Origin of the sequence: Selenomonas oralis, assembly GCF_051603425.1 — a bacterium.
In the GTDB taxonomy this organism is placed as follows: domain Bacteria; phylum Bacillota; class Negativicutes; order Selenomonadales; family Selenomonadaceae; genus Selenomonas; species Selenomonas sputigena_A.
The window spans coordinates 303,443-360,849 of the sequence record NZ_CP194411.1; the positions used below are offsets into that span (position 1 = coordinate 303,443).

General features: G+C 54.8%; 56 protein-coding genes, 1 tRNA gene and 2 pseudogenes (2 of these 59 running past the window's edge). 6 read left to right on the forward strand and 53 right to left on the reverse strand.

Annotation, left to right across the window (positions count from 1 at the left end; all coding sequences use genetic code 11):
* The 3 genes from nirJ1 to ACRTGH_RS01560 all read right to left on the reverse strand — a co-directional run.
* Positions 1 to 14 carry the start of a putative heme d1 biosynthesis radical SAM protein NirJ1 gene (nirJ1, locus tag ACRTGH_RS01550; RefSeq protein WP_368847222.1) on the reverse strand. It extends 1,186 nt beyond the left edge of the window, so 14 of the gene's 1,200 nt are visible here — the first part of the coding sequence; it begins with the start codon at positions 12 to 14; its stop codon lies off the left edge, out of view.
* Entirely contained in the window at positions 11 to 631 is a 621-nt protein-coding gene (locus ACRTGH_RS01555; protein WP_368847221.1) for a TetR/AcrR family transcriptional regulator, read from the reverse strand. The genes nirJ1 and ACRTGH_RS01555 overlap by 4 nt, the downstream gene beginning before the upstream one ends.
* Before the next feature lie 135 nt (positions 632 to 766).
* Positions 767 to 844: transfer RNA gene (locus tag ACRTGH_RS01560), tRNA-Arg, on the reverse strand.
* 138 nt (positions 845 to 982) lie between these two features.
* Here ACRTGH_RS01560 and ACRTGH_RS01565 point away from each other — a divergent pair.
* On the forward strand, positions 983 to 1,873 hold the full coding sequence (locus ACRTGH_RS01565; RefSeq protein WP_368847220.1) for a polysaccharide deacetylase family protein: 891 nt from the start codon (positions 983 to 985) through the stop codon (positions 1,871 to 1,873).
* A gap of 50 nt (positions 1,874 to 1,923) precedes the next feature.
* Here ACRTGH_RS01565 and ACRTGH_RS01570 read toward each other — a convergent pair whose 3' ends face one another.
* The 32 genes from ACRTGH_RS01570 to metA form a co-directional block, all read right to left on the reverse strand.
* Complete coding sequence (locus tag ACRTGH_RS01570; RefSeq protein WP_368847219.1) at positions 1,924 to 2,790, reverse strand: YbjN domain-containing protein; 867 nt, start codon at positions 2,788 to 2,790, stop codon at positions 1,924 to 1,926.
* Between the two features lie 26 nt (positions 2,791 to 2,816).
* On the reverse strand, positions 2,817 to 3,236 hold the full coding sequence (locus ACRTGH_RS01575; protein ID WP_368847218.1) for a RuvC family protein: 420 nt from the start codon (positions 3,234 to 3,236) through the stop codon (positions 2,817 to 2,819).
* 4 nt (positions 3,237 to 3,240) lie between these two features.
* Complete coding sequence (locus ACRTGH_RS01580) at positions 3,241 to 4,449, reverse strand: DUF3084 domain-containing protein (RefSeq protein ID WP_368847217.1); 1,209 nt, start codon at positions 4,447 to 4,449, stop codon at positions 3,241 to 3,243.
* Between the two features lie 83 nt (positions 4,450 to 4,532).
* Positions 4,533 to 5,672: an LptF/LptG family permease gene (locus ACRTGH_RS01585; protein ID WP_438474521.1), complete on the reverse strand. Its 1,140-nt coding sequence runs from the start codon at positions 5,670 to 5,672 to the stop codon at positions 4,533 to 4,535.
* Between the two features lie 11 nt (positions 5,673 to 5,683).
* The gene (lptB, locus tag ACRTGH_RS01590; protein WP_368847216.1) at positions 5,684 to 6,403 is read right to left on the reverse strand and encodes an LPS export ABC transporter ATP-binding protein; all 720 of its coding nucleotides are present in this window, start codon (positions 6,401 to 6,403) and stop codon (positions 5,684 to 5,686) included.
* Positions 6,404 to 6,459: 56 nt separating this feature from the next.
* Positions 6,460 to 7,236: an LptA/OstA family protein gene (locus ACRTGH_RS01595; RefSeq protein WP_368847215.1), complete on the reverse strand. Its 777-nt coding sequence runs from the start codon at positions 7,234 to 7,236 to the stop codon at positions 6,460 to 6,462.
* Positions 7,233 to 7,796: an LPS export ABC transporter periplasmic protein LptC gene (gene lptC / locus ACRTGH_RS01600; RefSeq protein ID WP_368847214.1), complete on the reverse strand. Its 564-nt coding sequence runs from the start codon at positions 7,794 to 7,796 to the stop codon at positions 7,233 to 7,235. Before lptC ends, ACRTGH_RS01595 begins: the two co-directional genes overlap by 4 nt.
* Positions 7,793 to 8,704, reverse strand: a complete 912-nt coding sequence (locus ACRTGH_RS01605) for a lysophospholipid acyltransferase family protein (RefSeq protein WP_368847213.1) — start codon at positions 8,702 to 8,704, stop codon at positions 7,793 to 7,795. Before ACRTGH_RS01605 ends, lptC begins: the two co-directional genes overlap by 4 nt.
* A 16-nt stretch (positions 8,705 to 8,720) precedes the next feature.
* Positions 8,721 to 9,281, reverse strand: a complete 561-nt coding sequence (locus ACRTGH_RS01610; protein ID WP_368847212.1) for a KdsC family phosphatase — start codon at positions 9,279 to 9,281, stop codon at positions 8,721 to 8,723.
* A gap of 48 nt (positions 9,282 to 9,329) precedes the next feature.
* Positions 9,330 to 10,157: a 3-deoxy-8-phosphooctulonate synthase gene (kdsA, locus tag ACRTGH_RS01615; RefSeq protein WP_368847211.1), complete on the reverse strand. Its 828-nt coding sequence runs from the start codon at positions 10,155 to 10,157 to the stop codon at positions 9,330 to 9,332.
* A gap of 99 nt (positions 10,158 to 10,256) precedes the next feature.
* Positions 10,257 to 10,991: a 3-deoxy-manno-octulosonate cytidylyltransferase gene (kdsB, locus tag ACRTGH_RS01620; protein ID WP_368847324.1), complete on the reverse strand. Its 735-nt coding sequence runs from the start codon at positions 10,989 to 10,991 to the stop codon at positions 10,257 to 10,259.
* Positions 10,992 to 10,996: 5 nt separating this feature from the next.
* Entirely contained in the window at positions 10,997 to 13,492 is a 2,496-nt protein-coding gene (lpxK, locus tag ACRTGH_RS01625) for a tetraacyldisaccharide 4'-kinase (protein WP_368847210.1), read from the reverse strand.
* 11 nt (positions 13,493 to 13,503) lie between these two features.
* On the reverse strand, positions 13,504 to 15,288 hold the full coding sequence (locus ACRTGH_RS01630) for an ABC transporter ATP-binding protein (RefSeq protein WP_368847209.1): 1,785 nt from the start codon (positions 15,286 to 15,288) through the stop codon (positions 13,504 to 13,506).
* A complete protein-coding gene (lpxB, locus tag ACRTGH_RS01635) occupies positions 15,285 to 16,436 on the reverse strand; it encodes a lipid-A-disaccharide synthase (protein ID WP_368847208.1) in 1,152 nt (383 codons plus the stop codon). The genes ACRTGH_RS01630 and lpxB overlap by 4 nt, the downstream gene beginning before the upstream one ends.
* Before the next feature lie 76 nt (positions 16,437 to 16,512).
* Positions 16,513 to 17,319: an LpxI family protein gene (locus ACRTGH_RS01640; RefSeq protein ID WP_368847207.1), complete on the reverse strand. Its 807-nt coding sequence runs from the start codon at positions 17,317 to 17,319 to the stop codon at positions 16,513 to 16,515.
* A gap of 55 nt (positions 17,320 to 17,374) precedes the next feature.
* Complete coding sequence (gene lpxA / locus ACRTGH_RS01645; RefSeq protein WP_368847206.1) at positions 17,375 to 18,244, reverse strand: acyl-ACP--UDP-N-acetylglucosamine O-acyltransferase; 870 nt, start codon at positions 18,242 to 18,244, stop codon at positions 17,375 to 17,377.
* Positions 18,245 to 18,465: 221 nt separating this feature from the next.
* Complete coding sequence (fabZ, locus tag ACRTGH_RS01650) at positions 18,466 to 18,909, reverse strand: 3-hydroxyacyl-ACP dehydratase FabZ (RefSeq protein WP_368847205.1); 444 nt, start codon at positions 18,907 to 18,909, stop codon at positions 18,466 to 18,468.
* Positions 18,910 to 18,972: 63 nt separating this feature from the next.
* Positions 18,973 to 19,800 (reverse strand): UDP-3-O-acyl-N-acetylglucosamine deacetylase, encoded by an 828-nt coding sequence (gene lpxC, locus ACRTGH_RS01655; RefSeq protein WP_368847204.1) that lies wholly within the window; start codon positions 19,798 to 19,800, stop codon positions 18,973 to 18,975.
* Positions 19,801 to 20,012: 212 nt separating this feature from the next.
* On the reverse strand, positions 20,013 to 21,149 hold the full coding sequence (locus ACRTGH_RS01660; protein WP_368847203.1) for an FkbM family methyltransferase: 1,137 nt from the start codon (positions 21,147 to 21,149) through the stop codon (positions 20,013 to 20,015).
* Positions 21,150 to 21,176: 27 nt separating this feature from the next.
* A complete protein-coding gene (locus tag ACRTGH_RS01665; RefSeq protein ID WP_368847202.1) occupies positions 21,177 to 21,656 on the reverse strand; it encodes a deoxycytidylate deaminase in 480 nt (159 codons plus the stop codon).
* Positions 21,653 to 23,338 (reverse strand): methyl-accepting chemotaxis protein, encoded by a 1,686-nt coding sequence (locus ACRTGH_RS01670; RefSeq protein WP_368847201.1) that lies wholly within the window; start codon positions 23,336 to 23,338, stop codon positions 21,653 to 21,655. The genes ACRTGH_RS01665 and ACRTGH_RS01670 overlap by 4 nt, the downstream gene beginning before the upstream one ends.
* Before the next feature lies 1 nt (position 23,339).
* Positions 23,340 to 23,786: a universal stress protein gene (locus tag ACRTGH_RS01675; RefSeq protein WP_368847200.1), complete on the reverse strand. Its 447-nt coding sequence runs from the start codon at positions 23,784 to 23,786 to the stop codon at positions 23,340 to 23,342.
* A gap of 260 nt (positions 23,787 to 24,046) precedes the next feature.
* Complete coding sequence (gene hydG, locus ACRTGH_RS01680; protein WP_368847199.1) at positions 24,047 to 25,471, reverse strand: [FeFe] hydrogenase H-cluster radical SAM maturase HydG; 1,425 nt, start codon at positions 25,469 to 25,471, stop codon at positions 24,047 to 24,049.
* A gap of 69 nt (positions 25,472 to 25,540) precedes the next feature.
* Positions 25,541 to 26,398, reverse strand: a complete 858-nt coding sequence (locus ACRTGH_RS01685; protein ID WP_368847198.1) for a glycosyltransferase family 2 protein — start codon at positions 26,396 to 26,398, stop codon at positions 25,541 to 25,543.
* A gap of 21 nt (positions 26,399 to 26,419) precedes the next feature.
* On the reverse strand, positions 26,420 to 27,592 hold the full coding sequence (locus ACRTGH_RS01690) for a D-alanyl-D-alanine carboxypeptidase family protein (RefSeq protein ID WP_368847197.1): 1,173 nt from the start codon (positions 27,590 to 27,592) through the stop codon (positions 26,420 to 26,422).
* 12 nt (positions 27,593 to 27,604) lie between these two features.
* On the reverse strand, positions 27,605 to 28,105 hold the full coding sequence (ilvN, locus tag ACRTGH_RS01695; protein WP_368847196.1) for an acetolactate synthase small subunit: 501 nt from the start codon (positions 28,103 to 28,105) through the stop codon (positions 27,605 to 27,607).
* A gap of 49 nt (positions 28,106 to 28,154) precedes the next feature.
* Positions 28,155 to 30,293: a sulfatase-like hydrolase/transferase gene (locus tag ACRTGH_RS01700; RefSeq protein ID WP_368847195.1), complete on the reverse strand. Its 2,139-nt coding sequence runs from the start codon at positions 30,291 to 30,293 to the stop codon at positions 28,155 to 28,157.
* Between the two features lie 41 nt (positions 30,294 to 30,334).
* On the reverse strand, positions 30,335 to 32,809 hold the full coding sequence (locus ACRTGH_RS01705) for a sulfatase-like hydrolase/transferase (protein ID WP_368847194.1): 2,475 nt from the start codon (positions 32,807 to 32,809) through the stop codon (positions 30,335 to 30,337).
* Between the two features lie 16 nt (positions 32,810 to 32,825).
* Entirely contained in the window at positions 32,826 to 34,511 is a 1,686-nt protein-coding gene (gene ilvB, locus ACRTGH_RS01710) for a biosynthetic-type acetolactate synthase large subunit (RefSeq protein ID WP_368847323.1), read from the reverse strand.
* 24 nt (positions 34,512 to 34,535) lie between these two features.
* Complete coding sequence (hydE, locus tag ACRTGH_RS01715; protein WP_368847193.1) at positions 34,536 to 35,531, reverse strand: [FeFe] hydrogenase H-cluster radical SAM maturase HydE; 996 nt, start codon at positions 35,529 to 35,531, stop codon at positions 34,536 to 34,538.
* A gap of 31 nt (positions 35,532 to 35,562) precedes the next feature.
* Positions 35,563 to 36,228, reverse strand: a complete 666-nt coding sequence (locus ACRTGH_RS01720; protein WP_368847192.1) for a hypothetical protein — start codon at positions 36,226 to 36,228, stop codon at positions 35,563 to 35,565.
* Between the two features lie 69 nt (positions 36,229 to 36,297).
* Positions 36,298 to 37,233 (reverse strand): homoserine O-acetyltransferase MetA, encoded by a 936-nt coding sequence (gene metA / locus ACRTGH_RS01725; protein WP_368847191.1) that lies wholly within the window; start codon positions 37,231 to 37,233, stop codon positions 36,298 to 36,300.
* A gap of 179 nt (positions 37,234 to 37,412) precedes the next feature.
* Here metA and ACRTGH_RS01730 point away from each other — a divergent pair, with 179 nt between their 5' ends.
* A complete protein-coding gene (locus tag ACRTGH_RS01730; protein WP_368847190.1) occupies positions 37,413 to 37,610 on the forward strand; it encodes a type II toxin-antitoxin system HicA family toxin in 198 nt (65 codons plus the stop codon).
* 29 nt (positions 37,611 to 37,639) lie between these two features.
* Positions 37,640 to 38,068 (forward strand): type II toxin-antitoxin system HicB family antitoxin, encoded by a 429-nt coding sequence (locus tag ACRTGH_RS01735; protein WP_368847189.1) that lies wholly within the window; start codon positions 37,640 to 37,642, stop codon positions 38,066 to 38,068.
* Between the two features lie 56 nt (positions 38,069 to 38,124).
* Here the strand turns inward: ACRTGH_RS01735 and ACRTGH_RS01740 are convergent, their stop codons facing one another.
* The 4 genes from ACRTGH_RS01740 to ACRTGH_RS01755 are packed head-to-tail and all read right to left on the reverse strand — an operon-like array spanning position 38,125 to position 41,600.
* Positions 38,125 to 40,023 carry an O-linked N-acetylglucosamine transferase, SPINDLY family protein gene (locus ACRTGH_RS01740; RefSeq protein ID WP_368847188.1) on the reverse strand — a complete coding sequence of 633 codons (1,899 nt, stop codon included), beginning with the start codon at positions 40,021 to 40,023 and terminating at the stop codon, positions 38,125 to 38,127.
* Entirely contained in the window at positions 39,992 to 41,047 is a 1,056-nt protein-coding gene (locus tag ACRTGH_RS01745) for an alcohol dehydrogenase catalytic domain-containing protein (protein WP_368847187.1), read from the reverse strand. Before ACRTGH_RS01745 ends, ACRTGH_RS01740 begins: the two co-directional genes overlap by 32 nt.
* Positions 41,044 to 41,457, reverse strand: coding sequence for a type II toxin-antitoxin system death-on-curing family toxin (locus ACRTGH_RS01750; protein ID WP_368847186.1), 414 nt, complete (start codon positions 41,455 to 41,457; stop codon positions 41,044 to 41,046). Before ACRTGH_RS01750 ends, ACRTGH_RS01745 begins: the two co-directional genes overlap by 4 nt.
* Positions 41,454 to 41,600: a hypothetical protein gene (locus tag ACRTGH_RS01755; RefSeq protein ID WP_368847185.1), complete on the reverse strand. Its 147-nt coding sequence runs from the start codon at positions 41,598 to 41,600 to the stop codon at positions 41,454 to 41,456. The genes ACRTGH_RS01750 and ACRTGH_RS01755 overlap by 4 nt, the downstream gene beginning before the upstream one ends.
* A 262-nt stretch (positions 41,601 to 41,862) precedes the next feature.
* Between ACRTGH_RS01755 and ACRTGH_RS01760 the strand changes: the two genes are divergently transcribed.
* Positions 41,863 to 42,687 carry a flagellin gene (locus tag ACRTGH_RS01760; protein WP_368847184.1) on the forward strand — a complete coding sequence of 275 codons (825 nt, stop codon included), beginning with the start codon at positions 41,863 to 41,865 and terminating at the stop codon, positions 42,685 to 42,687.
* Between the two features lie 98 nt (positions 42,688 to 42,785).
* Here ACRTGH_RS01760 and ACRTGH_RS01765 read toward each other — a convergent pair whose 3' ends face one another.
* From ACRTGH_RS01765 to ACRTGH_RS01810, 10 genes are all read right to left on the reverse strand, one after another.
* Positions 42,786 to 42,983, reverse strand: a complete 198-nt coding sequence (locus tag ACRTGH_RS01765; RefSeq protein WP_368847183.1) for a hypothetical protein — start codon at positions 42,981 to 42,983, stop codon at positions 42,786 to 42,788.
* Between the two features lie 80 nt (positions 42,984 to 43,063).
* Positions 43,064 to 43,450 carry an RpnC/YadD family protein gene (locus ACRTGH_RS01770; protein WP_368847182.1) on the reverse strand — a complete coding sequence of 129 codons (387 nt, stop codon included), beginning with the start codon at positions 43,448 to 43,450 and terminating at the stop codon, positions 43,064 to 43,066.
* 17 nt (positions 43,451 to 43,467) lie between these two features.
* Positions 43,468 to 44,802, reverse strand: a complete 1,335-nt coding sequence (locus ACRTGH_RS01775; RefSeq protein WP_368847181.1) for a YifB family Mg chelatase-like AAA ATPase — start codon at positions 44,800 to 44,802, stop codon at positions 43,468 to 43,470.
* Positions 44,803 to 44,932: 130 nt separating this feature from the next.
* A complete protein-coding gene (locus ACRTGH_RS01780) occupies positions 44,933 to 45,094 on the reverse strand; it encodes a magnesium chelatase domain-containing protein (protein ID WP_438474535.1) in 162 nt (53 codons plus the stop codon).
* A 281-nt stretch (positions 45,095 to 45,375) separates the two neighbouring features.
* Positions 45,376 to 46,572, reverse strand: a complete 1,197-nt coding sequence (locus ACRTGH_RS01785) for an HNH endonuclease (RefSeq protein ID WP_368847180.1) — start codon at positions 46,570 to 46,572, stop codon at positions 45,376 to 45,378.
* Between the two features lie 101 nt (positions 46,573 to 46,673).
* Complete coding sequence (locus ACRTGH_RS01790; RefSeq protein WP_368847179.1) at positions 46,674 to 48,104, reverse strand: recombinase family protein; 1,431 nt, start codon at positions 48,102 to 48,104, stop codon at positions 46,674 to 46,676.
* Complete coding sequence (locus ACRTGH_RS01795) at positions 48,089 to 49,588, reverse strand: recombinase family protein (RefSeq protein ID WP_368847178.1); 1,500 nt, start codon at positions 49,586 to 49,588, stop codon at positions 48,089 to 48,091. Before ACRTGH_RS01795 ends, ACRTGH_RS01790 begins: the two co-directional genes overlap by 16 nt.
* A 34-nt stretch (positions 49,589 to 49,622) precedes the next feature.
* Entirely contained in the window at positions 49,623 to 49,808 is a 186-nt protein-coding gene (locus ACRTGH_RS01800; RefSeq protein ID WP_438474538.1) for an SHOCT domain-containing protein, read from the reverse strand.
* A gap of 131 nt (positions 49,809 to 49,939) precedes the next feature.
* A complete protein-coding gene (locus ACRTGH_RS01805) occupies positions 49,940 to 50,548 on the reverse strand; it encodes a hypothetical protein (protein ID WP_368847177.1) in 609 nt (202 codons plus the stop codon).
* Positions 50,549 to 50,550: 2 nt separating this feature from the next.
* Complete coding sequence (locus ACRTGH_RS01810) at positions 50,551 to 50,919, reverse strand: hypothetical protein (RefSeq protein ID WP_368847176.1); 369 nt, start codon at positions 50,917 to 50,919, stop codon at positions 50,551 to 50,553.
* Positions 50,920 to 51,240: 321 nt separating this feature from the next.
* Here ACRTGH_RS01810 and ACRTGH_RS01815 point away from each other — a divergent pair, with 321 nt between their 5' ends.
* On the forward strand, positions 51,241 to 52,581 hold the full coding sequence (locus tag ACRTGH_RS01815) for an RNA-binding domain-containing protein (protein ID WP_368847175.1): 1,341 nt from the start codon (positions 51,241 to 51,243) through the stop codon (positions 52,579 to 52,581).
* 68 nt (positions 52,582 to 52,649) lie between these two features.
* Here the strand turns inward: ACRTGH_RS01815 and ACRTGH_RS01820 are convergent, their stop codons facing one another.
* The 3 genes and pseudogenes from ACRTGH_RS01820 to ACRTGH_RS01830 form a co-directional block, all read right to left on the reverse strand.
* Positions 52,650 to 53,744, reverse strand: a complete 1,095-nt coding sequence (locus ACRTGH_RS01820) for an AbiH family protein (RefSeq protein WP_368847174.1) — start codon at positions 53,742 to 53,744, stop codon at positions 52,650 to 52,652.
* Positions 53,745 to 53,800: 56 nt separating this feature from the next.
* On the reverse strand, positions 53,801 to 54,880 hold the full coding sequence (locus tag ACRTGH_RS01825) for a YifB family Mg chelatase-like AAA ATPase (protein WP_368847173.1): 1,080 nt from the start codon (positions 54,878 to 54,880) through the stop codon (positions 53,801 to 53,803).
* A 165-nt stretch (positions 54,881 to 55,045) separates the two neighbouring features.
* Positions 55,046 to 55,189 (reverse strand): annotated as a pseudogene (locus ACRTGH_RS01830) (magnesium chelatase domain-containing protein); the annotation flags it as partial.
* A 456-nt stretch (positions 55,190 to 55,645) separates the two neighbouring features.
* Here ACRTGH_RS01830 and ACRTGH_RS01835 point away from each other — a divergent pair.
* The gene (locus ACRTGH_RS01835) at positions 55,646 to 56,212 is read left to right on the forward strand and encodes an NYN domain-containing protein (RefSeq protein ID WP_368847172.1); all 567 of its coding nucleotides are present in this window, start codon (positions 55,646 to 55,648) and stop codon (positions 56,210 to 56,212) included.
* A 264-nt stretch (positions 56,213 to 56,476) separates the two neighbouring features.
* Here the strand turns inward: ACRTGH_RS01835 and ACRTGH_RS01840 are convergent.
* A pseudogene (locus ACRTGH_RS01840) lies at positions 56,477 to 57,407 on the reverse strand (recombinase family protein); it runs 478 nt beyond the window's last position.

The following is a 57,407-nucleotide window of genomic DNA, read 5'->3' on the forward strand; positions in this document are numbered from 1 at the left end:
GTAACGCTGATCATGGCTGCTTTCCCTTCCTGTCCTTATGGGCTTGCGCCCCATCCAAAATCAAATCCAGCTTCATCCGCACATTTTCCTCGAAGGAAATTCCCAGACGGCTGAATGCCGCCGCCTGGAAAAGCGAATGGAAAAGCTCCGTGATGACGGTTGCAGGGATATCACTGCGAATTTCGCCGCTCTTCTGGCCCGCCTCGACGAGGCGCACAAAAAGCGAGGTAAACGGCGGCGCAGAGCTCTCCGCCTGCACACCCTCAGGCATTGCAGCCTGTTGAGCCGCATGGAGGAAGAGCGGCAGGACGAAGCGGTTCTCTGCGAGAAGCGAAGCTGCCGCGAGGAAAAGCTCACGCAAAACATCGGGCACCGGCCTCTTTCCCGCAGAAAGCGCCCGCGCCTTCTCCGCGATTTCCTGCATGATGCGGCTGAGAAGTTCCATGAGGACATCTTCCTTGGAGCCGAAATAATTATAGAACGTACCGATTCCAAGATTGGCTTCGTTCATGATGTCCGCGATCGAAACATCTTCAAGGCCGCGGCTCTGAAAAAGCCGCGTCGCCGCATCGAGAATAGCCTGGCGCGAATAGAGTTTCTTCTGCTCGCGCCGGCTGAGTTTTTCTCCCATACGAATCCCTCCTGCTGCCCATTCCTGTTCTTTCATTATAACCGAAAGAACGATATTTTAAAAGAATTTATGAAAGCGATTCATCTTTTTTTGCAAAAAGAAAGCGTCGGCCTCTGCCGACGCAAAAACGCAAGATGGTGACCCAGGAGGGACTCGAACCCCCGACCCTTTGATTCGTAGTCAAATACTCTGATCCAACTGAGCTACTGAGTCACAGGCTGACTGCTTTCACAATCAACATTCGTTATTCTAGCATAGGATACGCTGTCTGTCAAATAAAAATTTTACAGCTTCCCCCTCCCGGCGCTGTCTGCTAAAATAAAGAAAACACGAAGAAACGGAGGCCTTTGTATGCACGAATCAAGCAAAACGATTTTCCTGCTGCTTTTCGCGGCGATCATGATCGCCGCCGGCTGCGGCACAGACATACCGAAAACGGAACGTGTTCCGCCTGCACCACAAGAAACAGGCGCTCCTTCCCCGCGCGCCCTCTATGTCCTCGCGGACGCAGGATTTACAAACCTGCAGCTCGAAAATCCGACGCTTCCCGTCTATGACCGGCATACATTGGCCGAGCGGCGCAGCCGGGGACTCACGACAAGCCTGCCGGAAATCCGGCCCTATGCATCGGGGCGCATCGCCTACCTCACATTCGATGACGGCCCCGATGACGTGAACACGCCTGCCATCCTCGATATTCTCAAGGCCGAAGGCGTTCCCGCCACCTTCTATGTCGTCGGAAGGAACGTCGAGGCTCATCCCGATATCCTGAAACGCATCCACGACGAAAACCATGCCATCGGCAACCACAGTTACAGCCATGACAACGCGGCTGTCTACGCATCTCCCGAAGCATTTCTCGCCGAAATGGAGCAGACGGATGAAATCATCTTCCAACAGATCGGCATGAGGCCGCTGATCGTCCGCGCACCGGGCGGCACCGCTTCCGGGCAGTTCACGGATGCCTATTGGGCGCCTCTGGCCGCGTCGGGCTATGCCGAACATGACTGGAACGTCGATCCGGGCGATAGCGCCGGCTCCGCCGTACCGGCCGCCGACCTCGTTGCCAATGCGGCGGGGCAGCTCATGCAGGAACACACACAGCAAACCGCCATCATCCTGCTGCACTGTGCCGCGGGCCATGAGACAACCGTCGAGGCTCTGCCCGAGATCATCCATCTTCTCAAGGAGCAAGGCTTCTCCTTCGGCGTCGTCACCCCCATGACGCCGACGCTGCGCTAAGCGCAAAAACGGCTTCCCCGCATTTGGGAAAGCCGTTTTTATCTGCTGATTCAATCGTAGGCCCAGATTTTTTTCATCGTCTCCGGGAATGTCTCATCGAGATGATGGATGATGACATCGAGGATCACGCGGATGATCTGCGGTTCGAATCCCCTGTCCGAAGAAGGAAGGCCTGCGTCGAGGATGAGGCTGCCGTCTTCCGTCATGTAGTACTTGAAGAGTTTGTAATGACGGTTCAGCTCATTGATATAGGCGGCGAGATCCATCTCGTTCTTGTCGTTGACGACCTGGCTGCCGACGACGACGCGCACTATGCCATAGAGGCTGTCATCGAGAATGACGAAAATCGGCAGAACCTGCCCTTTGGCCTCCACCTTGGACTCGTAGACAACCGTGCCGTACTCATCGCCGATTTCCCGCTTCTCGAAGGCCTGAATGCCGAGTTCCTTGAGCATGGCGTCAAACTGCGCAGCCTTGGTCTCGATCTCCTCCTCCGCCGGGGCAGGCGCAGGTTTTGCAGCTGCCGGTTTCGCCGCTGCGGGCTTGACCGCAGGCTTTGCCGCTGCTGCTGCGGGCTTTGCTGCCGGAGCCGCAGGCTTTGCCGCTGCTGCTACAGGTTTTGCTGCCGGAGCCGCAGGCTTTGCTGCTGTCGCTGCGGGCTTTGCTGCCGCTGCTGCAGGCTTTGCTGCTGTCGCTGCGGGCTTTGCCGTCGGAGCTGCTGCGGGCTTTGCTGCTGTCGCTGCGGGCTTTGCCGCCGGAGCTGCTGCGGGCTTTGCTGCCGCTGCCACAGGCTTTGCTGCCGCTGCCGCCGGAGCCGCAGGCTTTGCTGCCGGAGCAGGCGCTGCTGGTTTTGCTGCCGCTGCTGCAGGCTTTGCCTCTTTGGTTGTCGCTTCCATGTTGTCCGTTTTTTCCGTCATGATCTCTTCCCCTTCATCATGAAATCTTATCTTTTGCCTTCTTCCGCTTCCTTGTCCGTCAAAAAGCGTCGTGCGAGGATGACGGCTACGAAATCGTCCACCGGTTCGGGCGGCACGAGCATCGAGCACGGCAAAAGCCTGCGCCAGCCCTGCGGGGGATGTGCCTGCCAATAGGCTTTCTTTGCCATCTCCGTCGTCCTGTACTCGTCAACGAGCACGACGTCAAGATCCGGCAAAGCCGCCTTGACGCGCGCCATCGCTGCTGCACTCGTCGTTCCGTTGCCGAGTACGAGGAAACGAAAGCCATAACTCGTGTATGTATCGGTAATTTCCTGCTCGAGGTTAAGCGTCTGAATGACTTTTTGCAGGCGCACGCTTCCCGCCGCATCGAGCACGGCAAAACCGCATTTGTCACGCCCCGGGTCGAGGGCGGCTACGCTCCCCATCGAATCAGCGCTCCTGTTCGAGCTTGATGTTGAGACGCAGCGGACCCAAGGCGTCGGTGTTGTCACGCGCATAGGCCGAAAACAGGAAGTTGCCCGTACGCGGCGCGATGGTCTGCACAAGCGCGTAGATTTCCTGTCCCTCAACGGAGCCGACCGTGCCCCGAATCGGATCGGGCAGGATGCCGCGCTCCGTCGCCGCCGCATTCACCCGCTGCAGGAAGTCCCGGATCATCTCCTCGGCGGCCTTTTCTCCTGCGCCTGCGAAGCGATACGGCTGAGCGATGATGAACTCATCCTTTTTGTAGATGATGCTGTTCGGGTGCAGATCGAGTTCCACGCGCACAGGTTCGCCGCGCACGAGATTGCCTGCCGCCATCATGCGCACGACCATATCGCCTTGGCTTGCAGCGATGCGCGTCACCGCCTCATCGACCTCGGGCGCGTAGACCCAGAGCTCACCGTCCGACACATCCTTGCCGAGGCGGCTGGAAACATTGCGGCTTGCAAGCTGAGCCAGCGAATTGATGTCCGCACGCACCTCCCCTTCCGGGCGGCTGCCGCGCACCACGCCTGCTGCGATGACCTCGCCCGCCCGGAAGACGATGTCTCCCTCGCGGATGATCGCAAGACCCTTCTTGAGATCCTTAGTCCGCTGTTCAAGCGTCTTGTTGTCTCCCTTCAGCTGCTCATTGCTTGCCGTAAGGTCGGCATTCACGGCGTCAAGCCCCGCCTTCTCTTCAATCAGAGCCCGGTTCGTCGCATCGAGCGCAGCATTGTCGCGTGCCAGCGCGTCTTTTTGCGCTTCGAGCGCCCGGTTGCCCGCAGAAAGCCTTTCCGCCTCATCCTCAAGCGTCTTGACATTTGCCTTCGCCTCGTCTAAAGCGGCGTCCGTTTTCTGCTGCTCCGCACGCGCTGCTTCAAGCTCGGATGAGGCCAGGACAAGTTTTTCCCGCGTCTCCTGCATGGAGCGGTTGAGCTTTTCCATGCCGAAGAGCGCCGTACGCACGTTTTCCGATGCAGCCGCGAGGATGCCGAAAGTCAGCGTCGTGATGACGATGCCCGTGATGATCGTGACGATGGTCGATGTGTGACGCGGCCGCAGGCCGAAGAGCGAGAGCCTCTTCTTTCCGACCTTCGTTCCCACACGGTCGCCGAGGACAGCGATGACGCCGCCTGTAATAACCAGTACGAGTATCAGCATGATGCCATACATCGCAGCTACTCCTTTCTCCATCCCGGAAAAATTGTGCGCATGGTTCGTAATCTTTCCTCATAGCCTTTGCAGCAGCCTTCCCCTCAGCGCGCAGCCTGCCGCAGGAGGTAAACGCCTACAAGGATGCCGACAACATTCGGTATCCATACGGCATAAGCCGGGTTCAGCGCTCCCGATTGGGCGATTGCTCCGGCCACCGTCATCAGCACATAGTAAATAAAAATGATCACAAGGCTGATGCCGAAGCCCTTCGAGGAGCTGCTGCGGTTCGGCTGCAGGCCAAGAGGCACGCCGATCAGCGCGAATACAAGGCTCGCCATCGGTATGGTGATGCGTTGGTAAAGCTCCGTTTCCAACTTTTTCGTGTCGACGAACTGCCCGTGCATGATCTCGATCTGCTGTCTGAGCTCACGCATTGTCAGCTCCTCCGGCTTTTTCTGCTCGCGCACGATGCGCGCCGGACCGGCATTGATCGGCAGCGTCTGCTTATCAAAGCGCATCGTATGCTCGGACTTGCCGTTCGAGATTTCATAGATGACACCCTGGTACATCGTCCACTGATTGCCTTCCCACTTGGCGTAGGCAGCATTTTCCACATAGCTCGTCTCGCCGTTCTCGAAAGACTGGAGCGTCACGCCCTCCATGATCTGGGAGTCGGCGTCATAACGACGCGCATACATCAGGCGCTGCATCTGCCCGTCCTTGATTTCCTTGATGATGATATGATCCTGCGATCTCGGATTTGTACCGCTTTGGATCTCATAGGCGATGACGTTGCTGTAGGCGCTGTTCGCACGCGGCACGACATGCTCATTGAAGAGTATGGCGACCACGCTGACGAAAAAGCCCAAGGCGATGGCCGGTGCGGCAATGCGCTGGAAGCTCACGCCGCAGGACTTCATGGCCGTGATCTCGCTCGATGCCGAAAGGCGCCCGAAGGTCAGCAGCGCCGCAAGGAGCATGGACATCGGAAAGGTATAGATGATGATGCTCGGCAGGCTGAAGATGAACATCTTGACGACCGCCGAAAAGGAAGCGCCGTATTCCGTGACGTACTGCGCGATGCGGTAAAGCGTGCCCGAACCGATAAAGACGGCGGAAAAAGCGCAGATGCCGAAAAGGAACGTCGTGCAGACTTCACGAAAAATGTATTTGTCCAAAAGCCGTATCTGTATCCGCTGCGGCATGGGGATCCGTATTCGTCGTAATCTTCGTTTTTGCATAAATACGCTCCCTATAGCGTGAAGTTGTCGCCGAGATAGAACTTGCGCGCAAGGTCGCTCGACGCAATGGTCCGGCTGTCCCCCTCGATGAGAATCTTCCCCGCGTTGAGGATATAGGCGCGGTCGACGATATGAAGTGTCTCGCGCACGTTGTGGTCGGTGATGAGTATGCCGATGCCGCGCTGTCTAAGATAGGAGATGATGTCCTGGATATCGGCGACCGCAATGGGATCGACGCCAGCAAACGGCTCGTCGAGCAGGATGAACTGCGGTTCGATGGCCAAACAGCGCGCAATCTCAACGCGGCGCCGCTCGCCGCCCGACAGTTCTGTGCCGAGGCGTTTTTTGACATGGCTCACATGAAACTCTTCCAGGAGCTGTCCTATCTTCATGCGGCATTCGCGCGGCGAAAGCGTCGTCGTCTCAAGAATGGAAAGAAGGTTCTCCTCCACCGTCATCTTGCGGAAGATCGAGGCTTCCTGCGCGAGATAGCTGATGCCGAGGCGCGCGCGCTCATACATCGGCAGGTCGCCGATGCGCACGTCGGAGATGAGCACATCGCCCGCAGTCGGTTGTTCGAGGCCGATGATCATATAGAAGGTCGTCGTCTTTCCCGCGCCGTTCGGGCCCAGAAGGCCAACGATCTCCCCTTTGCCCACGCGCAGGGAAACGTGGTCGACGACATAACGCTGCTTGAACCTCTTGACGAGATTCCTCGCTTCCAAATACAAGCCTCTTCACCCCGCCCCGTTCTCTCTGCGCGTCATCTTCGGCCAATGCTGTCCTATCATTCTACCGCAACGTCCCCCGTATTGGCAAGATAAACCGTCAGATGATTGCTCTTGAGCGCATTATTGCCCTGATAGGCCCAAGCATTGCCGTCAAGGATGCATTTTCCCTTGCCGCTTTCATCCTTCGCAATATAATCGACGACATCGCCGCCTCCCTCAAAGCTCTTCGGAGGGCTCACGATATGCGCGCTGCCCACGCCCTTGTAACGCTCTTCCTTGAGCCAGCCTTCCATATGGTTTGCCGTGAAGGTTCCGTCGGCTGTCGTTATCGTGCCGCCCTGCGGAATCAGCATGTATTCCTGCGCCTGATAGTACTCGGCGCGCGGGCCGGTGAAGGTCTTGTCGCCTTTTTTCCCATGGACATCCCCTTCAGCAATGTACTGATCCTGTCCGATAAGAGAAAGGGACGCCGCCTGGAGCGAAAGGTCTTCCTTCGTCAGGGAAACCCCGCCCAGTGCGCGTATCGAATCGAGTGAGTCGAGCACGATCTTCGCCGCCGTCAGGCGCATCGTATCGCGCACGGCGATGACATTGCCCGTGACCTCGCCCTGCTGCGTCTTCGTGTTGTAGCTGGCCGATTTGCCCGCGACGCTCGTCGAGCCGCGCTTCATCAGGACGTCTCCCTCCGCCGTGATGACGCCCGTCCCCATATCATAGGTGACGGTATCGCCGTCCAGTGAGGAGGCCTCGTCCGCCGCCTGCAAGGTTCCCATGCCCGCTGCAATGCTAAAAGCTGCGGCTGCCAAGGCCAGCTGCCATTTCTTCATTTTCATTTCGCTGCACTCCCTTTCTGGATATGCGCCTTCTTGCCATCCTTCCCCCTGGCCGCAAGCTTCTGGAAACCATCCGAGCTCTCGATGCTCTCGGCCGTCACGAGGACGGCATCGGCCTCCTTCGTCAGCCTCGCATCGCCTATGGCAGTCAGTGTGCTCTTCGCATCCGACCAGGCAAGCTCCCTGCTCGTGAGCTCGATGCCGTCTGTCGTCTGAACCTTGATGCCGCCGTCCATCGACAAGTCCTTCGTATCCATGCGATAAACGGCATGCGGCGCCTTGAGATTGAGTTCACGCCCGTCCGGCTGGTAGAATGTTCCGTCGATATTCGTCGCCTCCGCCGTATTGTTGTCCGCATTCGCCGCCAGCGACTCCGCCGTCATCTTCCAGATGGTGCGTCCATCCTTCTCCACGCTCAGGCTGTTGCCCTCATAACGCATGACATGTACCGGCTCATCGCCTCGGGGCGCCTCAGGCACGCTCAGGATGGCCCAGGCTATGGTGCCGATGACGGCAAGCACGGCGAACGCCGCGAGCAGGATGATTCCCTTCTTTCTCATTTGCTTCCTCCCTGCAAAATAGCGCCGCGATGCTTTTCCTTCCTCATTTCAGGCGGCGTGTTCCAGCGTTTCTGGAACCAGAGCCACTGCGTCGGATTGGCGCGTATGATTTCCTCCATGATCTTTGTCATGCGCACCGTGAAATCGTAAAGATCCTTCTCCACGTCGCCCGTGTCGCGAAGCTCCATCGGCTCGTAAATGACGACTTTGTGGCGGCCGTTCGGCTGGCGCAGGATGAAGGCTGGCACGACAGGCGCATGAAACTTGCGCGAAAAAACAGCCGGTCCCAGCGGCGTCGAGGCCGTGCGTCCGAGAAAGTCCAAGAAGGCGCCGCCCGGTCCGGCGTCCTGGTCGGCCAGGAAGCCGAGAATCTTGCCTTTTTTCAAGGCACGTCCCGCGGCCAAAAGCTCGCTCGTGCCGCGCGAGAAGATCTCGACGCCGATCGTTGCACGCAAGTCGTCGAGCGCGTGCGTGTACTGTTCGTTCGGCTGCGGCTTCGCGATGGCCGTCACGGGCAGCCCCGAAAGCGTGAAAGCGGCCGACAGCCACTCCCATGTGCCGATATGCCCCGTGAGCACGACAACGCCATGGCCTTCGGCAAGCGCTGCCTTCATGTAGTCCATGTGTTCGATCTCGATGTATTCATGCATGTTTTTTTCGTTGAGGTTCGGCATATACAAGATCTCGAGCATATTACGCGCGAGATTCACAAAGGAATCCTTGACGAGCTTCCTGGCTTCCGTCTCTGAAACCCCGAGCCCGGCCATGATCTGGCGCAGCGCGAGATTTCGCTGCTTCTTGATGAGGCAATAGTAAAGGCGTCCCAGAACCCAGCCGAGAAAGAGCAGCGCCCTATGCGGCAGGAAACGAAGCATACGGCTCAGCAGCATCAAAAATTGATAGAGCATGTGTATATCACCCATGTCATTGCGAAATATTTTCCAATCGCTCCGGAGAAAGGAAGCGCGCGACGACATCTTCCCAGCGCCCCTGCGCCTTGAGAAGAAATTCCACCATTTCGCGCACAGCGCCCCTGCCGCCCTCGGCCTCTGTCACAAGAGCCGCATATTGCCGGACCTCGGCCACTGCGTCCGCCGGAGCCGCCGGAAAGCCTGCCTGCGCCATGACGGGAAGATCCACGAGATCGTCGCCGATATAAGCGATTTCCTCATCCGCAAGCCCATGCTTCTCCTTGAGCGCCGCATACGCTGCACGCTTGTCGATATGGCCGAGGAAGACGTCCCGAATCTTCAGCTCCTCCGCGCGAAACGAAACAATAGCGGAATCGCGCCCTGTAATGATGGCTGTGCCGCCGCCCTCGTTCTGCCAGATGCGTATGCCGAGACCGTCGCGCACATGGAAAGGCTTCATGAATTCGCCTTTCTCGCCCGTATAGATGCCGCCATCCGTCAGTACGCCGTCGACATCGAAAATGAGGAAGCGCACGCGCCGTGCGCGTTCCCTTGCATCAGGTGCAAAATACAAGAAAATTCTCCTTCCGCTTTTTTTCGGGGAAAGAAACCGCCGGAAGACTCAGGCCAGCTTCCCTTTCACAACGTCATAAATAGCGAGGACTTCTTTGAGAAGCTCTTCGAGCCTGTCAAGATAAAGGCTGTTCGGACCGTCGCAGAGCGCCTCCTCGGGATTGTCATGCACTTCCATGAAGAGACCGTCGACACCGGCTGCGACAGCGGCACGCGCCAGGTACTCGACGTACTCACGGTTGCCGCCGGAGCTTGTCCCCGCGCCACCCGGCAACTGCACACTGTGCGTCGCATCGAAGATAACGGGCGCGCCGAAGGAGCGCATGATCGGAAAGCTGCGCATGTCGACGACAAGGTTGTTGTAACCGAAGGAGGCGCCGCGTTCCGTCAAAAGGATATCGGAGCAGCCGCCCTCATGCAGCTTGTCGACGACATTGCCCATATCGCGCGGCGCAAGGAACTGCCCCTTCTTCACGTTCACAACGCAGCCGGATTTTGCCGCCGCGTAGAGAAGATCCGTCTGTCGGCAGAGAAAGGCCGGAATCTGCAGCACATCGACGACCTTCGCCGCAGGAGCGATCTGCGATTCCTTGTGCACATCCGTGACGACAGGCACGCCGAGCTCATCCTTGATGGTCTGCAGCATCTCCAACCCCTTCTTGAGCCCCGGCCCGCGGAAACTGTTGAAGGCGGAGCGGTTCGCCTTGTCGAACGAGGCCTTGAAGATGTACGGTATGCCGAGCCGTCCCGTGATTTCCTTGATCGTGCGCCCGATGAGGAGGCAGCGTTCCATCGCCTCGAGGACGCAGGGTCCGGCCATGAGTACGAGCGGGCTGCCTCCGCCAATCGTAAAATCTCCGACTTTTACCTTGTTCATCATCATTGTACCGCCTTTCTCTTAAGATCGCATAATAAAATGCTGTCCGAATTCATCGGGCAGCCGTCCGGCCGTCTTGTACGGTTCTCGTCCACCGCCTCATCGTCCCATCTTGCGATAAAGCTCGTTTACAAGCGCCAGATCTTCCGGCGTATCAACGCCGACAAAGCGGCTCTGCGTCTCCAGAACACGGATCCGGCAGCCGTTTTCGAGCGCCCGCAGCTGCTCCAGAGACTCGGCTTGCTCCAGCGGCGTCGGCGCAAGGCGCGCGTAGGCGAGCAGAAAATCCCTGCGGTAGGCGTAGATGCCGATATGCTTGAACACGGGATTCCCCGTCTTCTTGCGCGGATAGGGCAGAAGCGAGCGCGAAAAGTAAAGCGCATATCCCTGCCGATCCACGACGACCTTCACATTGTTCGGATTCTTTTGTTCCTCCTCCGACTCGATGCGCGTCATGACCGTCGCCATGGGAAGCTCCGGATCTTCCTCGAAGAGCGCCGCCAGATCGTCGATCAGCGACGGCTCGATCAAAGGCTCATCGCCCTGCACATTGACGATCACATCCATCGCAGGGTAAGCCGCCGCAACCTCGGCCAGGCGGTCGGTGCCCGTAGGATGATCGGCGCGCGTCATCATCGCCTCGCCGCCGTCCGCCGTCACCGCTTCATAAATCCGTGCATCATCCGTTGCGACAAGCGTCTTTGCCGGTTTTGCTGCCCGCGAGGCGCGTTCCAGCACACGGCAGATCATCGGCTTGCCGCAGATATCGGCCAGTGGTTTTCCCGGCAGGCGCGTCGACGCATAGCGTGCCGGTATGACGCAAAGCGTTTGCAGGTCCTTCATTCCCTTCCCTTCTTTCCGACTCTTTCCTTCAGGCTCTCATCGAGCATTTTCTCGAACGCCGCAGCACCTTCCCGGAACGTGACCTCGACGCAGATGACAAAGACGGGAATCGGCGCCTTCGATTCGATGATGGTCAACGGAATCTTCACGGCATCCTTCTCCGTGATGACGATGGCTTCCGCCCCGAGATCGACGGCTTGGTCAAAGACGTCCTGCAGCTCCTTCGTCGTATAATCGTGATGGTCCGGGAAGCGCAGGCTCTCGATGATCTTCGCGCCAATATCGGAAAGCGTCTGCTCGAACGACATCGGGTTGCCGATCGCTGAAACGGCCATGACCGATTTATTCTCAAGCATCTTGATGTCGACGCCCTCGCCCGCAATATCGCGGTGCCAATCCTTGAGTTCGACAAAGCGCCGCGGCTGATGGATGCTCTCCATGATCAGCGCCTTTTCGTTGTACTTCCTTATCGTATTCTTGATATGCTCGCGCGACACGCCGACCGCCTGATCCACCTTCGTCAGGAGACAGACGTCTGCACGCTCGATATGCGAAACAGGCTCGCGCAGCGTACCGCGCGGCAGCATATAACCGTTGCCGAAGACATTGACCGCATCGACGAGCAGAATATCCATATCGCGTTCGAGCTGCCAATGCTGGTAGCCGTCATCCAGGATGGCTACCTCCGCGCCAAAGTGGTCGATCGCGTAGCGCCCCGTCAGGGCGCGCTCCGCGCCGATGAGCACGGGCACCTCGGGCAGATGCTTGGCGAGCATGAAAGCCTCGTCCCCCGCCTCCGTGGCATCCATGTAGAGCTTGTTGCCGTCGGAAACAATGCCGACATCGCCGCGCCACTTCGCACGGTAGCCGCGGTTCAAAATAACGACGCGGTAGCCCATATCGCGAATCGCTCCCGCAAGCCTCTGAGCCGTCGGCGTCTTGCCCGTGCCGCCCACCGTGATGTTGCCGAGGCTGATCACATAGCAGCCGAGCCTTTTGTGATGAAAGACGCCGGCCTTGTAGCCCCAAAGCTTCAAGTTCACGAGCTGGCGGTAAATAACAGAGAACGTGTAGAGGATCCCCATGACGACGCGCAGGCAAAAACCATCGGCATGGCGGCGGCGCATGAGGTCGGTGATGTAGGTGCGGAAATTTTCCACACGTTCCGTCGTACGCACCTTGCCCGCACTTTCTCCCTGCTCGAACTCCACGAGAAATTCCCGCAGCATGACGGCGGTTTTCCTGGAAGCGCCCTTGTTTTCACCGACGATGGCCAGCGTCTCGCGCTCCATCCGGCCGCGCTCCTCTCCATCCTCGAAGAGGCGGCATACAGCTGCAGCAAGTTCTCCTTCATCATGCACCGTAAGACAGGCGCTGCGCTTCGTGAAGAGCAGATGCGTATCCTTGAAATTGAACATATTGTGCCCGACAATGATCGCCTTGCCATGCGCCGCCGGCTCAAGGATATTGTGTCCGCCGTGCGGAATCAGGCTGCCTCCTACATAGATGACATCGCCGATGCTGTAGATCTTGCCGAGCTCGCCGATCGTATCGAGCAGCACGACGTCATGTCCCTCTGCCGGCTTCTTCAGAAGTTCCGTGCGGCGTGCCGTACGGAAGCCCCTGCGTGAGCAAAGGGAAGCGACTTCTCCCGTCCGCAAAAGCTCGCGCGGCGCTATGACAAGCCTTGCTCCCGGCATTTTTTCACGCAGGGCGGCAAAGGCCGCGAGCACGGGTTCCTCCTCGCCGCGGTGCGTACTGCCCGCAAGGAAGATGCCTTCGCTCCCGGAAAGCCCCATCTCCTGCAGCAGGCCCTGCTTCTCCTCCGCGCTCACATTCGTATACGTCTGGTCAAACTTCGTATTGCCCGTGACCGTCACGAGCTCGGGCGGCGCCCCCAAACGCATGATGTACTCGGCATCGATCGGCGACTGCATGGCGAACTTCCGCACCGTGCTGATCATGTCATCGAGGACGCTGTGCAGATGTTTGTAGCGCTTCACACTCTTGTCGCTGATGCGCCCGTTCACCATCATGACAGGAATCTTGAGCTTCTTCGCCTTTTTCAGGAAGTTCGGCCAAAGCTCCGTTTCCACCGGCATAAAAACACGCGGATGGATGCGCCGCAGGATGCTGCCGGCGCGCCAGGGCAGATCGAGCGGAAAATAGATGATGCTGTCCGCATCCTTGATGATGCGGTTCGCCATCTCATACCCCGAGGTCGTGACGACAGAAACAAGGATCGGGCTCTTGGGGAATTCCCTGCGGAACTCACGGATCAAAGGGCTCGCGGCGACGATCTCACCGACAGACGCTGCATGAACCCAGATGCAGTTCTTCTTCGCCACCTTGTCCAAAGCATGCTCGGGAAAAAAGCCGAGGCTCTGCCGGATGCGCTCGCCAAAGCCGCGTTCACGAACCGCCCGCACCATGAATACAGGGACGATGAGGACGACGGCCAGAATAACCGCCAGATTATAAAGTAACCGCATATCTTCCCCCTCTAAGCCTCAGCCCCGGCCGCTATGGACGAGGGCGCATGTTCCCTTCCTCTTTCCTTTTCCCCTTCGCCCTTGAACTGGATGTCGTAGAGCGTCTTGTAGAGGCCGCCTGCAGCCAGAAGCTCCTCATGCGTGCCTTCCTGCACGATATGACCGCCGTCGACGACATAGATGCGGTCGGCATCGAGGATCGTCGAAAGGCGGTGCGCAATGGCGAACGAAGTGCGCCCGACCATCAGCTTGTCGAGCGCGGCCTGCACGATTTTCTCACTCTCTGTGTCGAGCGCCGACGTTGCCTCATCGAGGATGAGGACGCGCGGATTTTTCAAGATGGCGCGCGCAATCGAGATGCGCTGGCGCTGCCCGCCCGAAAGATTCAGGCCACGCTCGCCGATATCCGTATCGTAGCCGTCGGGCAGCTGGCGGATGAACTCCTCCGCATTGGCAGCCCTGGCCGCTGCCTCCACTTCCTCATCCGTGGCCTCGAGGCGGCCGTAGCGGATGTTTTCCCGCACGGAACAGGAAAAGAGCACGGTTTCCTGCGGCACGATGCCGATCTGGCTGCGCAGGGACGCGAGCGTTACATCGCGCACATCGTGCCCGTCGATCTCGATGCCCCCGTCCGTCACATCGTAAAAGCGCGGGATAAGGTTCGTGATCGTCGATTTGCCCGCACCCGAAGGCCCGACAAAGGCGACCATCTGACCGGGCTTCGCCTCAAGCGAAACGCCCGTCAGGGCAGGCACGCCCTTCTTGTACGAAAAGGACACATCCTTGAGCACGACATGTCCCTCGATATCCGGCAGAGTGACTGCATCTTCCTTGTCGTGAATCGGCTCCTCCATATCGAGCACATCAAAGACGCGGTCGGCGCCTGCCATGGCCTTCTGCATCACGCCGTAAAGACGGCCGATGCGCTTGACGGGATTCGCAAGGTTGACGGCATACGTCAGGAAGGCGACGAGCGAGCCTGCCGTCATTTCCCCGTTGATGACTTCATAGCCGCCGATCCAGAGAATGAACGTGACCGTAATCGCCGCGAGGAATTCCACCGTCGGCGTCAACAGGCTCGATATCTGCACATTCTTCATTTCAGCGCGAAAATTCAGCTCGTTCTGGTGATGGAACCGAGCAATCTCATGCTCCTCGCGCACAAAGGACTTGACGACGCGAATCGCCGAGATGCTCTCCTGCAGGAGCGCATTGATATCGGCAAGACGCTGCTGTATGACCGTGCCCGACTGCTTGAGCTTCTTGCCGAAGATGTTCATCGCCTGTCCCACGAGCGGCACAGTGATCAGCGTGATCAGCGTGAGTTTCCAATCGAGATAGAACATCAGGACGATGGAACCGACGAGAACCGATCCTTCCGTCACAAATTCGATGAGCTTGTCGACCAAGGCGCTCTGCAGAGCCTGCACATCATTCGTCGCATAGCTCATGATCTCGCCCGTCTGCATTTTATCGAAATAGGCCAGTGGCATGCGCTGGAACTTCCGGAAAAGCGCCTCGCGCAGATCAATGACAACGCGCTGCCCGACATAAGAAACAAGATAGCTCTGCCCATAATAGAAGATGCCGCGAAAGAAAAAGACGACGATGATGCCGCCGGCGATGAGGTTCAGCATGCCGAGCTCGCCCTCCGTCAGCACCTTGTCGATCATATCCTTGATGATCCACGGCACATAGAGGTTCGCCGCCGCAGCCATGATGATGCAGAAGATGGCCATGACGAGACGCTTCAGATAGGGCTTGATATATTTCAACAGACGAATGTAGTTCTTCATGCTTCACTCCCGTTCCTCTGCCCGCCTGCCGCGGCCAGCACATGCGCGGCGACACGTACGGCGGCGCCCGGAGGACCGAGCTGCAGCACGGAAACCTTGAGACGCGCCATGACCGATGCCCGATGCGCCTCTCCCCGATAGAGCTTTTCCGCTTCCTCGGCAATGCGTTCGGGGGTCACCTCGTCCTGCAGAAGCTCCGCCTCAACCGTTTCGCCAAGGATGATGTTCGGCAGGCTGAAGCGCTCAACCTTTACCAGCCGCTTGCCGACAGCGTAGTTGAGCCGCCCCATGCGGTAGCAGACAACAGCCGGCAGATCCATCAAGGCTGCCTCCATGACGACTGTGCCCGATGCGGCGACGGCAAAATCCGCCAGCCCCATCAGCGAGTATGTATGCTCCTGCGTAATCTCCACCGGAGCCGACGCCTTCTTGACGAGACTCTCGACCGCCGCACGGTCCGCGCCCGGTGCAAGCGGCAGGAAGAACCGCGTTTCAGGGCGGCGCTCCTTGAGAAGCTTCGCCGCCTCGATCATGTCGGGCAAAAGAAGCGCGATTTCCTGGCGGCGGCTTCCCGGCAGAAGAAGCGCCGTAGGCTCTCCCTCCGAGAGGCGGAAGAATGCCCTCGCCGCTTCCGGCTCCATGTCGGCACGAACCGTATCGACAAGCGGATTGCCCAGGAACGAAATGTTCGCGCCCGCATCGAGATAAGGGCCGATTTCATGGTGAAAAATGGCCACGATTTCCTTGGCCAAAGATGCGCATTTTTTCGCACGCCCCTTGCGCCACGCCCAGACGGAAGGCGGGATATACGAAAAGACCGGGATACCCAAAGCCTTCGCCTTCGCCGCAAGGCGCCAGTTGAAATCCGGATAGTCGATGATCAGTAAAAGGTCCGGCTTCTCCTCGCGCATGGCATCGACGAGCGCCTTCTCCAGAGCCAAAAGGCGCGGCAGGCCGAGCACGACCTCCCAAAACCCCATGATGCTGTAGTCGCGGCAGTCGCGCACAAGGCGCACGCCGGCCTCGGCCATCTTTCCGCCGCCGAATCCCATGAGCTCGACAGAAGGCTCCATCGCGAGCATCTCTTTCGCCAAACTGGCGCCGTGCAAATCGCCCGAGGCTTCGCCGGCCGACATCATGATCTTCATCTTCTTCCTCCCGCCCATACGCCGAAAAAGCGCGAGGACACAGTTTCCCTGCGTCCCCCGCGCCAGTAAGTCATTGTCAAATCGCTGCTATTGTAATGCCGTTTTCCTCCGCCATCGCCACGACACGTTCCCTGTCGACGACGAGCACCCTGCCCGCTTCAAGCGCCAAGGCTTTCGCTCCAGCGGCAAGCATCGAATCGATGGTATCCGGCCCGACAGTCGGGACATCGAAGCGCATATCCTGCTGCGGTTTCGCGGCTTTGCCGATGACGGCGCCGCCGCCCGAAAGCTCTCCGCCGCGCCGTATGCAGGCATCCGTTCCCTCGATGGCCTCGAGCGCCATGACAGCCTTGTTCTTCACGACAGCCGTCTGCCCCACATCGAGGCGGCCGATTTCCTTCGCCATGGCAAGCGCCATTTCCATATCGGCACGTTCCGCTTCCGTAGGCTCGCGCTTCGTCAAAGTGCCGGCAGGCGGCATCAGAGTCTTCAACAGCACTGTCTGGTCAAAGGCTTCCATGCCCTCCTTCGCCAGCTCCCGGACAAAGGCCAGCATGATCGTATCGTCCTTTTTGTCCGGCAGCGTCATCAAGAGCTGCATCATACGCAGATCAGGCTGCTCGTGCGTACCCGCAAAAAGCAGCTCTTTCGTGACCTTGCCGAGGAGCGTCACCTTCGTCACGCCGCGCTCTTTCAAGTAGTCGATGATCTTGCCGAGCTGCGCGATATTGATTGCACGGCAGTCTGCAGCAGCAGCCGCCAGCTCCTCGTCCACACCCGGAAGCAACGCAACCGCGCTGACCTCAATGCCGAGCGCCTGCGCCGCTCTCGCGCAGAGGACGGGCAAACGCCCGACGCCGGCCAAAAGCCCAATCTTCTCCAAAACCTTCCCTCCGCTTCCTCACCTGCCGGAAAACGCCGCAGCGGCGCCGGCGTTCTCAGCCCTGCTCGTTCTCGCGCCGCTCGCGGCAAATGCCGCGGTCCACATTGCGCAAGAAGCGCAGGAAATGCTCGACCTCCTCCGACGAGTCGACCTCCTGCTCGATGACGGCAATCGCCTGCGCCAGGCTCAATCCCGAACGGAAGAGAATCTTGTAGGCACGTTTGATATTGCGGCGCGATTCCAGCGGAATGCCCGCACGCGAGATGCCTACGCTGTTGAGCCCCACAACGCGCGCCGGATGTCCGTCCACGATCGTATAAGGCACGCAGTCCTGCACGACTTTCGACATACCGCCGATCATCACATTGCGGCCGATCTTCACGAACTGATGGATGCCGCACATGCCGCCCAAAACCGCGCGATCCTCCACTACGGCATGTCCGGCAATCATGGCTGCATTCGACATGATCACATGGTTGCCCACGACGCAGTTGTGCGCAACATGCGTGCAGGCCATCAGCAGGCTGTCGCTGCCGACGCGCGTTTCCTCTCCCGCGCCTGTCGCGCGATGGATGCTCGAATACTCGCGAATCGTCGTGCGGTCGCCGATGATCGTGTAGCTCTTCTCACCTTTGAACTTCAAATCCTGCGGCTCCGCACCGACCGAAGCGAACTGGAATACACGGCTGTCCTTGCCGATACTCGTCCAGCTGTTGATCACGGCATGCGCCTCGATGCGCGTCCTCGCACCGATCTCAACATTCGAATCAATCACGGCATGCGCGCCGATCTTTACATCCTCGGCCAATGTCACATGATCGCCGATGACGGCATACGGTCCGATTTCCACACCCTTGGCCACATGCGCCTTGGGGCTTACGACCGCCGTCTCGTGTATATAAGCTACAACCTTGTTGTCTATCATTTTTCCCACCCCTTGTTTCTCCCGGAAAGAGTTGACAGGACTGACAATGAAATAATTCCTGAATTTTCTCGTCATCATAATTGCAGAATCGTGGATATAAACCACCATATACCATATAGTCCTGCAATCCCCGTCTTTTTCTGCCTTTCATATTTCGCCAAAAAACGTCAATTTCCGGGTTGACAAAAGACTAGCCCTTGTTTTCGCCTCAACATAACCTCTTATAAAGTATTTTCGGCTCTTTGCAGGGCAAAGGTGAAATCAGCCTTGGCGACGAGCACATCATCGACATAGCCGTCGGCATGAAGCCTGCCGAAATCACCATGTATTTTCGTAATCTTGGCCTTCGTGACAAGCTGGTCGCCCGGCACTACAGGCTTCTTGAACTTCACGCCCTCCATGCCGCCGAAGAGCGCGAGCTTGCCACGGTTCTCCTCAGGATAGAGCATCGTGATGCCGCCTACCTGCGCCATCGCCTCCAAAATCAGGACGCCGGGCATGATGGGCGAGCCAGGGAAATGCCCGCGAAAAAAATCCTCCATCATCGTGACGTTCTTGATGCCCGTCGCCGACTCAAAGGGAACGAGCTCGATGATGCGGTCAACGAGCAGCATAGGAGGTCTGTGCGGCAGGATTTTCTTGATTTCGTTTATGTCCAATATCATGTTCATTTCCCTCTTTCTCTATCATCAAGGGCTGGAGAATTCCCACGCCCCGTCCTTCCTGAATCACGCCAAAGCTGCGTAAATCTCCTTCGCCAGTCTCGCATTCAGCTCATGGCCCGACTTCACGGCAAGAATATGCCCGCGCACAAAGCCCGCCAACCGCAGGTCGCCGATCAGATCGAGCACCTTGTGGCGCACCAGCTCATCGGGATAGCGCAAATCGTTGAGCCAGCGCTCATCGTTATAGACGATGACGTTCTCCAACGTACCGCCGAGCCCCAGCCCCATCTTTCGGAGCGTCTCGACCTCGGCCTCATAGGCGATCGTTCGCGCCGGAGCGATTTCCTTTTCATAGGCCGTTTCCTCAAGCAGGAAATCCCTGTACTGCGTGCCGACGAGCGCGTGCTCGTTGAGCGATGTAAAGCTCACGCGGAACCCCGTCTCATAAGGCACGGCCACGAGAAAGCGCTCGCCGTCATCGATGCGGTAGGTACGGTCGATGACAAGCTCCCGCCGCTCCTTTTCGAGCGCCCTTTTCCCCGCCTGCTGCAGCAGGCGGAAGAATACCAAGGAACTGCCGTCCGCGACCGGAGGCTCTTCCGCATCCATCTCGACAAAGCAGTTGTCGATGCCGAAAGCTGCCAGCGCGCTCATCATATGCTCGACCGTAAAGACGCGCACGCCGTTCTCCTCCAATGTCGTCGCGCGCACCGTCGATGTGACATGGGGCGCAATCGCGCGGATCCTCGGCTTGTCCGCAAGATCCTTGCGCACAAAGACGATGCCCGTATCCGCCGGCGCCGGAAGGATTGTCAAATGCACCTCGCGCCCCGAATGAAGCCCGATGCCCGCATGATGAACCGCCCCGGCAATCGTTGTCTGAAATGGCAAAATAAATCCCCCTCAGGGTAAACGCACCGGACTGCGTCCGGCCGCCTTGCATGAAATGCGTACCGCCCCGACAGACGCCCGGACGATACAGCAGCAGTTTGCTAACGTCTCTTTATTGTACATAAAATCACCGTCTTGCGCAAGGCTGGGAAGCGTCCGACGGAAAATCCAAGGAAAATATCATCTTTCCCGCGGGACTTGCCGCTCCAAAATCAGCGGCAATAGAGCACCATGCCCCAGTCCCCGGGAACGAGCGGCTCGATTCCGAGACGACGCAGCAGCTCCGTTTCCCTTTCCCCCAGGCGTTCGCGCACATCGGTGCGGTAATGACGGAAAGAAAACGCATAGTCGGGATAGAGCGATTTGACATAAGAGGCGAGCTGCCAGAGATGCTCCGTCCGATGGCTCACGGCGAGCGCAAGCTTCGGTTTGTCGCGCCGGATGACGCCTGCCGCACCTTCGAGCGCTGCAAGCTCCGCCCCTTCGATATTGAGCTTGATGCAGCCAATGCGCAAAAGCCCCTGTCCATGCGCGTATGCGTCAAGCGTCGTAAGCCCGGCCGACGCCGTTCCCCGCGCATGGATATGGCTCGCCGCCCCACCCTCGATATAGCGGGCGTTTGCCTCCTTTGACCATAAACCGCAGCTGCTTGCCCGAAAGCCATATTGCCGGGCTGCCGCCGCACAAAGAACATAATTCGCCGCATCCAGTTCGAAGGCATGGACGTCCGCACCAAGCGAAGCAAACATCTTCGCGTCTGCGCCGTCGTAAGCGCCCCCGTCAATCACCGTCTCCCCCGCTTCCGGCCGAAACCCCGCCAACATATACTGCGTTCCCGCAGCATACCGATAGCGTGAAACCTCCGCCGAAACATAGCCTTCGAGAGCGGCGCAGAAGGAAACCCTCGCCTCCTCGTCGGCAAGCGCCCCGTACACGCGGCGAAGTTCGGGCAAATGTGCCGCAACCGCCTCATAACGCGCTTTTGCCGCATAACCGTCCATAAAGTACAGCGTCCGTATGTCCAGACGTGCAAAAAATTGTGCAAAAGCCATCGTCCACGAGCCGCGCTCCGCCAGGATCACATCCACAGCAGGCTTTTCCCGCTGCATGTCCGAAAGCAGCACCGCCTCGCTGCCCGCAGGCAGGGAAAGTTCCAGCGGCTCGAGCAGAACAAGGACTTCCGCTGCAAGACCGGCGCTTTGCAGGAGTTTCAGATAACCAAGAGCTTCCCGCTCATTCTTTCCCGCATAAAAAAAGCCGCAGCGCTTTTGCCGCCGCACAATGTCCGCCAAGGAAGCGAGATAATGATGCGCAGCAAGTCTTTTCTCCAGCCCTGCGAAGCGCTTCATACTCCTCCCCCATTCTCCGGAATCAGCCTATTCCTCCTGCGGCACAAAATTCACAGGAACCTCCTGCAAATCCGTCTCAAGGCGGCGATAATGGACGCCGGCGGCGGCGAACATGCGCTTCGAAGCGCGTGTGCTCTCCGTTGCCGCGTACTTGTCCGAGAGGTAGACGACCTCCTTGATGCCGCACTGGATGATCGCCTTGCAGCATTCGTTGCAGGGAAAGAGCGATGTATAAATGCGGCAGCCTTTTAAAGATGTGCTCGCGTTCAAGATGGCGTTGAGCTCGGCATGCACGACATAGGCGTACTTCTTTTCGCCGAATTCGCCCGTGCTGCCCCAGGGAAATTCCTGGTCGGAGCAGCCGTTCGGCATGCCGTTGTAGCCGACGCCGACGATATGCCTGTCCCCGTTCACGATGCAGGCGCCGACCTGTGTGTGCGGATCCTTGCTGCGATACATGGAAAAAAGGGCAATGCCCATAAAGTATTCATCCCAGGAAATGATCACGTCGGCTCCCCCTTCGCTTCTGCCGCATTGCCCGCCACCATCTGCAAAAGTCCTTTGAGACCGTCGGCGGCAGCGCGCATCTCCGCAGCGTTCCCCTCTTCCCCGCCTTGCAGGGAGCAGAGCCCCGCAGCATCCACGGCCATCTTTTCCTGCAGGGCGCGTGCCTCAGCGAGAGCGGGCAGAAGCTTCGCCCCCCGTTCCTCGTATTCCCCTGCCTGCTTTGCCGCCGCCTCCAAACGAGCCGCCGTCTCAGCAAGCGCCAAAAGCGCGGCACGGCTCTCTTCCGCACCCGTACCGCCCGCCTCCAGAGCGGCAGCGGCACGCCCTGCCTCCTCACCAAGCGCAACGAGAAGTTCGTTGGCCTTGCCGGAGAGTTTTCCCGCATCCTCCGAGAGGCGGCGCACCTGCTCGGCGACAGAGGCAAAGCGGCGTCCGGAATCACCGGCACGCGCCGCCTCAACAGCCGCATTGAACGCCAAAAGATTTGTCTGGCTCGCGAGATCGGACACCTGGCCGATCGTTTCGCCGATCTCGGCCGCACGCTGTCCGAGGCCGCGTGCCAGCCCTTCCGCAATCCGCAGCTCCTTCGTCAAAGCCTCCGTACGCGACGCGGCGGCTGCAGCCTCTTCACGCCCACGGCCGAGCTGCTTTCGCTCCTCTTCCGCCTGTTTTTGCCTCGTCTCTGCAGCGCCGGGCGTTTCCGCCGCTTTTTCCGCCTCGGCCAGAAGCCTTGCCGCCTCGGCGGCCTGATCCTGCAGGGAGGCGGCATGGGATGCGGCCTCTTCCATCGCCTTGGACTGCGCCTCCACGCCCGTCAGGAGCGTGCTGCAGAACGTCACAAGGCGGGAAAGCGACTCGGCCGGCACGGCCTCGAAAGCCGTGCCCATTGGAGCCGCCAACGCCTCGGGCGCATCGTCAACAAACTCCGCACCGGCCGTTCCATGCTGCAAAGCGTCCCCAACGCTTTCCTCCCTCGCCTTGCCTTTCAGATGCAGAGCGATTCGCCCCGTATAGGCGAGCAAAAGCCCCGCCCCCGTGCCGACGAGCAAGAGCAGGAAAAGTCCCGCCAGCACCAGGGCGCGCATCAGGCTTCCCATAGCACGCGCCTCGGATTCCTCGGGCACGCCGAGAAAAATCATGCCGACCGTCTCGCCGCGCGCACCGCGGAGCGGCTTGTACGCGCCGAGCGGTTCGCCGTCCGCCAGCTCCGAGCGGCCGAGATACGGCGCACCGCCTTGCAGGACCATCTCTCGGACAGGATCTGCCGCGCGCTGCCCGACTATTTTTTTCCCGCCTTTATCGTAAGTTGCCGCCGCCGCGCTGTCTCCGGCAAAGAGCACGACTTCCGCCCCCGAAAGTTCCTTGATCCGGCTGCAGAGCACATCATTGCCATTGATCATGCGTCCGCCCTTGTAGAGGATTCCCTCCTGCGCCGCCCAATCGCCCGGATACATGATGTCCAGGAGAACGGACACCTCGCGCATATCCGCCTCCGCCTTCTCCTTCCATGCCGTCGTGCAGGAGGTTTTTGCACTATCGTAGACATAATAGCCGGAAGCGAGAAAAGCGACGAGAAAAAAGGACACAAAAAGGACGACGCCGCGCTTCAGCCGCGCTGCGTCATCCTCGGCACGAAAAAGAAAGGACAATGCGGGGAATCTTTTCTCTATGCGCTCCTTCATATCAGCGAACCACCAGCACCGGGCAATGCACATGCTGCAGCACATACTGGCTGACGCTGCCCATCAAAAAACCTTCGAAACGCCCGAGGCCGCGGCTGCCCATGACGATGAGGTCGTACCCCTCATCCTCCGCCGTCTCCACAATCGTTTCGGCAGGCGAGCCAAGCTCCACCGTACTGTTCACATGAATATCCTCCGGCATTTCGCGCTGGATCTTTGCGATCTCCTTATAGGCGCCCTCCTTGAGCTCGGCAGGCACATAGCCGTCCATGCTCACGCGCTCGAAAGCAGCCACCTCCGCATTGAGGTCTACAACCATCAGCAGCATGAGCGTTGCCCCCTGCAGGCGCGCGATATGCGCCGCCCGCTTGACGGCCTGCTGCGCCTGCTCCGAGCCGTCATAGGGCACGAGAATCTTCTTGACCGCACTGTCCTTGAAATCCATCATCTTGCGTCCCTCCTGGCATTTCCCATGAATATTTTCTACTTCGCCAACGAGGTGGAAAACTCCTCTTTTTCCCGCATCTCTGCCGACAAATTCTTCCGCTCCTTCCGGAACAAGAATGCGGGAAAACCATAGCAGAGCGCGATGTAAACGAGGAGCGTGCCGAACACCTGCAAGATATCCCAAGCCCCCGCGCGCGCCAGAATGCAAAAGCGCCGCCTGCAGTTCGCTCTCTGACACGAGCTGCAGGCGGCGCCTCTTCCTTAGAAGCGAAAATCACGCATTCCATCGCCGAGTTTTTTGAGATAGAGCGCCGCCTTCTTCTTGACGGCCGGATTCGGGATATCCTCCCATTGCTTCCGGATCACGCGCTCACCCTTTTCCTGCGTCGTTTCTGCCGCATAGTCCTCGAGGTATTCCTTCAAGGTCATCAAGGCGTTCGGCAAGCAGCAGTTCTTGATCTGGCCGCTCTTGCAGAGGCTCATGAAGCGGTCGCCCGTACGCCCCGCACGATAACATGCCGTGCAGAAGCTCGGCACATAGCCGAGATCCAAGAGCCATTCGATGACCTCGTCGAGCGTTCGCGTGTCGCTGACATCGAACTGCGCCGAATTTTCCTCCGGTCTTTCCTTCCTGCTGTAGCCGCCGACGCTCGTCGAGGACGCCCCCGAAATCTGCGAGATACCTAGGTCGAGGACGCGCCTGCGGCTCTCCTCGGATTCGCGCGTCGAAACGATCATGCCCGTATACGGTACGGCAATGCGGAGAACCGCGACGATTTTTGCAAAGGTCTCATCATCGATCGCGTTGGCAAAAGCGTCGGGATCGATATCGTCCGCAGGACGGATGCGCGGCACGCTGATCGTATGCGGACCGACGCCGAAACGCGCCTCCAGATGCTCGGCATGCATCAAGAGGCCGACGAAGTCATAGCGGTACATATTGAGCCCGAAGAGCACGCCGCAGCCCACATCGTCGATGCCGCCCTCCATCGCGCGGTCCATCGCCTCCGTATGCCAGGCGTAGTCATGCTTCGGCCCCGTCGGATGGAGCTTTTCGTAGCTCTCCTTATGATACGTTTCTTGAAATAGGATGTAGGTGCCGATGCCCGCTTCCTTGAGCTTCCTATAGTCCTCGACCGTCGTCGCGGCGATGTTCACGTTCACGCGGCGGATCGCACCGTTCTTATGTTTGATGGAATAAATCGTGCGGATGCTCTCCAGCACATATTCGAGGGGATTGTGCAGGGGATCCTCTCCCGCTTCCAGCGCAAGCCTTTTATGCCCCATGTCCTGGAGCGCGATGACCTCGCGTCGGATCTCCTCCTGCGTGAGCTTCTTGCGCCGGATCTGTTTGTTTTTTGCATGGTAAGGACAGTATGTGCAGCCGTTCACACAGTAATTCGAGAGATAAAGCGGCGCAAAAAGCACCACGCGCTTGCCGTAAAGCTCCTCCTTGATCTCCTTGGCAAGCGCAAGCATCCTCTCGATGAGATCCGGCTCATCGACGGCGAGCAGCAGCGCCGCCTCGCGGTGACTCAGCCCCTTGCAGTCGCGTGCACGCAGTAAAAGCTCCTCTACGAGCGCGCGATTATCCTTGTTCTCCTCCGCCCAAGCGAGCGAGGCAAGAATTTCCTCGTGATGGATGAACACCTCGGCCTGTGCGGACTTCGGATCGTAATTTGTCATGCTCATGCCCCCTCAGAAATCGGACAGGCGAAGCAGGTATCTCTGCTGCGCCGAAGCGCTTTGCAGTTTCTACAGTCCTGCCTCTTCGACGAGTGACGGCATATAGCGGCGAAAGAGCGCCAGTTCCTCTTCGCTCCATTCCCCTTGTTGTACACCCACAAAAAAATATTCGTGAAAAAGCTCCGGATGGTGACGCAAACGATAGACCATATCCGGCAAATATTTATGCACAAGACGAACCGCCTGTACATCGCGTTCCTTTTCTTTTTTTGTGGAAAGACTCGCCGCATGGAGCCGATAGCAATAAAGAACTTCCTTGATATGCGCGATACGCCCATAGCGGATCATAATGCGCAGCCAGTAGTCATAATCCTCCAACAGGAACATCTCGGGATCATATCCGCCAATCTCCTCCAACACCTTGCGGCGATAGAGGAAGCATGCCCCAACATAGTTGCGCACGAACATACGCAGCGGGTCAGCATCGAAGTATTCGCTGATTCCACGCTTCTGTGTTCCATCCGCTTCCTCCTGCAGCAATTCCATGTCCGCATTTACCATAGCGTATTCCGGAAACCGGCGCAAATAAGCCAGCATCTTATCCAATGCTTCCGGGTAATAAGCATTGTCATCACTCGTCCACGTCAGGAACCCGCCCCGCGCCTCGGCAAACCCGATATTCAGCGAACGCGGCAGCCGCTGGTTTTCTTTATTGCGAAGCACACGGATTCGGGAATCCCTTGCCGCATAAGATGCGAGAATTTCGGGCGTACTGTCCGTCGAGCAGTCATCCACGGCAATGAGTTCCCAGTCAGCAAAGGTTTGCCCAAGAATACTGTCCAAGGATTCACGCAAATATTTCTCGCCGTTATAAACGGGCAAAACAATCGAAATCGTAGGCTGCTGCCGTAATGTTTCCGTCCCCATATCGTAATCCCCCTCAGATCCTTATTCCTTTGCCGAACCGTCCTTAAAATAGCTGAAACCGTAGTCGAGCAGCGCCGCAGCCTCCGCAGCACGCGTATTCTCGTCATTGGAATGCATGACAACGGCGATGAGCTCGGTGCCCCCGCGCTCGGCCGATGCCGCAAGGCAGCCGCGGGCTGCACGCGTCCAGCCCGTCTTGAGGCCGGTGCAGCCGGGATAATAGTAGAGCAGCGCATTCGTGTTCTCGCAGTATGTCTTGTAACCTGCAGGACGCATATAATGAATCATGCTCTCCTTCGTGCCGACGATGCGGCGAAACTCCGGGTTTTTGAGGCCATAGGCCGCAATCAGGGCGATATCGTGCGCCGTCGAATAGTGGTTCTCGCTGGGCATGCCATTCGGATTGACAAAATTCGTACGCAGGGCGCCGATCGCACGCGCCTTCTCATTCATCATCCTGGCGAACCGCACCTGGGAACCGCCGAGCACTTCCGCAATCGCGCGGGCCGCGCCATTGTCCGATATGAGCATCATCTGCTGCGTGAGATCCGTAAGCTTTGCCTGCTCTCCCGGGCGCACGCGTGTCGACTCGACATCGGCCGCCATCGGCGTGATTGTCACAGGCAGGTCGGGCCGTCCGCTCTCCACGGAAAGGATGCACGTCATCATCTTCGTCATGCTCGCGGGATACTCACGCTTGTCCCCGTTCTTCGAGTAAAGCACCTCGCCCGTCTTTGCATTCATCAAAATGGCGGCATCCGCCGTAATCGAACGCACGCTGTCCGGCAGCGGCGCCTTCGTCCCCGCCGTCATGACGCCAAGCGGCAAAGGCTCGCCCGGCAAAATTATGCCTGCAGCACTCGTCCCGGTCAGCGCATCCGGCATCTCTTCCTGGCTCGGAGCAGGCGCCGCTTGTCCATGGCGACCCGTCGTCGACACATGTGTCACGCCCGCCTCGTGCACACGAGCCGGTGCAGCCTCCGACACCCCTGCATGATGCACCGCAGGCGCCGTATGCGAAACGGCCACCGGACCATGCGAAGCAAGCGCCGTCAGAGGACTGGCAAGCAGCGAGCCGGAAACGGCAAGCGCCAGCAAGCCCCGTGAGAAATTGCGCCGCCATGCACCACGTCGTTCCTGCTCCTGAAGAGCCGCCGCATCTTCCCTGCCAAAAAATTTTCTGAACCCCTTCAACATCCTGCCTCCTTACATCTCCTTGACCGGCACCGGACCGCGCGAAAGGGCTATGGCGCCCGTGCGCGCAATCTCTATGATGCCGTACTCCGAAAGCACTTCCGAAAGCGCGTCGATCTTGTCCGCTTCTCCCGTCAGTTCGATGACGACATTCTCTTTGCTCACATCGACGATGCGCGCGCGGAAGATATTGACGACATTGATGATGTCGGCGCGCGTCTCCTTTGTCGCGCGCACCTTGATCAGGACGAGCTCACGCTTGATGGAATCCACCTCGCTGAGGTTCACGATCTTTATGACGTCGATAAGCTTCGCAAGCTGTGTCGTCACCTGTGCAAGCTCGCGCTCATTCTCCACCGAGACGACGATGTTGATGCGCGTGACATCCGGCTCTTCCGTATATCCCGCCGAAATGCTCTCAATATTGAAAGCACGGCGGCTGATCAGCCCCGAAATATGCGTGAGGACGCCCGGCTTGTTGTCAAGAAGCGCCGCGAGAAAAAACTTCTGCATTATATCTGTCCGCCTTTCTGCCCCGCAGGGCGGTCGCAAACATAAAATCCTACAAATGCCAAAAAGGCCTCGTGTGCTGTTCGGCAATCCTTAGGAAATACTGCGCCAAATCTGCCGAGAAAACCTGTCGGGGATCATCCCCCCGTAAGAATATCTGATAGCGGAATTGTGACATATCCACCGTGCCATCGAACGCCGTATGCGCTGCTGTCTCCATGCGGAACTCATGCGCCTCTGTGCGAATGGCTAGTTTGTAAGTCTGCCCCGGATAGATCGAGTTTGAAATCACATACTCTCGCTTTTTTCCGCCAAAAGCTTCCGGCAGATTGCCGTCGAGATGCAGCGCATCCGCGCGGAAACCGCACGTTTTCCCCATGATCTTATAAAGATCGAGTACGGAAGCAAGCTCTGTCACACGACCAAGATGCGGCACCCCGTCGCCTCGGACCATCAGGGCCGCACCGACATGCGTATCAGCCAGAAGCCAGTCGTCATCGTAAACACTCGCCCCGTGGTCAGAGTAGAGATGTACGATATACTCCTCGGGAGCATAGTTCTCCTCCAAATAAGCAAAGAGCAGGCCGAGCTCCCTGTCGAGCATGCGGATCTTCCACTGGTTTGTCGCACGCATCGCCGGTGTGGCGGCAAGAAAAACGGATGCCTTCCCCTCCTGGCCGCAGAACGCCTCCGGCGGGAACTGCGCCTGGATGTTCTCAGGCAAAGCTGCACTGTCCCCACAGGGATGCGAGTCAATCAAATGGAGTTCGATGAAATTGTCTGTCTCACGGAAGGCTGCGAGATGCTTCATTACGCGCACAACCCCCTGCGAGGCCTGATGCTTCACCCCCAGGTTCACAAGCATCCGTTCAAAGCCACGCGTCGCACCGTTCACCACACCCTCACCGTCGCCCATAAGGCTTACCGAGTAATAGCCAAGATCGCGCATCTCTTCCGAAAGCGTGCGGTAATCGGATTCAAGCCGTACAGCGAAATCACGATGGAAAATTTGCGACTTATGGATATGAAGCCCCGTTTCAATGGTTGGCAAAGATGGATACGTATATTCCGCAACAGACCAGCAATTGTCGAAGATAACACCCTGCGAAAAAAATCGCAGGATGTTCGGTACATTCCTGTACCCCTCAATTTTCTGCTCCGCCCACGAAAGGCCGTCCGCAAAAATATTCAGCACGACCTTCTTTCGCTTCGGGCTATGGCCAAGCTTTACGGGACGCCCCATAAGAAAGGTGTCCTTCGCCTTCATGCGGCATGGCTTCTCGATGCGCAGCAATCGCGTCTCCAGCGGTATGATGCCGATGCCAAGCTTCTTTCCTGCCATTTCCATCCGTATGGTCTGTCCCATGTCCTTGCCCATGACAGGCAGGATGCAAGGCACATCCTCCGCGGAAATTTCTACCTCATCCACCTCGACCGCACGCAGAAAATCAAACCAAAAGCTGTTGAAAAAACCAATATGATCCTGCAGGTCCTTTTCCATGATCCAAGAAATAATTTTTCCATGGAGTCCGAAGTTTTCTTCCTCATTCAACAGACCCGCATAATAGGGAAAGTCCTGTTCTTCCCCTGTTTCCTGCCCATAGGGAAGCGGTTCGCCTAAAAGCGGTTCCCCACGAAAGGTGAGCACCCCGTCCACCATGCGGGGTTTCGATACAAAGGGCGGCGCAAAAGCTGGAATAAAACGACATAGAAAGAGTTCCCGTCTTACTTTCAAATCATCGGCAGAAAAAACCTTGGCATAATCCATTCCTTCCTTGGAAAGACGGATGCGATATTTCAACGCCTCGCTTTCCTCCCCGAGTGCCTGATGACAACGAAGGAGCAGCCGCCAGATGGCAGGATTCAATTTCCTGCGCCGGTAGGCGCTCTTTGCAAAATCCAAAGCCTCCCGCCATTCCCCATGAACCGCGCAAAACGCTGCAAAGACAAGACTCGTATCCACTTGGTCGGGAGCAAGAGCAACAAGCTTCTGCAGACTCTCCTGATAAGCCGTGCCATAATCGCCTTGCTCTCCCCATGCGTTCAGATTAGAAATGAGTTCGCGCAGTTCATGATAGAAAGCGAAGCTTGCTTCCTCCACCTCACCTTGAAGCCCCGCTCCGTCCGCGCCTCCGTCTGCCATAACACCGCGGAACGGCAGGACAGATGTCGGTTTTTGTTCTTCAGCCATCATTTTCTCTCCCCAGCTCATTTTCACTTCATCCCTGCATATCACGTATGGGCGAAAGATGCCACATGCTGCCATGCAATGGCGAGAAATTTATCGCGCAGCGCATCACTCCATACCGCCCCACGCCCTTCGCGTTCGTAAATATGGCAGGTGTAGGCACTCATGTCAATCGTACCGTCCATGCGCGTCAACGCTTTTGTTTCTAAACGAAATTCATATTCTTTCGTGCGAATGCAAAGCTTGTATGTCTGCCCGGGAAAAATTGAATTTGAAATCACATATTCTCTTTGTTTGCCGCCAAACACCTCTGGCAGGTTCGCATCAAGTTTCTCATCCGGCAAAAGCCCCGCCTCATGCATGACGATAGCATGGAGGTCGATGAGACTCATGAGCTCATCCGTCATACCAAGCACAGGGATGCCCGCACCGCGCATCATCAAAGCGACGCCACAGCGCTCGTCACTAAAAAAGAACGGATCGCTGCTGTAGATGGAAATGCCGTGGTCAGAATAAAGATTGACGATGTACTCGTCTTCTGCATAATGCTCTTCAATATAACGGAAGAGCTCCCCGAGAGACCGATCCATACGCTCAATGGCAGCGATATTATCATAAATATTTCTCGGCTGGCCTTCAAGGTCGAACGCCCTTTCCCTCGGCGTCCCTTCATAAACTCGTTCCTGCCACGGAAGTTTCGCCTGCGTCCTTGGCTGCGGCGGCACGACATAGGGCACAACGGGATGCGAATCCGCCACATGAAGAAATACATAGTTGTCGCACTCATCAAACGCTTCGAGGTGATCGATCGTACGCTTGACGCCCTCATAAGCCTGAAACGTAATGTATGGAGCTGTGATGATGCGGTCATAGCCGCGCTTGTATCCATTGTAGATGCCTGCAGAATCTCCCATGGTCTGTACACAATAGTAGCCGAGTGCCTTCATGCGCTCGGCAAGCGTTTTTTTCTCCGGGGAAAGTTCCATCCATGCGCTGTCGTGAAAAATCTGGCTCCTGTGCATATGCAGCCCCGTTTCCACCGTACCGAGCGAGGAAAAGGTATACTCAGCAACGGAAAACGCCTGATTAAAAATCACGCCCTTGGGAAAAAAATCCATAACATTCGGTATGCTGCGAAAATCCGCTTTACGCATCACCGGCCAAGATAAGCCATCGAGCAAAAGATTCAGCACGAGGCGTTTTCGTTTGGAACTATGTCCGAGATGCACAGGATCTGCCGCGGCAAATTGTCCCTTCGGAACGGCAAGCCGTGTATCGCATTCCAGTCGCAAAAGCCCGAACTCTGCTTTCCCCGTATAGAAATCACCTTGTTTCCCCGCGCCGCTGAGCGTGACAGGCTGCCCCTGTTCTGCAAGCGGCGTTACAGCAGCCACGGCAGGGAATTCCGGTGTCGCATGGATTGTCAGGGAGCGGGCGATAAGCGCCTTGCGCAAATCGAAGGTGATATTCGAATAAAAATTAATATCCTGGTAAGACGCTTCTTCCAAGCATGCCAAGCGTGCAGCACGGGCATTAAAAAAGATGTCGGTATTGTAGATGCCGCACCACAATTCCCTATCCTGCTTTTTCGGCTGCAGGAGAAAGTCGCCGACTGTAGTGCGAAGCTGCACTTGCAGGCCGCCGTCCGGAGCTTTCCTGACCGCTTCGTAAAAAGGCGCCCATGTCGGTGAAAGCCGCCCTATGCAAAAAGCCTTTCGTACCGCCGTCTTTTCCAAGCGAAGCGGCATGCCGGGAACCCCTGCCGTATGTTTATGACAAAGTCCCTTGAAGCATGCAGCAAGCACTTCCTCTCCTTGCGCATCGTATATGGCAATGAGTATATGCCATATATCCACGTTGATCGGACGAAGCGCATAGGCCTGTTCCGCCAGCTCACGTGCCCCCGTCAAATCACTTGCAGCAAAACGGAGAAGCGCTTTGAGATACAAAGGCGCCGCCTCGTCATGGCTCAATGCGGAAAACTCTGCTGCAGCGGTTTCCGCTCCCTCTGGGAAAGTCCGTTCCTCGCACCACTGAAAGATCTGCTGCCGGAGAGCAGATTCGCGCTGCTCTCGTAAAGCCGCTGCCATAGTGGAAAGGCACTCATCCTTCGGCACATCGAGGAGCATGTGCCGCACGGCATCCAAGAAGCGAGTACCGCCTCCATGAAGCCGGAAGCGTCCTTCTTCTTTCAGGAAGATGACGGAAAGATCCCCGGCAATGGGAAAGAGCATGCACGGCAGTTCGTCATATTCCGGAAAAATCCCCGGCACAAACGGTACGCCTGCCGCCTGCGCAGCTGCTTCGACAAGCGTGGTACGGGTGCGTTCATAACTATCACACATGGCAGAAGCATTCGGCACATAGAGCAGTTCATACAGCAGGGAAAACAATTCTTCGTCAGGCGCAGTGTTGTATATCTCCATAAGCGCGAACACTGCCTTTTGATAATCGGACGCTTCTTGTCTTCCATCTGATTTACGCAATTGTCCAAGCAGTGCCGGAACCTTCTCCTTCATCTTGGCTTTCCCCCGCTCACTCGCTCTCCAGAACCATCTCATCCAGGCTCTTGCCACCGGGCACCATCGGCAGGACATCGACGTTGCCCGGCACCATCACGTCGAGGAGGTGCGGGCCGTCTGCAGCAAACGCCGCTGCCAGCTCTTCCCTGAGCCGCTCCGGCTCCTTGACGCGGCTTGCCGCAACGCCCATCGCCTCGGCAAGCTTCACGAAATCCGTTCCCCCGGGGAGCAGCGTTTCCGAATAATGCTTGTTGTAGAACATGCGCTGCCACTGCGTGACCATGCCGAGCACGCGGTTGTGCACGACGACGATCTTCACATCAATCCGGTTATCTGCCGCCGTCGCCATTTCCTGGCAGTTCATCATGATGCTTCCATCGCCCGTCAGAAGAACAACCTGCTGCCCGGGACACGCAATTTTTGCGCCGATGGCGGCGGGCAGACCGTAGCCCATCGTGCCGAGACCGCCCGAGGTCAAGAAGCGACGCGGTTCCTTCGCATTGTAATACTGCGCGGCCCACATCTGATGCTGGCCGACATCCGTCACGATGATCGCATCATCTGCCGCAAGCTCACTGACCATCTCGACGAGTGCCTGCGGCATGATCTGCCCCTCGATCTTTTTGTAGGTGAGCGGCTTCTCATTGTTCATTTCGATGATATAGCTGTCCCACTTGGAGAAGCGTGCGCGGTAGTCAATGCCCGCTGCCTTGAGTTTTTCCGTGAAAAGCGGCAGCGACCAGCGGAGATCGCCGAGCACGCGGCAGTCCACGAGCACATTCTTGTTGACCTCGACGGGATCGATCTCGAAATGCACGATTTTCGCGCGCGGTGCAAAACCCTCCACGCGGCTCGTCACACGATCGTCGAAACGCATGCCGACGGCAATGAGCAAGTCGCACTCCTGGACGGCCATATTCGCGGCATACGTTCCGTGCATCCCCGCCATGCCAAGGAAATTCTCCCTTGCGCTCGGCACGCAGCCGATGCCCATCAAGGTCGTCACCGAAGGGATGCCCGTCAGATCGAGCAGAGCGCGCACCTCCCCCGCAACGCCTGCGAGAGTCACGCCGCCGCCAAAGATGAAGAGCGGCCGCTTCGCTTCGGCGACAGCCCTTGCCGCCGCCTCGACCTCCGCCGCTTCGCCCGTAAAATCGCCGTTGTATCCCTTCAGATGCACCTTTTCCGGGTAGGCATAATCCACTTCCTGCGTAAAGACGTCCTTCGCGATATCGACCGTGACAGGACCGGGTCTTCCCGTGCGCGCGATAAAAAAGGCTTCGCGCAGGACGTGCGGCAGATCTTTAGCGTCCTTCACCAGATAATTATGCTTCGTAATGGGCGTCGTAATGCCGCAGATATCCGCCTCTTGGAAGGAATCCTTGCCAATGTAGGGATTGCCGACCTGACCCGTGATACAGACGAGGGGAATCGAATCCATATACGCCGTCGCAATGCCCGTCACGAGATTCGTGCCGCCCGGCCCCGAAGTCGCGATGACGACGCCGACCTCGCCCGTCGCACGCGCGTAGCCATCCGCCGCATGTGCCGCGCCCTGCTCATGGCGAACAAGAATATGCGGGAACTTCTCCTGGTAGATCGCATCGTAAAGATCGAGCACCGCGCCTCCCGGATAACCGAAAACAACGCGCGTGCCCTCTTTCCGCAGGCTCTCCAAAACGGCCTGCGCCCCATTCATCTTCAAAGCAAACACCTCAAGTCTTTATCGCAAAAAAGGCGCGGCAGCTTCCACCCCATCGCCGCGCCGACGAAAACCTGCATCCCTTGCCACAAACCGTCCCATGCCCTCGAGCATCTCGCCGAGACAGGAGCGGCAGCCCTCGGGCGTATCCGCAACACAGGACTTTCCCGGGTAGAGTGCGTACCGGCGGCGGTAATCGCCCTCTGTCACATTCGGCATCACAACATTCGCGCCCGAGGCCAGCATAAGCTTTCGTGCCCCGCGTTCGACGGTCTCCATCGCCGTCGTCGCCGGAATATTTGCCTCAGGCAGGAGAAGCCGTATCAAGGAAACCATGCGCCGCACCAGATGAATATCTCCCGGCGCAGCCCCGCCAAGCGGCGTATCGCCGTTCGGAACAAAGGGACCGATGCCGACCATATCCGCATCCAGCGCCTGAAAAAACAGGATATCCCGTGCAAGCGATTCCATCGTCTGCCCCGGCAGCCCCACGAGAGATCCCGTTCCCACCTCATAGCCCAGACGGCGCAAAGAGGCGAGGCAGTTCCGCCTCGCCTCCCAGCTCATGCCCGGATCGAGGCGCCTGTAAAGCTCCTGATCCGTCGTCTCAATGCGCAGGAGGAAACGGCTGGCGCCGGCCTCCCGCAAGGCGAGGTACTCCGCCTCGTCCCGTTCGCCAATCGAAAGCGTGACGACAAGTCCGAGTGCACGGATCTCACGCAAGATAGGCGCGAGCACATCCACAGTGAAAAAAGGATCCTCGCCGCCTTGCAGCACGACGGTTCTATAGCCATAGCCGCGCGCCTTTTCTGCCAGCCGGAGGATCTCCTCCGGCGTGAGCCGGTAGCGTTCAACGCGGGCATTATCGCGCCGCAGGCCGCAGTAAAAACAATTTTGCCGGCAGATATTCGAAAACTCGATGAGTCCCCGCAGATGTACGCCGTCGCCGACATGAGCGGCACGCACGCGGTTAGCGGCAGCCGCCAAATCCTCCTCTGCTTCAGGCGAAGAAAGCATCGCTGCGAGCTCCTCCTCGTTCAGCTGATGCTCATCTGCTGCCTTTTCTAGCAGGTCTTGCCTTGAGCTTCCTCTTCGGCTTTTCCGCATCCTTCTTCACCTGTTCTTCTGACGGCTTCTCCAAAGACGCTTCCTGACCGTCTTCCTTGAGGCGTTTCATATCCTCGGGACGCAGCACGCCTTTCGTCTGGCTCGCAATCTCCTCACGATGGCTCTTCTCGTAGGCCAGTATCGCCTCAAGGAATTTTCGCTCCAGGCTCTTTTCAGGCAGCTCCGCAATCGTCGTCACGCTCCCGGGACGCGTCGTGCGTATGGTCGACCAAGTGCTGTTGAGGTCGTCCGTCCGCTCCAGCGTCGTTGTGCCCGCTGCGAGGTCTATGCGCAGATACTCCGCTTCCCCCACAAGGTCGTCATAACCTGCAAGCGACTCACCGCGCCAGCGGCGTTTGGAAACAACATCCGAGATCGCTACATCGTCATACGTCTGCAGCGTCGGCACGATGAGAACATCGAGATTGATGGTTCCGTCCTGCGCCACATCGTAACACATGGCGCGCTTATTGAAAAAATAATTGGCCCGCGCCGAGGACTGCACCCACTCATAGATATGCTCCGGCACCTGCGGCGCCGCCTCTGCCATAGGGGCCGTGAGGAAAACGAAGGGAAGGAATGCCGCCAGCCATCGTTTCATCTTCATTTTTCTTTTCTTTCGCTCCTTTTCTTTCCGGGCAGGCGCCTTTGCAGCCCCGCCCTTGAACATCCAACTTCAATCATCGCCCACACGGTAAAGCCCGTCGAGCTCATAAGGCGTCTCCTGGTACACATAGTAATTCAGCCAATTCGCGAAAAGCAGATTCGCCACCGAGCGCCAGCGCACCACAGGCATCCGGCTCGGATCGTCGTCCGGGTAATAATTCTGCGGAATCTCGATGGGCAGACCTGCCGCCACATCGCGGTCATATTCCTGCTTCAGTGAGAGCGGGTCGTACTCCGCATGTCCCGTGATGAAAAACTGCCGTTTCGCAAGATTCGCTATCGCATATACACCGGCACGCCCCTCGGCTTCAGCCAGCAGCGTCAGCTCCGGCACACCTTCAATCTCTTCCCTGTGCACTTCCGTATGGCGGGAATGCGGCACATAAAATTCATCGTCAAAGCCGCGGAAAAGGCGCTCATGCTCGACGCACAGATGGTGGCGGTAAACGCCGAAAACCTTCGTGCCCGTCGGATGTTTGCGGATGCCATAGTGGTAGTAAAGCCCCGCCTGAGCGCCCCAACAAATGTGGAAGGTCGAATAGCAGTGCTTCTTGCTCCACTCCATGATCTCGGCCACCTCATCCCAATAGGCCACTTCCTCGAAAGCCATATGCTCCACGGGTGCGCCTGTGATGAGGAAACCATCGTACTTTTTGTGGCGCACCTCAGCGAACGTGCCGTAGAACTCCGTCAGATAATCCTGCGACGTATGCTGCGGCACATACGACTCCGTATAGATGAAGTCCACCTCGACCTGCAGCGGCGTATTTCCCAAAAGTCGCAGGAGCTGTGTCTCCGTCACGGATTTGTTCGGCATGAGGTTCAGTATCAGCAGCCTGAGCGGGCGGATGTCCTGGCCATAAGCACGATCGGCGTCCATAACGAAGATATTCTCTTCCTCCAGCACTTGGGACGCCGGCAAATTATTCGGTATCTTGATCGGCATAAAAAAGCCTCTCTCCCTTTTCCATCACCTTCACGGCGACAAACCCGCCATACAGGAAAGCCGCCTAATTGGTTCAGTTTAGCATAGAAAATGCGCCAGTGTCAAATGAGAGAACGCTATAGACGACAGGTTTACACCTGTCTTCATATATGTTAGACTGCAACCAATAGGGGGCAGTCATGAAAAGCTATACATCGCGGGAAATTATCAAAATCCTAAAAAAGGACGGTTGGTATGAAGTCCATTGCGTCGGCGACCACCATCAGTTCAAGCCCCCCACGAAGAAAGGGCGTATCACGATCACACACCCGCGAAAGGATTTTCCTCTCGACACATTGAAAAGCATTGCCAATCAAGCCGGAATCGACCTGCCCTGAACCAATCCCATCCTAGGAGGGCGCACCCTATGAAAGATCTTTATGCATTTCCCGCCGTCTTCCACGAGGCTGAAGACGGCATTTCCATCCACTTTCCCGACCTGCCCGGCTGTCTCCCCTGCGCCGCAACAATGGAAGAAGCATTCCTCCACGCCAAAGAAGCGCTGCAGCTTCATCTCTACGGCATGGAAGAGGACAAAGAGCCTATTCCCGCACCTTCCCGCATTGCCTCTGTCCCTTGTGGAAAAGGTGAAAGCCTTGCGATGATTGACGCATGGATGCCGCCTTTTCGAGAAAAGATGCTCAACAAATCCACGAACAAAACCGTCACCATTCCTTGCTGGCTCGATCTTCTTGCACGAAAGGAAAAGATCGATTACTCCCATCTTTTGCAAGAATCGTTAAAAGCCTGCCTTGGTGTACAAGCATCGGATGCCCGCCGCTTTCGCGGAGAATAAAGGAAGCGCTGATAAATTCAGCCTTCCAAAAATGAAGAACGCGCAGTGTCCCGGCATCAGCCGAGGCGCTGCGCGTTTTTTTTCCAGTGACGCCAGATACGCTCGTAAGCCGCTTCGACCTCCCTTGCATATTGGCGAAAATTCATCAGGGGCGATGCGAGCAGCAAGTCGCGCTGCCTTTCCCGGAGAACAGCCAGCGTTTCAGGCGAACCTGCCAGCAGCTTTGCGATTTCCACATATTCCGCTTCGCTCGCGGCGATGAGCTCCGGAAGCCCCGCATTCTTCAGAAGACTTGCACCAAAGCGCGCGCCATGGCTGTCTCCCGCAAGCGTGATGACCGGCGCTCCCATGTAAAGCGCCTCACATGTCGTCAGCCCGCCCGTATAGGGAAACGTGTCGAGAGCGATATCCAGATCGGCATACTCGGCGAGATATTCCTGCGAAAAGCCGCGCAGTTCGATGCGCGCCGCATCGATTCCGAGGCGCAGGAAGCGCTTTTCAGCGAGCGCCTTCCCCTCTTCGCTGCCAAACAAGCGGCTTTTCAAGAGCAGCCGCGACTCCGGCACCTGCTCCATAAGGACGCGCCAAAGCCGCAGCACCGCATCTGTAACCTTGCTGTAATTATTGAAACAGCCGAAGGTCACGAAGCCTCGTGCCAGGCACGGCGGTGCAGCCGGCACGGGAGCAGCGGCAAAGGGAAGATAGCAGAAATGGCTGTGCGAAAGACGCAGGGGGCGCTCATATTCGCCCGCTTCTTCCTCCGGCGGATCGAGCGTCTCATCCCCGAGCAGATAATCCATCGCCGAAAGCCCCGTGCGTCCCATATAGCCGATGCCCGTGACCTGCACAGGCGCCGGTTTCAGAGCCATGACCGGCAGGCAGTTGTCCTTCGTATGGCCCGAAAGGTCGACGAGGATATCGATTTCATCCTCTCGGATGAGCCGAGCCGCTTCCTCCGGCGAAAGCCCAAGGATATTGCGCCAGGCGACGCCCTCCTGCTGCGCCATCGTGCGCGAAACGGCGTCCTCCGCATTGTTCGCGTAGCAAAAAACCGCGAAGCGCCCTCGGTCGAACGCACGCAAAAGCGGCAGCAAAAAAAACGCCACAGGGTGCCAGCGCAAATCCGGCGAGATGTAGCCGATGCGAAGCCGTTCATGCACCCGCTCGCGAGACACGGACGGCAAGCGCACGGCAGCGGGGAAGAAAGCATCAAAGTCCTCGACAAGGCCCGCAAATTCAACGCGCTCTTCCTGCGGAACATAGTTCAGAGCAAAAACCGCATTGCTGTACTCCGCAATCCCTTGCGCGCGATCCGCCTCTAGCCTGCTTGAGGCGAGAAAAGCTCGCACGCCTGCCGCAGCTTCACCCGCCAGCGTCAAGGCCGATCCCAGAAGGCTCTGCGCCTCCGCCAGGAATTTTCGATAATAGACGGCCAGCGAGGTCTGCTGCCCGCCGCCCGCTTCGGCCAAAGCCGCCAGTCGCTCCTCCAGCCAGGCGATGAGCTGCCGCAGATGAGCGATTTCCGAGCAAGTGCTTCCCTCGCCCTTCTCGATGTAGATTTCCTGCAGCGCAGCCCCCGGATGCTCCGGTTCCGCATCGCGTATGCGGCGGATCTCGCTGCGCGCCTCCCCGTAGGCGCCGAGCTGCATGAGGGAAGCCGCGCGTACATAGCGCATCTCCACGGCCTCCTTCGACAGAGGCGTCTGTGCCAGCGCCTGCGCCAGCAAACCTGCCGTCCTTTCATACTGCCCCGCAGCAAAAAGGCGGCCCGCCTCGCCGAGTATATCGGCAGGCGAGCCGCCCTCAGCGGCCGCAGCCATGGCGGCTTCCCCGCTCCATACCGGAGAAGCCGCCGCCGAAAGCGCACGTTCCAGCGCCGCTCTCGACGTCCTCGCTGCCGCACTGCGCTTCCCTCGTGCCTTCTTACGCTCCCGGCTCATTGCCTTCTTCCCCATTCACGAACATCACCTTGCAATACATCTCGGATCTGTCATGCAGCAGACGGAACGCCTTTTCATGCTCTTCAAAAGAAAACGTCTGCGTCACAAGCGCTTCGGCATCCACCGAACGGCTGCGCATCGCGTTCATCGCATCAAGCCATTCCGCCGGACGCGTGTTGAGACTGCTCTTCCATGCGCCATGCAACTCGATCTCCTTCTGCAGCAGCAGATCATACATCAGGCCGGTCATCTCGATGCTCTTTTCCGGACGCCCCATAAGGATCACGCGGCCGCCGCGCTTCACGGCCAAAAGCGCCGTCTCCAGCGCCCCGCCTTGCCCCATGCCCTCGATGCAGGCGTCCGCGCCCCGTCCGCCGGAAAGGCGCATCACATAATTGTAGACGTCCGTACTCTCAATGTCTACCGATTGCAGGAACCCCAGGGAACGTGCAAAAGAAGCCTTATCCTTCGTGCGCGCCACAAGGACAATGTTGCGCACATCGGCCTCACGCGCCCAGCTCGCAAGAGCCAAGCCAATCGAGCCAAGGCCGAATACGACAAGCGTCGACCCGGGCCCCACCCCCGTCTTGCGGAATGCATGGAGCGCCACAGCCGTCGGTCCCGTCAGCGCCGCCGCCTTAAAGCTTACCTCCGGCGGCAAAAAAATCAGATTTTGCTTCTTCACCGTCACGAACTCGGCCATGCCGCCCGCCCGCTCCGTACCATAGAGCTGCATCTCGCTGCAGTCACGCGGCCGCCCATCGAGGCAGGACATGCATCGCCCGCAAAAAAGCATCGGATAAGCCGCAGCGCCCCTGCCGATGAGAGCCATATCATCGGCCTCCACGATACGCCCCGCGAATTCATGCCCGAGAATCATCGGAGAAACCTCCGCGCCCGTCTCATAGACACTCTTGACATCCGAACGACTGATGCCCGAAGCCTTCACCTCCAGGAGCACCTCATCCTTCGTGCGCTCCGGTTTCTCCACCTCCTCAAGCCGCAAATCCTGCGCCCCGTAGAGCCGCAATGCCTTCATCCGTTCCACATCCCTTCCGATTCCGTGTAGCGCACCTTCTGGGTGAGCCAAAGTTCGAGGTTTTCGAGCGACATCTCACCTGCCGCCACATTGACGATGACCTCCTCGAGCACCTTGTCCTCCTCCGGCAGCGTACAGCCATTGACTTCAAGAAATACCATCATCGAATGGAGCGCCGTCCGCTTGTTGCCGTCAAAAAACGGGTGGTTCTTCGCCAACCCATAGCAGAGACGCGCCGCCTTCTCCTCCAATGTCGGATAAAGCTCCACGCCGCCGAAGCTCTGGAACGGAGCGTTGACCGCCGAGGCTAAGAGCCCCATGTCGCGCACGCCCTTTTCCATACAGGAAGAGCGCTCCATTTCCTCATGGAAATAAAGCACATCCTCCACAACCAACTGAATCTTGCTCATTTATCTTCCAACTCCTTGTAGAGCTTCGCATTTCTTTTCATCAGCTCTATTGAAGCCTGTCGGATTTTTTCCGCCGCCTCTTGGCTCGTCCGGCTCGTCACAACATCTTCCTCTGGTCTTGCACTCGTCATTGGCTTATCCATGGTTTTCCTCCCCGTGCCTCAGATATGCTTTCATCCTTCCGTATAGTATACCATACTTCGTCCAGTCCCGCGCTGAAAAAGTTTCATCCCCTCCCCTGCCTCCTGCACAAGAAAACGGCAGGATTTTACAGCTAAAACCACCGCCATTCATGGATAAAAAGTCCTTGATTCTTTTATTTTCTTTTGCTATAATAAGGACATAAAGATGAAAACATCGGCCATACTTCTATGGCATCTGCCTGATCGAAAGGATGTGCATTTTATGGGCATTTCTATTGGAAACAACCCCATCTCGTATTCGACAATGAACCGCATCAACCATGTATCGAACCATCTCTCGCGTCAGCTTTCGACCGGCACGAAAAATCCTTCTGCCGTATTCGATCCTTCCGCCTATTCGATTGATATCCGCATGAATTCCAACATCGGAGCCATCAGCCAGTCCAATGCCAACACGCAGCAGACGAACGCCATGCTCCGGACGGCAGAAGGCGGCGTCAGCTCCTCCGTCGAAGTGCTCGGCAACCTCCAGCAGATGCTGCTCAATGCCGCAAACGGTACCAACAGCGACTCCGACCGCCGCGACCTCGGCAAGATGGTGGATGCGGCCATCGCTACCCTGAACGACAACGCCGGCATCCAGTACAACGGCATGAACCTCCTCGACGGCTCCAAGTCCGTCAACGTCGCCTCGCTCGACGGCTCCGACAACATCACGAACCTCAGCGACATGCGTTCGACGGCGCTCGGTCTGACCGATGCAAGCGGCAAATCCACGCTGAACCTCGGCACGGACGCAGGCATTGCCGATGCTCTTGACAAAGTCACAACAGCGCTCAACAAGACGCTCGACCAGGCCACGACCATCGGAGCGGCACAGCAGCGTCTCAACTATCAGTCCGCCAACTACGTCACACAGGAAGAAAACCTCATGGCCGCCTCCGCGACGAACAACGGCACGGACATGGCCAAAGCTGCCACTGAATTCAAGCAGAACGAACTCCAGCAGCGCCTCTTTCTCTTCGCACAAAAAGCCCAGATGGGCACCATGGCCTCCCACTATTCCGCACTGGCACTCCTGCGGTAAGAGTCCACGGAAATATACGGACAAGCAAAAGGCTCCCGCTTTAATCGACGGGAGCCTTTTATTTGTCCGCATGATGAATTTCAGAACTACTGCAAAAATCAAAGCAGTGCCTTGTACCGTCCCTGCTCCGACTTCGGGATGGCCAATGCATCCATCGCCTTCTCAGCCGTCCATTCCAAATTCTTCATGAGATTGCGTATGGAAAAGAGGCGTTCGCTTTCCCTGCCTTCTTCTCTACCTTCTTCTCTGCCGATTGCCTTCGCCTCGCTCGTAAGAGCTTCCATGGTCATGCCCATACTCGCAATTCCTTTCTCCTCCTGCTTAAAATATCTTGTTCGCTCCGCCAATATCGGTTTTCTCTGTATCGATTTTAATTTCAAAGCAAACGATGCATCTTGCCAAGCGAAAGAACCTTCTCCATGGGAACCTTTGACAGTCTTGCTATGGTTTCCGTAGGCATCTTTTCCTTCAGCATCGATAAGACAAACTCCTGTCTCGCATTCTCTGCACCGCGCTCCAAGCCTTGTTCCAAGCCACGCTCCAAGCCTTGTTCCAAGCCACGCTCCAAGCCTTGCTCCATGGCAATTTCACGTTCTTCCTCCAGCTGCACGCGATGGGCGCGTTCGGGATCCCATTTGAAACTCACCATATCGAAAACCTCCTCGTGTTCACGTTCTCTGAAATAATCTGTCAGATAATCCTGCTCGATGCAGTAACGAATCGCGGACATAACCGCCTGTTCCAGGCATTCCCCCTGCTCCATCAGCTTCCTTACCTGCGCTACAAAAACGCTGTAGCCCTTGAGTGAGCGGCATCGCTCGAGCAAACCCCGTCCCGGCGCGTCGTTGATATTGTATGCTTTGACCCTAAGCTCGAGATTTCCTGCTTCCTCCCCGAAGGCGTCCGACAGACGCATTTCCCATTCATCAGGCGCAGGATCGAGGCCGTTGTAGAGCACATAGAACTCCGGCGCCGGCAGGGCAATACGTCGCCGGCGATAAGGCACATCCTTATGGACAAGATTCTTATACAGGCGTGCCGCATACCAAAACATGAGCAGCGGCATGCTTTCATTGCCACGACCAAAATGATACAAGAAGGAAACGTCAGCGTGGCATTGACACGCGCGACGGTCACAGCGCCGTCTTCCAGCGGCTGGCGCAGGACTTCGAGCGTCGACTTGCCAAACTCCGGCAGCTCGTCGAGAAACAGCACACCGTGATGCGAGAGCGTCACCTCGCCCGGACGCGGGATGCTGCCGCCGCCGATCATCGCCACCGTCGACGTCGTATGATGCGGACTGCGAAACGGGCGCGCCTCCACAAGACCGCTGCCGTCCTTCAAAAGCCCCGCGATGCTGTAAATCTTCGTCACCTCAAGCGCCTCCTGCCGCGTCATCGGCGGCAGAATCGACGGCAAACGGCGCGCGAGCATCGTCTTGCCCGAGCCCGGCACGCCGACCATCAACAGGTTATGCCCGCCTGCCGCCGCGATCTCAAGCGCACGCTTGGCGAAGAACTGCCCCTGCACATCGGCAAAGTCATCCGAAGACACTTCTGTATCACACGACGCAGCAGGCATCACTTCCAACGGCAGCAGCTCCGCCTTGCCCAAGAGAAAATCATACAGCTCGCGCAAGCTTTTCGGCGCATACACGCGGATGCCATCGACGAGCAATGCCTCACTGCCGTTGCCCGGCGCAACGAAGATTTCCTTGAAACCATGCTCTTTCGCCCCGACCGTCATGGACAATACGCCGCGCACACTCCGAAGCTCCCCCTCCAAAGAAAGCTCTGCTGCAAACAAGGCGTGCTCGATGCGCTCTGTCGGAATCAGCCCATACGCCGCCAAAAGCCCGACGGCGATGGGCAAATCAAGCCCCGAACTGTCCTTTCGTATGTCCGCAGGTGCAAGATTGATCGTCACCCGCGCAGGCTTAAGCTTCACGCCCGTATTCTTGATCGCCGTGCGCACGCGCTCACGCGACTCCTTCACCGCCGTATCGAGAAGCCCAACGATGTCGAACGCAGGAAATCCATAAGAAACATCGACCTCGACGTCGATGATCCTCCCATCGACCCCAAAAGTCACCGCACCATACGATTTAGCAAACACATTGCCACACCTCTTTTATTGGAATGGTCTTTCTTATTTGCTATTTTTCTCCATTTATGAAATGTATTCCTGCTTTTGATGGAAAATTGCGGCGAATACCAAAATCCCACTTCTGATTCTGCAAATATGGCTAAGCGAGATGGACTGTCCCCCGCTCCTTCGACTCCTTCAGCGACGTATCGGGAAGCCCCACCAGCTCAAAGCCCGGCAGCCCCGGCGACACATCCACCTCAACGTCGATAATCCGTCCGTCAATCCCGAGGGTCGTCGCACCATAGATCTTTGCAAGCAACGGTCTTCCCTCCTACGTTTCAAATATAAGAAAGTTATAACACAAGAGACGGGAAGATGGCTAATGATTCTTTGTGAAAGAAAAGAGATTCCAAACGCTGGGTAGGGCGAGTGGAATCTCTTTTGTGTAGATTTTTAGGAATCACTGATACCGATTCTCTGCTATAAACTCAATCTTTTTTGCACTACAAATGCCCCCTCTTCTAAGAACAACATCCTGTATCCAATATCATTTCTTAACAGAATAAAAGTGCTACATCAATCTGTTGCGCTAATTATATGTCAGTTATTCGCCAATTGAGTAATCGTATAACCTTTTAAGAGAACTAAATCCCCACCATTTGTCTTTATATAATATAAATCTTTTTTCAAGGTAATTTTTGTTTTTATGATATTCCTCATATTTCCTAAATCTCTAACCTTAATATGTTTACCTGATAGCTTTGAAATATCGCATACGGCTTTATTTCCACTTTTATAGAAAAGTGGGATAGCGCCATTAAAGTATCTGCTATAATCCAAAATTTCTTCCATCTTTCTTGTGTATAATTTAATCTCAGGGCTTGAATAGCTATCTTTCACATAATCAGCAATTGTAGTTTTATAAAATTTTCTATTTTCTGTATCATTGATTCCGATTATAATATCACCATTTATATCATACGTTGTATTTGATAACCACACACCTATATAGAGCGAATTGAATAGATTTACATAACATTGTAGCCCCACATTTTCTACACTGATTAACATTAAATAGTGATTTTTTTCATTGAAATTATTAAGAAAGTCCATACATCGTATAGAATCCCTATTCAAACCAGATCCAATAAATCTAGTGCATTCTTCGATGATATTAATTTTTCCGCACTGAAGAATTTTCGATATCATTTTGGCATCTGTGTCATTGACATATTCCGGCAATACATCTGTTGCAAATTCATAAGCAATTTTAAGTATACCCAGCTTAAATTTTTTTGTATCAATTTTCCACTTATACTCAATATAAGGGGAATATTCTTGCGTTTTTTGAGATATTTTTATATCTTTCTTTTGTACTTTATTATCACGAGAAAATCGCTCTATAATTTTTTCTAGGTTTTTATCATCTTTTTTATCTATAATGAGAGTATATTTATTCTCGTCCGTCTTTTTAGGACCATATGGGATTAAATGGAAATCCAACGCTCCGTCTTTATCAAAGAACGTACGTACCTTCATCCCATCAGAGTCTTTTATTTCTCCTATATCCCTAAAAGGGTTTGGTAAATATCCTTTTTTTCCTTTCAATCCATTCAGAAATCGACATAATTCAACAATTTTATGTGAAATCAAATTACAATCTACAGTTTCTCCCAAATGCTTATTACAGTCATTGCAAATAGTATATATATGGTAATAACCACCCATACTTTCTGGAATTACATGCTCATCTGACATTTTTTCAAACATTTTACGACAAATAATACATTTTTTCATTGTTTTCACTCCCGAAAGAACATCTCTCCCTCTCTCTACACATTTTATCTTTTCTTTAGTATAGCATGGAAATAATATTTTTGCACAAAATTTTCAAACTACTACTTCACACCAATCTCAATCCCGCCCTTGAAAACAACGACCACCTGCCCATCCCCTTTGACCACAATGTAATCAAGCAGACCTCCCCATAGCTCTTCGTCAAACTCAATCTGTTCCTCGTTGATACCACATACCACTTGAATCATGGCCTCCAAGGTTTTTCTCTTGCTCTCCCTCGCGGCAATTTGCTCGTCCAACTGCTCCAAATGTCCCTGCTTGTCCAGATAGCGTGCGCGAATCTCATTTTCCTGTTTCAGATATACCGTCTGATCCTGTGCCACCCGTGCGTTCTCACGAATCAGCGTTTCAAGCCGTTCTGCCAAAACAACAAGCTCCTGCTCTACTCTACCGTGTTTCTCCATCAGCTCCTCTGTCTGGCAAACACTGTCAATCAGCTCCGTGAGTTCCGCAATCACGTTCTCTTTGACTTCCACCAAGGAGCCCAGAGCCTTGACGAAAATCTCTTTGATTTCCTCTTCCGTCAGATGCCTTGTACTGCACGGTTTTCCTTTGTGGGCATATTTCTTGTTGCAGCGGTAGATGACTCTGCGGTACTTGTCCGTCGAGTGCCACACCTTCGCCCCGTACCAACCGTCGCAACATCCGCATTTGATTTTGTTCGCGAAGATACTCACACCGCTGTGCTTACTGCCGTTTTCCCGCGCCTTAATTTCTGTCTGCACAAAGTCGAATAAGTCCGGCGGGATAATTGGCTCGTGGTGCTCCTCCACATAATACTGCGGAATCTCACCCGTATTCTTCCGCCGCGTCTTATCGAGGAAGTCTGCCGTATACTCTTTCTGGATCAGTGCATCGCCACGGTACTTCTCGTTGGTAAGAATGGAACGTACCGTAGAAATGTACCACTTGTCCTTTCCCGACGGGGATTTGATACCGCGCTTCTCCAATTCCTTGGTGATGGCATAGAAGGATCGACCTCCAACGAATAGTTTGTAGATGAGCTTCACCACTTTCGTCTGCTCCTCGTTGATTTTGAAGTCCTTGTCATAGCCGAGAAAGGCACTGTAGCCCACACTGGTCTTACCCTCGGCGAACTGCTTGCGTTTGCCCCATGTGGTGTTCTCCGAGATGCTGCGGCTCTCCTCCTGCGCTAGGCTGGACATAATCGTGATAAGGAGCTCAATCTTTCCTGCAAGGGCATCTTCGATCATCTGGTTGAAACCGTCGCGCTTCTTGGTGTTGGTGCCGCTAATCCCTTCGTCCGAATACATGCCGACGAAATCCCAGTCTGCACGGCTCTCGATGTAGTTCTTGTAATGCGCCATCTGCATTTCGTAACTGGAAGCCTGTTCTTCATGATCGGTCGAAACTCTGGCATACCCTGCCGTTCTGCGTCGCCTTGGTTCTGCCATAACTTCTGACCGAAAGATTTTAGGGCTTGCAGGGATGACTCTCACTGTCTTTGCCATCGGTAGGCACCTCCCTCTTTCAAATGGAAAACAACTTCATCATCGGATATGACAATCCGCTCGACATTCTGCACAATCTTGCCCTCGTAGCCATCACCGAACAAGGATTCTGCCGCTTGCTTTAGTTCGGATTCGGGCAGGCGCTTCAATCGGCACTTTGTTCTCGGCTGACTGCAAGACCACACCTTTTTTGTCCCCTTCGTCCAAGTATCACGCTCACACTTGCTGCCGCAGGAGTCACAGTAGACTTTGTTCGTGAAGGGATTGCTGCCGCGCTGCCCGCTGTAGATTCGGGCAGTCTTTTTTATGCGACCATTGGTTAGTTCAAACTCTACGCAATCGCCGTGAATCACGATTTTTGAGACTTTGCGTCTGAGTTCTGCAGTATCAAAATCATCCTTCTCCATGACAGTTCTGACCGCAGCCACAAGCTCCTCTTCCTTGATTGGACGACTGTCGCAAGCTGCGCCCCCTTTTTTCTCACGCGTGTTGCATCCCCACCGTCTGTACTTCCCGGCGGTTCTTCTGCTGAAACCACCTCCGCAGCATCCGCATTTCACCATTCCGGAAAACGGACGAAGAACAGGATTCCGATTCGCAGACCGTTCGGCTCTCCATTTCCGTATCTTCTGCGCCTTATCGAAGTCATCTCTGCTTATGAGCGGCTCGAACATCCCATCCACCAAATAGGTAGGTAACTCGCCTTTATTCCGTTTTCGACTGTGCCCCTCACTGATGTAGTTCTTCTGCAGTGCCATCGTGCCCGTGTAGGAGATGTTGGAGAGAATATCCTTTACCGTGGTCTGCTCGATGGATCTCCCCTGCCGTCCTGTGATTCCGTGCCCTGCGAGACTCTTTGCGATGGCATAGGCAGATTCCCCGGCAAGGTATCTACAGAAAATCTCCTTTACGACCTCACCCTCGGCAGGGATAATGCGGAACATCTCGCCCTCCCAAGTGTAACCGTAAGGTGCTTTATGTCCGTTCGGAATTCCTTCTGCGAATCGTCTCCGTATGCCCCATCGGATGTTGTCGCCAATGCTTCTGCTCTCTTCCTGCGCAAAGGATGCGAGCAGCGTCAAGAGGAGTTCCCCATCCTCCGACGTGGAATCAATGTTCTCGCGCTCGAAACGGACGGCGATCCCCTTCTCTTTCAAGCGTCGGACGGTATGAAGGCAATCTACAGTGTCACGGGCAAAGCGGCTGATGCTTTTGACGAGCACCAAATCAATCTTCCCGGTGTTGCAGTCCGCGATCAGCCGCTTGAACTCCGTCCGATGCGCGGTACTTGTGCCTGTGATTCCTTCATCTGCGTACACACCTGCGTACTCCCATTCAGGATTCTTCTGGATGAGGGTGCTGTAGTAACTGACCTGCGCCGCAAGAGAGTGGTGAAGCGTATCCACAGAAACGCGGGCATATGCGGCTACACGCATTTTCGGGCGCATGACAGGAACGCTTCGTTCAATTCTTCGTATTTTCATCTCATCCGCTCCTTTCCATGCTCATATTCCCGTACTATCCGCACAATAGCAAGTCTATATCGGAAAATAAGATACCGATGACAGGGCGGTATTTCTCACGCATTTTTGCCTCAAACTGCAAGCACTCATCTCTCGTCAAAAGATTCTTCTGAAACATTTTTCCAGCCGTGCGCATGGATATCTGATAGATGATTTCGTGTTTCCCAGCTTCCTTGCTCATACGATTTCACGTTCCCTTCATATAAGATGGAGATGGCCGTCGTGGTCACCGCTGCACCAAAAAATAAGGGGCTGTCGCACATAAATCATGTGCGGCAGCCCCTTAAATCAGCGTAATTCTACGACAGGGGATTATTTTCTTGTCCACTTAACAGGGAGCAGTCCACCTCGATCACTATGAAGGACAAGCTCCTGATTCGGATATTGCTTCTTGAAATCGATGACATCCTGCAAACCATTGAGATAGGTCATACGATCGCCACACTTGGACGAAAGCGAATGTGCAATCAGCTCATCATTCCATAAATCCATATACAACGTAAGCTCATAATAGGTGCCCTTCACATAAAAGGCAGTCATGTCACTCACCACGCATTCCATCGGACCAGAGACATTGATTCCTGCGAGCAACAGATTCGGGTACATCTTGAACGAATCCCCTGGCTTCTTGTACTTGTAATGCTTGGAAACGCTCTTGATTCCAGCAATCTTGCAGCATTTATGTGCATAGGGATCGGAAAAGACGATTCCCTTGTCCAGCCTGATCTTGGCATTCAACCAACGATAACCGTGAGAAGGAAAACGGCTATGGTATTGCTGAAATAACTCGATGCTCTGTGCAAGCCGTTTCTTCTGTTCCGATGGACTTTCAACGCTCTTCTTCCAATTGTAGAAACTGCTGCGTGGAATGCCGATCTTTTCGCAGAGCAGCTGGATAGGGAACTCCCCGGAAAGCTCCACGATTACTTGGTACTCTTCTTGCCGATAGGAATGAACTTCTTTTCCGCTCCAACTCCTTCCACCAGATAGCCTTTTTTTAAGCGCGCTTCCGTAATCCTAGCCATCACAAGGGCGTCGATCAGCTCTTCTTTCGTCATGGATTGGAGGTCTTCCAGTCCCGCGGGCGTCGGCTTGAATTTCATCTTGGCAAGACCGCAGTTGCTCTGCGTTCCTCTTTTCGGAGGGAGTCGGTTGGCATTTCGATACTGCCGCATGTAATTCCGCGCCGTTTCGTCGCTGATCTCATATTCTTCTACTGCTTCATACCTTGTGAATTCGCCGTCGTAAATCCGACAGCCTATGTCCAACCTTTGCGCTTTCGTGTACTTCATGTGGCAACCTCCTGTCGCATCAGAGAGCTAAATTGTCCACCGCTTGTTATCCTGTGTACAGAATACTACAAACGGTGTCTGATTTATACCCCCTCTGTGTCCAGTTTTAGTTTACCCCTTCACCTTGGACATAGCTACTTTCTTAATAGGGCAAGGATTCTATGGTATAATATATTGTATTATATAGAGTAAAAGGGAGATACTAGATTGATGTCTCCATAAACAGCGTCTTTATGCCCCTTACATCTGACGCGATCCCCCTTATCATTAGCAAGCTACACGAGATCAGAGAGAAAAAATATACTGTGGAGGAAATGACATATGTCCGAGAGTCAAAATGTAGAATATAAAGAGTCTTGGCGGGACGAGTATCTGAAATGGCTCTGTGGGTTTGCCAATGCACAGGGCGGCACGATGTACATCGGGGTGAATAACTCCGGAAAGATTGTCGGTGTAAAGAATATCCAAAGACTGATGGAGGATATTCCGAATAAAATCCAATCCGGTCTTGGAATCGTTGCGGATGTCAACAAACATACCAAAGATGGTGTGGAGTATCTCGAAATCAAAATAGAGCCTAGCACCTTCCCTATCAGCTATCATGGAGAATTCCATTATCGCAGCGGAGCCACGAAACAACAACTAACCGGAATTGCGCTATCGCAGTTTATTATGCGAAAGACGGGAGTGCGTTGGGAGGATGTAACGGTCGAGGACATTACAGTAGATGATCTCGACGAGGAGAGCTTCAAAATCTTCCGTAGAGAGGCCCTAAGAAGCAAACGAATGGTTCAGGAGGATCTTGATCTTTCTAACGCAGAGCTTTTAAGCAAGTTGCATCTGATGTCCAACGGCAAGCTCAAAAGATCAGCCGTGTTACTCTTTTACCACGATCCCAGCGTCGTACAAAATGGTAGTTATATAAAAATTGCTAAGTTCGGAGATGGAGCGGATCTGCAATATCATGACGATCTTGAAAATTCGTTGATAAAGAATGCAGATCAAGTAATCGACCTGATTTATCTGAAGTATCTAAAAGCTAACGTGTCATATATACATGATCGCCGGGTGGAAACATACCCTTATGCAAGAGATGCCATCCGTGAGGCAGTATATAACGCGATTGCCCACACCTGTTATATGTTTGGGACTCCCGTTCAGATTCGCATTGAGGATGAGGCGTTTATCATAAGCAATCAGTGCATTCTTCCAGATGGATGGACGATAGAGACATTGATGGAGCCTCATGACTCCGTACCGTATAATCCAGATATTGCAAACGTATTCTATCGTGCCGGATACATTGAACATTGGGGACGCGGTATCGAAAAAATCTGTGAAGCCTGTAAGGAACTGGGGGCAAACCTTCCATTTTATGAATTACGAGGAAATGGTCTTCGAGTTCATTTTAAAGCACTCAAGAGTGCACTTGTTGCTCATTCTAAATCCCCAAACCGACATAATGTCGGTTTGGATGTCGGTATAGCGGGTAGGATTCTGGAGTTGCTCATAGATAATCCCAAAATAACAATGGCTGAAATGGCAGAAAAACTAAACGTAGCAAAAAGGACAATTGAACGTGAAGTAAAACAGCTTCGTGAAATCGGTCGCGTAGAGCGCATTGGCAGTAAACGATTCGGACACTGGAAAATCAACGATTAAATATTGTAGGGTCGAGGCATAAGAAACTCCCATGCGCTCGACCCTACAGTTTTTCCCCCCAACGCGCCTTATTCCTTAACTTTAAATCCAAGAAAATACGTATCATTATTATAAAATGTGACCACATGTATATTATCCATAACCTTTTTCTTGTCTTTTTCACTACAATCAATATGCCTTATGCAACAATCCATAAACATTTTTATTATAGAATCTTTATTTTCATTTCCATACTTATAAATTATAAGCTCTACATCTCTATCTAAAATTGCTTGGAATATCCCATCCATCCACCAAGCATCTGTCCTTCCTAATGACATTCCATATATTATAAACAGCTCGGCTTCTTCTATATATGATTTGTATTTTGTATCATATTGACTCCAATATGATTTGACCAATCTTTTTTCCTCTGATTTCGCCCTATCATATTCAGGAAGATCAATCCCAAAAAGAATTGATCTAGGTATATCTTGTGTTCCATGGGGATGTATAATCTCATAAACAAGATACGATGACCACCTGGTATTGGAGCCACATCTTTCGATATTTATGTCAAAAGAAAAATGTGTATCAACCGTTTTATGGCAATGAGGGTCAAATTGGGTTTTATCTAAATACAAGTAGTTGTCCAATAATGAAGTATAGTTAAAATTGGCAAATACATAATAGAATAAATTATAGTGATCTGTGTTATTTGTAAATTTAAGTTTATCTAAATCATTCAAAAACCTAGCCATAGATTGTCTCGATAAAGAATTCTTGCTTACAAATCTGCTCAAGTTCAACAAAGTGTCCGCATCAACTAACTCATTAAGAAATCTTGTAAAATGTCCCTGGAATTCATCTATACACTTCTCTAATTCATTAATAGAAACACATTCATCTAGCAAGTAACAAATAGTATTTTCGAAGTCACTCCAATTTTCTTTTCCACAGTTTCTATCTTCTTTCATTTTTTTATATAACACATTCTTATCATTGGACAAATTAAAGTAAGTTATGTAGTCATAAAAATCTGCATAACTTGTCGTCTTTCCATTCATTTTCCCTTGTTTGAATTTTTTCAAAACCGATATATCAAAACCATTACCAACCAAAACAAATATATTGTGTTGGTTATTCATTTTTTTAAATATATCAGTGTCATATTTTTTGAACATATACGGTATGTCTCCTCAAAAACTTCAACAACACCACATAACGGCGTTTCTCTCATTTAATTACATTGTATCGTTATCGACGTTACTTCGTTCATTGCCACGACCAAAATGATACGAGCGGGAAATGTCAGCGTCGCATTGACACGTGCCACCGTCACAGCGCCGTCCTCCAACGGCTGGCACAGAACTTCCAGCGTCGACTTGCCAAACTCCGGCAGCTCGTCGAGAAACAGCACACCATGATGTGAGAGCGTCACCTCGCCCGGACGCGGGATGCTGCCGCCGCCGATCATCGCCACCGTCGACGTCGTATGATGCGGACTGCGAAAGGGACGCGTCTCGACGAGGCCGCTGCCGTCCTTCAATAGCCCCGCGATGCTGTAGATCTTCGTCACCTCAAGCGCCTCCTGCCGCGTCATCGGCAGCAGAATCGACGGCAGGCGTCGCGCGAGCATCGTCTTGCCCGAGCCGGGCACACCGACCATCAGAACATTGTGCCCGCCTGCCGCCGCAATCTCCAACGCACGCTTGGCGAAGAACTGCCCCTGCACATCGGCAAAGTCATCCGAAGGCACTTCCATATCGCTTGGTGCACTGGGATTCACCTCCAACGGAAGCAATTCCGCCTTGCCCAAGAGAAAATCGTACAGATCACGCAAGTTTTTCGGCGCATACACGCGGATGCCGTCGACGAGCAATGCCTCACTGCCGTTGCCCGGCGCAACGAAGATTTCCTTGAAGCCATGCTCCTTCGCCCCGACCGTCATGGAGAGCACACCGCGCACACTCCTAAGCTCCCCCTCCAAAGAAAGCTCCGCTGCAAACAAGGCGTGCTCGATGCGCTCTGCCGGAATCAGCCCGTACGCCGCCAAAAGCCCGACAGCAATCGGCAGATCAAGTCCTGAGCTGTCCTTCCGTATGTCCGCAGGCGCAAGATTGATCGTCACTCGCGCAGGCTTGAGCTTCACGCCCGTATTTTTGATCGCCGTGCGCACGCGCTCGCGCGACTCCTTCACCGCCGTATCAAGAAGCCCGACGATGTCAAAAGCAGGAAATCCATAAGAAACATCGACCTCGACGTCGATGATCTTCCCATCGACCCCGAACGTCACCGCACCATACGATTTAGCAAACACAAAGCTGCACCTCTTTTGATTGGAATGGCGTTTCTTTTGTTTGTTATTTTTCTCCATTTATGAGATTTAATCCTGCTTGCTGATGGAAAATTGCGGCGAATACCAAAATCCCACTTCTGTATTCTGCACTTCGACCGCGCAATATGATTAAGCGAGATGGACTGTCACCCGCTCCTTCGACTCCTTCACCGACGTATCGGGAAGCCCCACCAGCTCAAAGCCCGGCAGCCCGGGCGACACATCCACCTCAACGTCGATAATCCGTCCATCTATCCCGAGGGTCGTCGCACCATAAGTCTTTGCAAACAACGATCTTCCCTCCCACGTTTCAAATATAAGAAAATTATAACACAGGATAGGCAACGATGGCTAATGATTCTTTGCAACAAAAAAGAGGGTAGATTGCAAGAATATGTGTAGTGACCCCAAAAGTTAGTTTTCTTATATCTAACTTTTGGGGGCCAGATCAGTTCCCGAGCATCTCTTTGTCACTCGGACAATAGGGTGCGCATAGTATATGCTCAGACCACAAGCTTCTTCGAGTTCGGGAAGCCGTGAAAACTCTGTCCACTTATCCGTCGTAATCGTCTCAAAAAGTACTTCGAACAATGCGCCGAACGATTCTCGAATGGAGTGCAGCACCTCCATGATCGAACTGCTCTTTTTGATATTGTCAACTGTTCTTGACAATATCAAAGATCCAAATTTCATGTCTTGAATTATTTATAAAAGTAATGTATTTTTTTATAAAAAGGGGCGATATTCATGTATATATTCTGGGACAATTCAAATATCCATTATTCTGGTTTAGAAACTATCCGACCACTTTTTGAACCTGATAAACCGCGAGAACTATATCGAACTTATTTTAAAAATTTATTTGAACTGGTTCGAAATGGTCGTATTGTTGATGGTGCATACGCAGCAGGGAGTGTCCCACCTCCATCCGACGAACTGTGGGGATGCCTACAAAACCTAGGAATTGATATGACACTATTGGATAAAACTGCCGATGGAAAAGAACAAGATAGTGTCGATATGTCACTTCAAACTAATATGTTTCGCGTTGCACTGGATAATAATATTCCAGATACAATGGCTTTGTTAACAGGAGATGGAGCTGGTTCTGCCTTAGGCAAGGGTTTTTTATCTGATTTAGAACGAATACATAATAAACTCGGATGGAAAATTGAAGTATATGCATGGGAAAAAACATGCAATCGAAAACTCAAAGAATTCGCAAAAAGTAACGGTATATTTGTTCCTCTTGAAAATTACTATTACTCTATTACCTTTTTAAAAGGTCTTAGACACGCCTCACCATTAAAATAAAATATATAGGAAATGAGTGCAGATACTACGATATATTAATCTACTTTCACGTTGCAACTTCTCTGTAGTTTGTACTTCTTCCCCCGTTTCTGCACATAATCAAAAAACCATGGTGACAATCCCCAAAAAGTTAGACAGAAGAAAGCTAACTTTTTGGGGATTTTTGTAAAATACACTATTGAGCCCATACTAAATTCGCTCTGAAATCTGTCCTATTCATAAATCAAAATTTTCTCACAAAAATAAACATACCATAAAAATAAGTTATCCTCCAACACCAATTTCAATCCCACCCTTGAAAACAACAATCACCTGCCCATCTCCCTTGACCACAATGTGATCAAGCAGCCCGCCCCATAGCTCCTCATCAAACTCAAACTGCTCCCCGTTGATACCGCATACCACTTGGATCATGCCCTCCAAGGTATTTCTCTTGCGCTCCTTCTCTGCAATTTGCTCGTCCAACTGCTCCAAATGTCCCTGCTTTTCCAGATAGCGTGCGCGAATCTCGTTTTCCTGTTTTAGATACGCTGTCTGATCCTGCGCCACCCGTGCATTCTCACGAATCAGTGTTTCAAGGCGTTCTACCAAAACGCTGATTTCCTGCTCTGCTTTATCCCGTTCCTCCGTCAGCTCCCCCGTTTGCCAAACGCCGTCAATCAGGGCTCGGAGTTCCGCAATCACGTTTTCTTTGACTTCCACCAAGGAGTTCAGTGCTTTGACGAAAATCTGTTTGATTTCCTCCTCCGTCAGATGCCTTGTGCTGCACGGCTTGCCCTTGTGGGCATATTTCTTGTTGCAGCGGTAGATGACTCTGCGGTACTTGTCCGTGGAATGCCAACCTTCGCCCCGTACCAACCTCCACAGCATCCGCATTTGATTTTGTTCGCAAAGATACTCACGCCGCTGTGCTTGCCGGCGTTTTCTCGTGCCTTGATTTCTGTCTGTACAAAGTCAAACAAATCCGGCGGGATAATTGCCTCGTGGTGCTCCTCCACATAATACTGCGGAATCTCGCCCGTATTCTTTCGTCGCGTCTTATCGAGGAAGTCTGCCATATACTCTTTCTGGATCAGCGCATCGCCACGATACTTCTCGTTGGTGAGGATGGAGCGCACCGTGGAAATGTACCACTTGTCCTTTCCCGACGGGGATTTGATGCACCGCTTCTCCAGTTCCTTGGTAATCGCATAGA

Coding starts and splice junctions, on each gene's coding strand:
- ACRTGH_RS01555 (WP_368847221.1), bottom strand. CDS start 631: ATGGGAGAAAAACTCAGCCGGCGCGAGCAGAAGAAACTCTATTCGCGC.
- ACRTGH_RS01565 (WP_368847220.1), top strand. CDS start 983: ATGCACGAATCAAGCAAAACGATTTTCCTGCTGCTTTTCGCGGCGATC.
- ACRTGH_RS01570 (WP_368847219.1), bottom strand. CDS start 2,790: ATGACGGAAAAAACGGACAACATGGAAGCGACAACCAAAGAGGCAAAG.
- ACRTGH_RS01575 (WP_368847218.1), bottom strand. CDS start 3,236: ATGGGGAGCGTAGCCGCCCTCGACCCGGGGCGTGACAAATGCGGTTTT.
- ACRTGH_RS01580 (WP_368847217.1), bottom strand. CDS start 4,449: ATGTATGGCATCATGCTGATACTCGTACTGGTTATTACAGGCGGCGTC.
- ACRTGH_RS01585 (WP_438474521.1), bottom strand. CDS start 5,672: ATGCAAAAACGAAGATTACGACGAATACGGATCCCCATGCCGCAGCGG.
- ACRTGH_RS01595 (WP_368847215.1), bottom strand. CDS start 7,236: ATGAAAATGAAGAAATGGCAGCTGGCCTTGGCAGCCGCAGCTTTTAGC.
- lptC (WP_368847214.1), bottom strand. CDS start 7,796: ATGAGAAAGAAGGGAATCATCCTGCTCGCGGCGTTCGCCGTGCTTGCC.
- ACRTGH_RS01605 (WP_368847213.1), bottom strand. CDS start 8,704: ATGCTCTATCAATTTTTGATGCTGCTGAGCCGTATGCTTCGTTTCCTG.
- kdsA (WP_368847211.1), bottom strand. CDS start 10,157: ATGAACAAGGTAAAAGTCGGAGATTTTACGATTGGCGGAGGCAGCCCG.
- lpxK (WP_368847210.1), bottom strand. CDS start 13,492: ATGCGGTTACTTTATAATCTGGCGGTTATTCTGGCCGTCGTCCTCATC.
- ACRTGH_RS01630 (WP_368847209.1), bottom strand. CDS start 15,288: ATGAAGAACTACATTCGTCTGTTGAAATATATCAAGCCCTATCTGAAG.
- lpxB (WP_368847208.1), bottom strand. CDS start 16,436: ATGAAGATCATGATGTCGGCCGGCGAAGCCTCGGGCGATTTGCACGGC.
- lpxA (WP_368847206.1), bottom strand. CDS start 18,244: ATGATAGACAACAAGGTTGTAGCTTATATACACGAGACGGCGGTCGTA.
- fabZ (WP_368847205.1), bottom strand. CDS start 18,909: ATGATATTGGACATAAACGAAATCAAGAAAATCCTGCCGCACAGACCT.
- ACRTGH_RS01660 (WP_368847203.1), bottom strand. CDS start 21,149: ATGAAGCGCTTCGCAGGGCTGGAGAAAAGACTTGCTGCGCATCATTAT.
- ACRTGH_RS01670 (WP_368847201.1), bottom strand. CDS start 23,338: ATGAAGGAGCGCATAGAGAAAAGATTCCCCGCATTGTCCTTTCTTTTT.
- ACRTGH_RS01675 (WP_368847200.1), bottom strand. CDS start 23,786: ATGATGGATTTCAAGGACAGTGCGGTCAAGAAGATTCTCGTGCCCTAT.
- hydG (WP_368847199.1), bottom strand. CDS start 25,471: ATGACAAATTACGATCCGAAGTCCGCACAGGCCGAGGTGTTCATCCAT.
- ACRTGH_RS01685 (WP_368847198.1), bottom strand. CDS start 26,398: ATGGGGACGGAAACATTACGGCAGCAGCCTACGATTTCGATTGTTTTG.
- ilvN (WP_368847196.1), bottom strand. CDS start 28,105: ATGCAGAAGTTTTTTCTCGCGGCGCTTCTTGACAACAAGCCGGGCGTC.
- ACRTGH_RS01700 (WP_368847195.1), bottom strand. CDS start 30,293: ATGGCTGAAGAACAAAAACCGACATCTGTCCTGCCGTTCCGCGGTGTT.
- ACRTGH_RS01705 (WP_368847194.1), bottom strand. CDS start 32,809: ATGAAGGAGAAGGTTCCGGCACTGCTTGGACAATTGCGTAAATCAGAT.
- ilvB (WP_368847323.1), bottom strand. CDS start 34,511: ATGAATGGGGCGCAGGCCGTTTTGGAGAGCCTGCGGAAAGAGGGCACG.
- hydE (WP_368847193.1), bottom strand. CDS start 35,531: ATGCTTTCTTCGCCTGAAGCAGAGGAGGATTTGGCGGCTGCCGCTAAC.
- ACRTGH_RS01720 (WP_368847192.1), bottom strand. CDS start 36,228: ATGAAGATGAAACGATGGCTGGCGGCATTCCTTCCCTTCGTTTTCCTC.
- metA (WP_368847191.1), bottom strand. CDS start 37,233: ATGCCGATCAAGATACCGAATAATTTGCCGGCGTCCCAAGTGCTGGAG.
- ACRTGH_RS01730 (WP_368847190.1), top strand. CDS start 37,413: ATGAAAAGCTATACATCGCGGGAAATTATCAAAATCCTAAAAAAGGAC.
- ACRTGH_RS01735 (WP_368847189.1), top strand. CDS start 37,640: ATGAAAGATCTTTATGCATTTCCCGCCGTCTTCCACGAGGCTGAAGAC.
- ACRTGH_RS01740 (WP_368847188.1), bottom strand. CDS start 40,023: ATGGGGAAGAAGGCAATGAGCCGGGAGCGTAAGAAGGCACGAGGGAAG.
- ACRTGH_RS01745 (WP_368847187.1), bottom strand. CDS start 41,047: ATGAAGGCATTGCGGCTCTACGGGGCGCAGGATTTGCGGCTTGAGGAG.
- ACRTGH_RS01750 (WP_368847186.1), bottom strand. CDS start 41,457: ATGAGCAAGATTCAGTTGGTTGTGGAGGATGTGCTTTATTTCCATGAG.
- ACRTGH_RS01755 (WP_368847185.1), bottom strand. CDS start 41,600: ATGGATAAGCCAATGACGAGTGCAAGACCAGAGGAAGATGTTGTGACG.
- ACRTGH_RS01760 (WP_368847184.1), top strand. CDS start 41,863: ATGGGCATTTCTATTGGAAACAACCCCATCTCGTATTCGACAATGAAC.
- ACRTGH_RS01765 (WP_368847183.1), bottom strand. CDS start 42,983: ATGGGCATGACCATGGAAGCTCTTACGAGCGAGGCGAAGGCAATCGGC.
- ACRTGH_RS01770 (WP_368847182.1), bottom strand. CDS start 43,450: ATGGAGCAGGGGGAATGCCTGGAACAGGCGGTTATGTCCGCGATTCGT.
- ACRTGH_RS01785 (WP_368847180.1), bottom strand. CDS start 46,572: ATGAAAAAATGTATTATTTGTCGTAAAATGTTTGAAAAAATGTCAGAT.
- ACRTGH_RS01790 (WP_368847179.1), bottom strand. CDS start 48,104: ATGGCAAAGACAGTGAGAGTCATCCCTGCAAGCCCTAAAATCTTTCGG.
- ACRTGH_RS01795 (WP_368847178.1), bottom strand. CDS start 49,588: ATGAAAATACGAAGAATTGAACGAAGCGTTCCTGTCATGCGCCCGAAA.
- ACRTGH_RS01800 (WP_438474538.1), bottom strand. CDS start 49,808: ATGAGCAAGGAAGCTGGGAAACACGAAATCATCTATCAGATATCCATG.
- ACRTGH_RS01810 (WP_368847176.1), bottom strand. CDS start 50,919: ATGAAGTACACGAAAGCGCAAAGGTTGGACATAGGCTGTCGGATTTAC.
- ACRTGH_RS01815 (WP_368847175.1), top strand. CDS start 51,241: ATGTCCGAGAGTCAAAATGTAGAATATAAAGAGTCTTGGCGGGACGAG.
- ACRTGH_RS01820 (WP_368847174.1), bottom strand. CDS start 53,744: ATGTTCAAAAAATATGACACTGATATATTTAAAAAAATGAATAACCAA.
- ACRTGH_RS01835 (WP_368847172.1), top strand. CDS start 55,646: ATGTATATATTCTGGGACAATTCAAATATCCATTATTCTGGTTTAGAA.